The organism is Micromonospora sp. NPDC023644, assembly GCF_040640115.1.
Lineage (GTDB): Bacteria > Actinomycetota > Actinomycetes > Mycobacteriales > Micromonosporaceae > Micromonospora.
Map to the genome: position 1 here is coordinate 56,388 of NZ_JBFABA010000007.1, position 56,291 is coordinate 112,678.

The 56,291-nt window shown below is 75.0% G+C and carries 50 protein-coding genes (2 of these 50 cut by a window edge); 25 read left to right on the forward strand and 25 right to left on the reverse strand.

The window, feature by feature from the left end; translation table 11 throughout:
- Nucleotides 1-171: the beginning of a C39 family peptidase gene (locus AB0G08_RS08135; protein ID WP_358084826.1), read on the reverse strand. 1,122 nt of this gene lie to the left of the window's left edge; the window shows 171 of its 1,293 coding nt (coding positions 1-171); its start codon is at nt 169-171; its stop codon lies off the left edge, out of view.
- A gap of 148 nt (nt 172-319) precedes the next feature.
- Here AB0G08_RS08135 and AB0G08_RS08140 point away from each other — a divergent pair, with 148 nt between their 5' ends.
- The 4 genes from AB0G08_RS08140 (at nt 320) to AB0G08_RS08155 (ending at nt 3,300) form a co-directional block, all read left to right on the forward strand.
- On the forward strand, nt 320-988 hold the full coding sequence (locus tag AB0G08_RS08140) for a response regulator transcription factor (protein WP_358084829.1): 669 nt from the start codon (nt 320-322) through the stop codon (nt 986-988).
- A 192-nt stretch (nt 989-1,180) separates the two neighbouring features.
- Nucleotides 1,181-2,347, forward strand: a complete 1,167-nt coding sequence (locus tag AB0G08_RS08145; protein WP_358085128.1) for a HAMP domain-containing sensor histidine kinase — start codon at nt 1,181-1,183, stop codon at nt 2,345-2,347.
- 162 nt (nt 2,348-2,509) lie between these two features.
- Nucleotides 2,510-2,917, forward strand: a complete 408-nt coding sequence (locus AB0G08_RS08150; protein WP_358084832.1) for a VOC family protein — start codon at nt 2,510-2,512, stop codon at nt 2,915-2,917.
- Nucleotides 2,914-3,300, forward strand: a complete 387-nt coding sequence (locus tag AB0G08_RS08155) for a VOC family protein (protein WP_358084835.1) — start codon at nt 2,914-2,916, stop codon at nt 3,298-3,300. Before AB0G08_RS08150 ends, AB0G08_RS08155 begins: the two co-directional genes overlap by 4 nt.
- 53 nt (nt 3,301-3,353) lie before the next feature.
- On the opposite strand, the gene AB0G08_RS08160 is transcribed toward AB0G08_RS08155, so the two are convergent.
- The 5 genes from AB0G08_RS08160 to AB0G08_RS08180 all read right to left on the reverse strand — a co-directional run bounded on the left by AB0G08_RS08160 (nt 3,354) and on the right by AB0G08_RS08180 (nt 10,476).
- On the reverse strand, nt 3,354-4,214 hold the full coding sequence (locus AB0G08_RS08160; protein ID WP_358084838.1) for a hypothetical protein: 861 nt from the start codon (nt 4,212-4,214) through the stop codon (nt 3,354-3,356).
- An 85-nt stretch (nt 4,215-4,299) separates the two neighbouring features.
- The gene (locus tag AB0G08_RS08165; RefSeq protein WP_358084841.1) at nt 4,300-5,511 is read right to left on the reverse strand and encodes a hypothetical protein; all 1,212 of its coding nucleotides are present in this window, start codon (nt 5,509-5,511) and stop codon (nt 4,300-4,302) included.
- Between the two features lie 160 nt (nt 5,512-5,671).
- Nucleotides 5,672-7,774, reverse strand: a complete 2,103-nt coding sequence (locus AB0G08_RS08170) for a 3-hydroxyacyl-CoA dehydrogenase NAD-binding domain-containing protein (protein WP_358084844.1) — start codon at nt 7,772-7,774, stop codon at nt 5,672-5,674.
- Nucleotides 7,771-8,991, reverse strand: a complete 1,221-nt coding sequence (locus AB0G08_RS08175) for a thiolase family protein (RefSeq protein ID WP_358084847.1) — start codon at nt 8,989-8,991, stop codon at nt 7,771-7,773. The genes AB0G08_RS08170 and AB0G08_RS08175 overlap by 4 nt, the downstream gene beginning before the upstream one ends.
- 156 nt (nt 8,992-9,147) lie before the next feature.
- Nucleotides 9,148-10,476 (reverse strand): ribonuclease D, encoded by a 1,329-nt coding sequence (locus tag AB0G08_RS08180; protein WP_358084850.1) that lies wholly within the window; start codon nt 10,474-10,476, stop codon nt 9,148-9,150.
- A 209-nt stretch (nt 10,477-10,685) separates the two neighbouring features.
- Between AB0G08_RS08180 and AB0G08_RS08185 the strand changes: the two genes are divergently transcribed.
- The gene (locus tag AB0G08_RS08185) at nt 10,686-11,915 is read left to right on the forward strand and encodes a trypsin-like peptidase domain-containing protein (protein WP_358084852.1); all 1,230 of its coding nucleotides are present in this window, start codon (nt 10,686-10,688) and stop codon (nt 11,913-11,915) included.
- A gap of 73 nt (nt 11,916-11,988) precedes the next feature.
- The gene (locus tag AB0G08_RS08190; RefSeq protein ID WP_358084855.1) at nt 11,989-12,855 is read left to right on the forward strand and encodes a hypothetical protein; all 867 of its coding nucleotides are present in this window, start codon (nt 11,989-11,991) and stop codon (nt 12,853-12,855) included.
- Nucleotides 12,856-12,872: 17 nt separating this feature from the next.
- On the opposite strand, the gene AB0G08_RS08195 is transcribed toward AB0G08_RS08190, so the two are convergent.
- The gene (locus AB0G08_RS08195; protein WP_358084858.1) at nt 12,873-13,445 is read right to left on the reverse strand and encodes a DUF3000 domain-containing protein; all 573 of its coding nucleotides are present in this window, start codon (nt 13,443-13,445) and stop codon (nt 12,873-12,875) included.
- A gap of 183 nt (nt 13,446-13,628) precedes the next feature.
- Here AB0G08_RS08195 and hemE point away from each other — a divergent pair, with 183 nt between their 5' ends.
- From hemE to hemQ, 3 genes are read left to right on the forward strand one after another with little or no spacing between them, the layout of a single operon-like run.
- Nucleotides 13,629-14,726 (forward strand): uroporphyrinogen decarboxylase, encoded by a 1,098-nt coding sequence (gene hemE, locus AB0G08_RS08200; protein WP_358084861.1) that lies wholly within the window; start codon nt 13,629-13,631, stop codon nt 14,724-14,726.
- A 5-nt stretch (nt 14,727-14,731) separates the two neighbouring features.
- Nucleotides 14,732-16,141, forward strand: a complete 1,410-nt coding sequence (gene hemG, locus AB0G08_RS08205; protein ID WP_358084864.1) for a protoporphyrinogen oxidase — start codon at nt 14,732-14,734, stop codon at nt 16,139-16,141.
- Nucleotides 16,138-16,839, forward strand: a complete 702-nt coding sequence (gene hemQ, locus AB0G08_RS08210) for a hydrogen peroxide-dependent heme synthase (protein ID WP_358084868.1) — start codon at nt 16,138-16,140, stop codon at nt 16,837-16,839. Before hemG ends, hemQ begins: the two co-directional genes overlap by 4 nt.
- A gap of 354 nt (nt 16,840-17,193) precedes the next feature.
- On the opposite strand, the gene AB0G08_RS08215 is transcribed toward hemQ, so the two are convergent.
- The 3 genes from AB0G08_RS08215 to AB0G08_RS08225 form a co-directional block, all read right to left on the reverse strand.
- On the reverse strand, nt 17,194-18,282 hold the full coding sequence (locus AB0G08_RS08215) for a lytic polysaccharide monooxygenase (RefSeq protein WP_358084871.1): 1,089 nt from the start codon (nt 18,280-18,282) through the stop codon (nt 17,194-17,196).
- Nucleotides 18,283-18,392: 110 nt separating this feature from the next.
- Nucleotides 18,393-18,851 (reverse strand): GNAT family N-acetyltransferase, encoded by a 459-nt coding sequence (locus AB0G08_RS08220; RefSeq protein WP_358084874.1) that lies wholly within the window; start codon nt 18,849-18,851, stop codon nt 18,393-18,395.
- A gap of 72 nt (nt 18,852-18,923) precedes the next feature.
- On the reverse strand, nt 18,924-19,184 hold the full coding sequence (locus AB0G08_RS08225; protein WP_357880167.1) for a Prokaryotic metallothionein: 261 nt from the start codon (nt 19,182-19,184) through the stop codon (nt 18,924-18,926).
- A 160-nt stretch (nt 19,185-19,344) separates the two neighbouring features.
- On the opposite strand from AB0G08_RS08225, the gene AB0G08_RS08230 reads away from it, so the two are divergent.
- The 3 genes from AB0G08_RS08230 to AB0G08_RS08240 all read left to right on the forward strand — a co-directional run bounded on the left by AB0G08_RS08230 (nt 19,345) and on the right by AB0G08_RS08240 (nt 21,133).
- Nucleotides 19,345-19,620, forward strand: a complete 276-nt coding sequence (locus AB0G08_RS08230) for an isoamylase early set domain-containing protein (protein WP_358084877.1) — start codon at nt 19,345-19,347, stop codon at nt 19,618-19,620.
- A gap of 118 nt (nt 19,621-19,738) precedes the next feature.
- Entirely contained in the window at nt 19,739-20,482 is a 744-nt protein-coding gene (locus tag AB0G08_RS08235; protein WP_358084879.1) for a lytic polysaccharide monooxygenase, read from the forward strand.
- A gap of 66 nt (nt 20,483-20,548) precedes the next feature.
- Entirely contained in the window at nt 20,549-21,133 is a 585-nt protein-coding gene (locus AB0G08_RS08240; protein ID WP_358084882.1) for a DUF305 domain-containing protein, read from the forward strand.
- 69 nt (nt 21,134-21,202) lie between these two features.
- Here AB0G08_RS08240 and msrB read toward each other — a convergent pair whose 3' ends face one another.
- Both msrB and AB0G08_RS08250 read right to left on the reverse strand, forming a co-directional pair.
- Complete coding sequence (gene msrB / locus AB0G08_RS08245; protein ID WP_334605742.1) at nt 21,203-21,613, reverse strand: peptide-methionine (R)-S-oxide reductase MsrB; 411 nt, start codon at nt 21,611-21,613, stop codon at nt 21,203-21,205.
- A gap of 119 nt (nt 21,614-21,732) precedes the next feature.
- A complete protein-coding gene (locus AB0G08_RS08250) occupies nt 21,733-22,746 on the reverse strand; it encodes a hypothetical protein (RefSeq protein ID WP_358084886.1) in 1,014 nt (337 codons plus the stop codon).
- Nucleotides 22,747-22,813: 67 nt separating this feature from the next.
- Here AB0G08_RS08250 and AB0G08_RS08255 point away from each other — a divergent pair, with 67 nt between their 5' ends.
- Nucleotides 22,814-23,395: a TetR/AcrR family transcriptional regulator gene (locus AB0G08_RS08255; RefSeq protein ID WP_358084889.1), complete on the forward strand. Its 582-nt coding sequence runs from the start codon at nt 22,814-22,816 to the stop codon at nt 23,393-23,395.
- A 127-nt stretch (nt 23,396-23,522) separates the two neighbouring features.
- Entirely contained in the window at nt 23,523-24,548 is a 1,026-nt protein-coding gene (gene ligD / locus AB0G08_RS08260) for a non-homologous end-joining DNA ligase (RefSeq protein WP_358084892.1), read from the forward strand.
- A gap of 85 nt (nt 24,549-24,633) precedes the next feature.
- Here the strand turns inward: ligD and AB0G08_RS08265 are convergent, their stop codons facing one another.
- Complete coding sequence (locus AB0G08_RS08265) at nt 24,634-24,927, reverse strand: hypothetical protein (RefSeq protein WP_358084895.1); 294 nt, start codon at nt 24,925-24,927, stop codon at nt 24,634-24,636.
- A 169-nt stretch (nt 24,928-25,096) separates the two neighbouring features.
- On the opposite strand from AB0G08_RS08265, the gene AB0G08_RS08270 reads away from it, so the two are divergent.
- The 4 genes from AB0G08_RS08270 to AB0G08_RS08285 all read left to right on the forward strand — a co-directional run bounded on the left by AB0G08_RS08270 (nt 25,097) and on the right by AB0G08_RS08285 (nt 32,975).
- A complete protein-coding gene (locus AB0G08_RS08270; protein WP_358084898.1) occupies nt 25,097-28,291 on the forward strand; it encodes an FtsX-like permease family protein in 3,195 nt (1,064 codons plus the stop codon).
- Nucleotides 28,292-28,295: 4 nt separating this feature from the next.
- Entirely contained in the window at nt 28,296-31,043 is a 2,748-nt protein-coding gene (locus AB0G08_RS08275; RefSeq protein WP_358084902.1) for an FtsX-like permease family protein, read from the forward strand.
- Nucleotides 31,044-31,045: 2 nt separating this feature from the next.
- Nucleotides 31,046-32,044 (forward strand): ABC transporter ATP-binding protein, encoded by a 999-nt coding sequence (locus AB0G08_RS08280; protein ID WP_358084907.1) that lies wholly within the window; start codon nt 31,046-31,048, stop codon nt 32,042-32,044.
- Nucleotides 32,045-32,234: 190 nt separating this feature from the next.
- Nucleotides 32,235-32,975 carry an ABC transporter ATP-binding protein gene (locus tag AB0G08_RS08285; protein ID WP_358084910.1) on the forward strand — a complete coding sequence of 247 codons (741 nt, stop codon included), beginning with the start codon at nt 32,235-32,237 and terminating at the stop codon, nt 32,973-32,975.
- A 175-nt stretch (nt 32,976-33,150) separates the two neighbouring features.
- Here the strand turns inward: AB0G08_RS08285 and AB0G08_RS08290 are convergent, their stop codons facing one another.
- Nucleotides 33,151-33,603 carry a GNAT family N-acetyltransferase gene (locus AB0G08_RS08290; protein WP_358084912.1) on the reverse strand — a complete coding sequence of 151 codons (453 nt, stop codon included), beginning with the start codon at nt 33,601-33,603 and terminating at the stop codon, nt 33,151-33,153.
- A 74-nt stretch (nt 33,604-33,677) separates the two neighbouring features.
- Here AB0G08_RS08290 and AB0G08_RS08295 point away from each other — a divergent pair, with 74 nt between their 5' ends.
- Entirely contained in the window at nt 33,678-34,190 is a 513-nt protein-coding gene (locus AB0G08_RS08295; RefSeq protein ID WP_358084914.1) for an ion channel, read from the forward strand.
- Here the strand turns inward: AB0G08_RS08295 and AB0G08_RS08300 are convergent.
- Both AB0G08_RS08300 and AB0G08_RS08305 read right to left on the reverse strand, forming a co-directional pair.
- A complete protein-coding gene (locus AB0G08_RS08300) occupies nt 34,117-35,703 on the reverse strand; it encodes an alpha/beta hydrolase (RefSeq protein ID WP_358085131.1) in 1,587 nt (528 codons plus the stop codon). The genes AB0G08_RS08295 and AB0G08_RS08300 overlap by 74 nt on opposite strands.
- Nucleotides 35,704-35,787: 84 nt before the next feature.
- Nucleotides 35,788-36,900, reverse strand: a complete 1,113-nt coding sequence (locus AB0G08_RS08305) for an ATP-dependent DNA ligase (protein ID WP_358084916.1) — start codon at nt 36,898-36,900, stop codon at nt 35,788-35,790.
- Between the two features lie 136 nt (nt 36,901-37,036).
- Here AB0G08_RS08305 and AB0G08_RS08310 point away from each other — a divergent pair, with 136 nt between their 5' ends.
- Both AB0G08_RS08310 and AB0G08_RS08315 read left to right on the forward strand, forming a co-directional pair.
- Nucleotides 37,037-37,249 carry a hypothetical protein gene (locus AB0G08_RS08310; protein ID WP_132233121.1) on the forward strand — a complete coding sequence of 71 codons (213 nt, stop codon included), beginning with the start codon at nt 37,037-37,039 and terminating at the stop codon, nt 37,247-37,249.
- 253 nt (nt 37,250-37,502) lie between these two features.
- Complete coding sequence (locus tag AB0G08_RS08315; protein ID WP_358084920.1) at nt 37,503-37,925, forward strand: SRPBCC family protein; 423 nt, start codon at nt 37,503-37,505, stop codon at nt 37,923-37,925.
- Here AB0G08_RS08315 and AB0G08_RS08320 read toward each other — a convergent pair.
- Complete coding sequence (locus tag AB0G08_RS08320; RefSeq protein ID WP_358084923.1) at nt 37,900-38,394, reverse strand: GNAT family N-acetyltransferase; 495 nt, start codon at nt 38,392-38,394, stop codon at nt 37,900-37,902. The genes AB0G08_RS08315 and AB0G08_RS08320 overlap by 26 nt on opposite strands.
- A 57-nt stretch (nt 38,395-38,451) precedes the next feature.
- On the opposite strand from AB0G08_RS08320, the gene AB0G08_RS08325 reads away from it, so the two are divergent.
- A complete protein-coding gene (locus AB0G08_RS08325) occupies nt 38,452-38,982 on the forward strand; it encodes a DUF1990 domain-containing protein (protein WP_358084926.1) in 531 nt (176 codons plus the stop codon).
- A gap of 78 nt (nt 38,983-39,060) precedes the next feature.
- On the opposite strand, the gene AB0G08_RS08330 is transcribed toward AB0G08_RS08325, so the two are convergent.
- Nucleotides 39,061-39,981 carry a DNA-3-methyladenine glycosylase 2 family protein gene (locus AB0G08_RS08330; RefSeq protein WP_358084929.1) on the reverse strand — a complete coding sequence of 307 codons (921 nt, stop codon included), beginning with the start codon at nt 39,979-39,981 and terminating at the stop codon, nt 39,061-39,063.
- A gap of 489 nt (nt 39,982-40,470) precedes the next feature.
- Here AB0G08_RS08330 and AB0G08_RS08335 point away from each other — a divergent pair, with 489 nt between their 5' ends.
- The 3 genes from AB0G08_RS08335 (at nt 40,471) to AB0G08_RS08345 (ending at nt 46,952) form a co-directional block, all read left to right on the forward strand.
- Complete coding sequence (locus AB0G08_RS08335) at nt 40,471-42,399, forward strand: stealth family protein (RefSeq protein WP_358084932.1); 1,929 nt, start codon at nt 40,471-40,473, stop codon at nt 42,397-42,399.
- Between the two features lie 87 nt (nt 42,400-42,486).
- Nucleotides 42,487-45,207 carry a CDP-glycerol glycerophosphotransferase family protein gene (locus AB0G08_RS08340; RefSeq protein ID WP_358084934.1) on the forward strand — a complete coding sequence of 907 codons (2,721 nt, stop codon included), beginning with the start codon at nt 42,487-42,489 and terminating at the stop codon, nt 45,205-45,207.
- Nucleotides 45,204-46,952, forward strand: a complete 1,749-nt coding sequence (locus AB0G08_RS08345; protein WP_358084936.1) for a stealth family protein — start codon at nt 45,204-45,206, stop codon at nt 46,950-46,952. The genes AB0G08_RS08340 and AB0G08_RS08345 overlap by 4 nt, the downstream gene beginning before the upstream one ends.
- A gap of 24 nt (nt 46,953-46,976) precedes the next feature.
- On the opposite strand, the gene AB0G08_RS08350 is transcribed toward AB0G08_RS08345, so the two are convergent.
- The 7 genes from AB0G08_RS08350 to AB0G08_RS08380 form a co-directional block, all read right to left on the reverse strand.
- The gene (locus AB0G08_RS08350) at nt 46,977-47,978 is read right to left on the reverse strand and encodes an endonuclease/exonuclease/phosphatase family protein (RefSeq protein WP_358084939.1); all 1,002 of its coding nucleotides are present in this window, start codon (nt 47,976-47,978) and stop codon (nt 46,977-46,979) included.
- A 184-nt stretch (nt 47,979-48,162) separates the two neighbouring features.
- On the reverse strand, nt 48,163-49,020 hold the full coding sequence (locus tag AB0G08_RS08355; RefSeq protein ID WP_358084941.1) for a fused MFS/spermidine synthase: 858 nt from the start codon (nt 49,018-49,020) through the stop codon (nt 48,163-48,165).
- Nucleotides 49,020-49,979, reverse strand: coding sequence for a hypothetical protein (locus AB0G08_RS08360; RefSeq protein WP_358084944.1), 960 nt, complete (start codon nt 49,977-49,979; stop codon nt 49,020-49,022). The genes AB0G08_RS08355 and AB0G08_RS08360 overlap by 1 nt, the downstream gene beginning before the upstream one ends.
- A gap of 49 nt (nt 49,980-50,028) precedes the next feature.
- On the reverse strand, nt 50,029-52,503 hold the full coding sequence (locus tag AB0G08_RS08365; protein ID WP_358084947.1) for an SMC family ATPase: 2,475 nt from the start codon (nt 52,501-52,503) through the stop codon (nt 50,029-50,031).
- A complete protein-coding gene (locus AB0G08_RS08370; protein ID WP_358084950.1) occupies nt 52,503-53,654 on the reverse strand; it encodes an exonuclease SbcCD subunit D in 1,152 nt (383 codons plus the stop codon). The genes AB0G08_RS08365 and AB0G08_RS08370 overlap by 1 nt, the downstream gene beginning before the upstream one ends.
- 9 nt (nt 53,655-53,663) lie before the next feature.
- Nucleotides 53,664-55,418: an ATP-binding protein gene (locus AB0G08_RS08375; protein WP_358084953.1), complete on the reverse strand. Its 1,755-nt coding sequence runs from the start codon at nt 55,416-55,418 to the stop codon at nt 53,664-53,666.
- Nucleotides 55,419-55,561: 143 nt separating this feature from the next.
- On the reverse strand, nt 55,562-56,291 hold the 3' portion of the coding sequence (locus AB0G08_RS08380; RefSeq protein ID WP_358084956.1) for a pyrimidine reductase family protein. 17 nt of this gene lie beyond the right edge of the window; 730 of the gene's 747 nt are visible here — the last part of the coding sequence; the start codon falls outside the window, past its right edge; it ends in the stop codon at nt 55,562-55,564.

The following is a 56,291-nucleotide window of genomic DNA, read 5'->3' on the forward strand; positions in this document are numbered from 1 at the left end:
GCGGGTGCGGCCGTCGGCGTCGGTGTGGTCGAGCCGGTCGACCGGGTCGGCCAGTTCGAGGCCCCGCCCGCTGGCGCGCAGCCCGGACATGCTGCCCAGCCTGGCGTCGCCGGGGAGGCGGAAGCCCCGGTAGGTGACGTCCCGCCGGATCGTCGGCGCCGCGTCGGTCATGCGTCTCCCCGTCCGTCGCGAAGGTTGATGCCGGAAGCATCGCGTACGACGAAGGTTTTCTGCAACGGGTCGACCCGGGACGGCGGGTGCGGCCCGGTTTGGCGGCCGGCACTAGGTTGTGGGTGGTCAGGGGCGCGAGGAGGCCGGAATGCGGGTACTGGTGGTCGAGGACGAGCGCAACCTCGCCGACGCGATCGCGCGGGGGCTGCGCAAACGCGGAATGGCGGTGGACGTCGCCTACGACGGCGACAGCGGCCACGAGATGGCGTTCGTCACCCGGTACGACGTGGTGGTGCTGGACCGGGACCTGCCCGGCGTGCACGGCGACCAGATCTGCGCCGAGCTGGCCGCCTCCGGCACCCTCACCCGGGTGCTGATGCTGACCGCCAGCGGCACCGTCGCCGACCGGGTGGAGGGGTTGCAGCTCGGCGCGGACGACTACCTGCCGAAGCCGTTCGCCTTCGACGAGCTGGTCGCCCGGGTGCAGGCGCTCGGCCGCCGGGCCACCCCGGCCGCGCCGCCGGTGCTCGAACTCGCCGACCTGGTCCTCGACCCGGCCCGCCGGGTGGCGACCCGGGGCGGCCAGCCGGTCGACCTGACCAACAAGGAGTTCGGGGTGCTCTGCGAGCTGCTCAAGGCCCGCGGCGCGGTGGTCTCCAGCGAGGAGCTGCTGGAACGGGTCTGGGACGCCAACACCGATCCGTTCACCACGATCGTCCGGGTCACCGTGATGACGTTGCGCAAGAAGCTCGGCGACCCGCCGCTGATCGAGACGGTGGTCGGTGCGGGCTACCGCACGGCGGAGGCGTCGGCATGAGCGCGAGGAGTGAGCCGGGTTTGCGAGCCCCGCAGTCGCGAACGAAGGTGGCACGGTGAGCGCGAGGAGTGAGCCGGGTTTGCGAGCCCCGCAGTCGCGAACGAAGGTGGCACGGTGAGCGCGAGGAGTGAGCCGGCCCTGCGGGCCGCGCAGCCGCGGACGAAGGCGGACGCCGCGACGCGGCGGGCCCGGCTGCGGCCCACGCTGCGGCTGCGGTTGACCCTGCTCAACGGCGTGCTGCTGGTCGGCGCGGGCGCGATCCTGGTGCTGCTGGCCTGGCTGCTGGTGCGCGACGCGCTGCGCCCGACCGACGAGCTGCTGCCCGGCACCACGGTGGTGCTGGCCGACGGCCGGTCGCTGGACGCCGCACAGTGGCAGCGCCAACTGGTCGACGCCGCCAGCGCGGAGCTGCTGGCCAAGGGCCTGGTGGCGCTGCTGGCGATCAGCGTGGTCGGGGTGGCGGGCGCGTACGCGGTGGCCGGCCGTGCGCTGCGCCCGCTGCACCAGGTCACCGCCACCGCCCGCCGGCTCGGCGAGACCACCCTCGACCAGCGGATCGGCTACTCGGGCGCCGACGACGAGGTGGCCGAGCTGGCGGCGACCTTCGACGAGATGCTGGACCGGATCGCCGCCGCGTTCGAGGCGCAGAAGCGCTTCGTGGCCAACGCCTCGCACGAGCTGCGGACCCCGCTCGCGGTGATGCGCACCGAGATCGACGTGACGCTCAGCGACGACGAGGCGGACGCCGCCGAGTACCGCCGGATGGCCACCGTCGTCCGGGACGCCTCCGAGCGGGCCAACGGGCTGGTCGACGCCCTGCTGGTGCTCGCCCGCAGCGAGGCCCAGGCGGGCCGCCGGCTCGGCCGCCGCACCGAGTGCGACCTCGCCGCCGGCACCGCCAACGCCCTGTCGGCGGTACGCCGGGAGGTGGAGCGGATCAAGCTGCGGGTGCAGACCTCGCTGGAGTCCGCGCCGGTCGTCGGCGACCCCGGGCTGCTCGACCGGTTGGCCGGCAACCTGATCGAGAACGCGATCCGCTACAACCACCTGCACGGCCGGCTCTGGGTGCGTACCGGCTCGGACGGGTGCCGGTCGTGGCTGGTGGTCGGCAACACCGGTTTCGAGGTGGACCAGGCCGACGTGCCGGGCCTGTTCGAGCCGTTCCGGCGCGGCGGCCGGGAGCGTACCGGCGCGCGCGGCTCGGGCCTCGGGCTCTCCATCGTCCGGGCGGTCTGCGACGCGCACGGCGGCACAGTGAAGGTGATCGCCCAGCCCGGCGGCGGGCTGGAGGTCACGGTCACCCTGCCGGCGGCGGAGGCCGCCCCGGCGGTCACCGCCGAACCGGCCGCCCGGCGGTGACGGGCGGGGGTTGCGGGGTGGACTGGCCCGATGGAAGGATCGTGGGGTCAGCTCGAGGACCGGAGGGGGGTGCGTCGATGTCCACCGTCATGATCTCCGCGCCCCGTCTCGCCGGCTGACCCTCACGCACGCGGGGCGCCTCCATCCTCAGCGGAGGAACCTGTGTATCCACGGATCCACAACATCAGTTTCGACTGCCACGACACCTACGCCCTCGCCGGCTTCTGGTCGGCGGTGCTCGGGTACGCCCGGCACGCCGACGACGCCCCGGGCGACCCCGAGGCGGCGCTGCTGCCCCCGGACGGTGCCACCCCGAACGTCTTCTTCCAGCGGGTCCCCGAGGCCAGGACGGTCAAGAACCGGGTGCACGTCTGCCTCGAACCGGCCGGCCGGACCCGGGAGCAGGAGGTCGAGCGGGTGCTCGGCCTCGGCGCGGTCCTGGTGAGCGACCGCCGGCGCGCCGACGGTACGGGCTGGGTGGTGCTCGCCGACCCGGAGGGCAACGAGTTCTGCGTCCTGCGCGGCGCGGCGGAGCGGGCGGGTACGACCATCGAGGAGGAACACCCGTGAGCGCACGGATCCACAACATCAGCATCGACTGCCGCGACACGTACGCGCTGGCAGGCTTCTGGGCCCAGGTCTTCGACTGCCCCCGCCAGCCGGACGACTTCCCCGGCGACCCGGAGGCCATGCTGCTGCCCCCGGGCGGCCCGGAGGTGCTCTTCATCGCGGTGCCGGAGGGCAAGGAGGTGAAGAACCGTCTCCACCTCGACCTGGAGCCTGCGGACCGGACCCGGGACGAGGAGGTGGCGCGCCTGGTGGGCATCGGTGCCACCCAGGTCGCCGACCAGCGCCGCGCCGACGGCTCGGGCTGGGTGGTGCTCGCCGACCCGGAGGGCAACGAGTTCTGCGTGCTGCGCAGCGCCGCCGAGCGGGCCGCCACGGCGGGCTGACGCGAAGGGCCCGTCCACCGTCGTGGGCGGGCCCCCGCGCACCGCCGTACGGGTCAGGACTTCTGCTCGACCTGCCCCCGGATGGTGGCGAACTCGGCGTGGGCCTGCTGGCCCGTCTTGAAGTAGATGATCACCATGCCGACGCTGCCCTTGTCGCTCCACACGCAGACGCCCAGCGGCACGTCCCCCGCCTTGGCGTCGCCGCACTTGGCCTCGCCACCGAGCGGGCCCGGATCCACGGAGCTCATCTCGCCCAGCCGCACGTCGCTGGTGCGCGCGCCCCTGATGGTGTCCTCGAGCGCCCTGGCCGGGTCCGGGTTCAGGCCGGACGCGGCGGCGATCATCACGAGGTCCTTGTCGGCGGGGGTGCCGTAGAACCCGCCGACGGTGCTGGTGGCGCCGGGGATCGTCTTGTTGAGCTCCGCCTCGAGCTGCCGGGCGCCGGCCTGGAGGGTCGGGTCGGTCGCCTTGGGCCGCCCGGCGAGGGTCGCCGGCGCGACGACCCGGATCCGGGTGGCGTCGACGGTCTCCTTGACCTCGTCCTTGACGACGAAGGCGACGATCGCCGCGCCGCCCAGGCAGAGCACGAGCACCACCGCGAGCGAGATCAGCACGATCCGGCCGGCGCTGGACTTCCGCGCGACCGGCGGGCCGCCGTACGGCGCCCCCGGGACGCCCCCGGGCGGCGGCCCGTACCCGCCGGCCTGCGGCGGTGGTCCGTACCCGCCGGCCTGGGGCGGCGGCCCGTATCCACCGGCCTGGGGCGGCGGCCCGTACCCGCCGGCCTGCGGCGGCCCGTATCCGCCGGCCTGGGGCGACGGGCCGTACCCGGCGGCCTGGGGTGGCGGGTACGAGCCGTACGGACCACCGCCGTCGGGCGGCGGCGGATAGGAGTTGGCGGGCGGGTAGGACATCGGTCGGCTCCCGGTCTGCGCGTGGGGAAATGGTGTTCGGTGCCGCCCGGAGCCCCACGCGGTCGTGGACGGCGACGCGTACCGGTCAGTACTTCTGCTCGATCTGGCCGCGGATGGCGACGAACTCCGCCGCCGAGGCGGCCGCGGAGGAGAAGAACATCACGATCATCCCGACGCTGCCGTGGTCGGCCCACGCGCAGACGCCCAGGGGCACGCCCGCGGACTTGCCGTCGCCGCACTTGGCCAGGCCGCCCTGCGGTCCCGGGGCGATGGTGGTCATCTTCGTGACGGCGAGCTCCTTGGAGATGCCCTTGATCGCGTCGTCGAGCTCTCCTTCGGGATTGAGCACGAAGGTGGAGGCGGCGATCACCATGACCATGTTCCGTTCGTCGGCGCTGCCGTAGAAGGCACCGGCGACGCCGGTCTCGCCGTTCACCGAGGCCCGCAGCTCGCGGACCATGTCGTCGGCCGCCTTCCGCAGGGTCGGCTCGGTGCTCTTCGCGCGGCCCGCGAGCGTCTCCGGCGTGACGACCCGGATCTGCGGGGCACTCGGCTCGGCGGACGGGGCGGCCTCGGACGACGGGGCGGCGCTCGGCGTGGCGCTCGACGGCGCCGCGGTCGGGGACGCGGTCGGGGTGGGCCGGGGGTCGGTGCCCTGGTCGCCGTCGTAGGCGAGGTAGGCGATGCCGCCCCCGCCGAGGCAGAGCACCAGCAGCCCGACGAGGCCCAGGCTCAGGACCAGCTGGTGCGGCCGCGCCGGGCGGCCCGCGCCGGGGGAGGGCGGGTAGCCGGCGTACGGACTGGTGGGGAACCCGCCCTGCGGCGTGGCGGGATACCCGCCGTAGGGCTGGGTGGGGTGCGGCTGGGCCGAGGTGGGCCCCGGGTACGGCTGGGCCGAGGTGGGCCCGGGGTGCGGCTGGGCCGAGGTGGGCCCCGGGTACGGCTGGGCCGAGGTGGGCCCGGGGTGCGGCTGGGCCGAGGTAGGACCCGGGTACGGCTGGGCCGACGTGGGCCCCGGGTACGGCTGGGCCGAGGTGGGCCCCGGGTACGGCTGGGCCGACGTGGGCCCCGGGTACGGCTGGGCCGACGTGGGACCGGGGTACGGCTGGGTCGGCTGGGGCCCGGGCCAGCCGCCGTCCGGCTGCTGCCCGCCCGGCGGCGGCTGCTGTCCGCCCGGCGGGGATCCCCAGCCGGCGGCGGGCGGTGCCGGGTAGCCGTCCTGTCGCGGCGGGTGGAAGTCGTAGTGCGTGTCGTGCTCCGGCTGCCCGGACCAGGGATCGACCGGCGGTTGGGACATGATCAGCTCCAGGCGAGGGTGCGAACGGGTGATCGTAGCCAGCCACGGCACGGTACCGCTGTCCCGATCCCGACCGTATGGGCCGCAACGACGATCGCGGTGGCCACCACCATCCAAGCTGGACGGGGCAACCACCGCGAACGCGGGGGGCGGGATTGGATCAGGCGGGCAGGCTGGCCACCCCGTGCGGCAGGAACCGGCGGCCGGTGACCCGCTCGGAGGTGCCGGTCCGGTCCAGGTACGGCGTGACGCCGCCCAGGTGGAACGGCCAACCCGCGCCGAGGATCATGCACAGGTCGATGTCCTGCGCCTCGGCGACGACGCCCTCGTCGAGCATGAGCCGGATCTCCTGCGCCAGCGCGTCGAGCGCGTTCTGGCGCACCTGCTCGGCGGTGAGCGGCTGGTCGCCGACCACGAGCAGCTTGGCCACCTCGTCGTTGATCTGGTCGTCGACGACGATCGGCTGACCGGAGTCGGCGATCCGCTTGAGGTTCTCGCTGACGTCGAAGCGGTCCGGGAACGCGGCGTGCAGGGTGCCGCCCACGTGGTACGCGACGGCCGGCCCCACGAGCTGGAGCAGGGCGAGCGGGCGCATCGGCAGGCCCAGCGGGTCCAGCGCGGCGTTCGCCACGTCCAGCGGGGTGCCCGCGTCCACGGCGGCGAAGACGGTGCCGAGGAAGCGGGTGAGCAGCCGGTTGACCACGAACGCCGGGGCGTCGGAGACCAGCACGGAGGACTTCTTCAGCTGCTTGCCGACCGCGAACGCGGTGGCCAGCGTGGCGTCGTCGGTCCGCTCGCCCCGGACGATCTCCAGCAGCGGCAGCACCGCGACCGGGTTGAAGAAGTGGAAGCCGACCACCCGCTCGGGGTGGGCCAGCTCCTCGGCCATCGCGGTGATCGACAGGGAGGAGGTGTTGGTGGCCAGCACCGCCTCCGGCTTGACGATCTTCTCCAGCTCGGCCCAGACCTGCTTCTTGACGCCGAGGTCCTCGAAGACGGCCTCGATGACGAAGTCACAGTCAGCGAACGACGTGAGCTGGCCCGGCTGTGGCGCGGCGAAGGCCTCTGCCTTGGCCGCGCCGCTGACCAGGCCGTACAGCTTGGCGGCCGTGCCCTTGTCCATCCGGCCCTTGCTGACGGCCTTCTCGATCTGGGTGTGCACGTAGCCGACGCCCTTGTCGACCCGGGCCTGGTCCAGGTCGGTCATGACGACCGGCACCTGGAGGCGGCGGGCGAAGAGCAGGGCGAGCTGGCTGGCCATCAGGCCGGCGCCGACGATGCCCACCTTGGTGACCGGCCGGGCCAGGCCCTTGTCCGGCGCGCCGGCCGGCCGCTTGGCCCGCCGCTGCACCAGGTCGAACGCGTAGAGGCCGCTGCGCAGCTCCTCGGAGAAGACCAGGTCCGCGAGGGCCTCGTCCTCGGCGGCGGTGCCGGTGGCGAAGTCGGCGTCCTTCGCCGTCTCCAACAGGTCCAGCGCCTTGTACGCGGCCGGGACCGCGCCGTGCAGCCGCGCGTCGAGGGTCTGCCGGGCGAAGTAGAGCACGCCCGCCCACATGTCCTTGTCGACCTCGGGCCGGGTCACGGTGACCTCGCCCCGGACGACGCCGGCGGCCCACTCCAGGGACCGCTCCAGGAAGTCCGCCGGCTCCAGCAGCACGTCCGCGATGCCCATCTCGGCGGCCTGCTTCGGCTTGAGCATCTTGTTCTGCATCAGCGGGTTCTGGATGATCACCTGGGTCGCCGCCGGAATGCCGATCAGGTTCGGCAGCAGCTGGGTGCCGCCCCAGCCGGGGACCAGGCCGAGGGAGACCTCGGGCAGGGCCAGCGCCGCCGCGCCGCCGGAGAGCGTCCGGTAGTGGCAGTGCAGGGCCAGCTCCAGGCCGCCGCCCATGGCCGCGCCGTTGACGAAGGCGAAGGTCGGGACCTCGCTGTCCCTGAGCCGGGCGAACACCCGGTGGCCGAGCCGGCCGATCTCCAGGGCCTGCTCGCGGTCGGCGAGCTGCGGCAGGCTGGTGAGGTCCGCGCCCACGCAGAAGACGTACGGCTTGCCGGTGACCGCGACGAACGCCGGGTCGGCGGCCAGGGCGGCGGTGATCGCCTCGTCCAGGCTGGTCAGGCCGCCCGGGCCGAAGCTGTTCGGCTTGGTGTGGTCGAAGCCGTTGTCCAGGGTGATCACGGCGGCCGGCCGGTCCAGCCCCGGTACGTTCACCTGGCGCAGCAGCGCCCTGGTGACGACCTCGTTCGGTGCGGCGAGCGCGCTCACTTGTTGCCCTCCCCCTGAGCCGGCTTGCCGGACTCCGTCCAGTGCGGGTTCTCCCAGATGACCGTGCCGCCCATGCCGATGCCGATGCACATGGCGGTGACGCCGTAGCGGACCTCGGGGTGCTCGGCGAACTGCCGGGCCAGCTGGGTCATCAGCCGGACGCCCGAGGAGGCGAGCGGGTGACCGATGGCGATCGCGCCGCCCCACGGGTTGACCCGCGGGTCGTCGTCGGCGATGCCGAAGTGGTCGAGGAAGGCGAGCACCTGCACGGCGAACGCCTCGTTCAGCTCGAACAGGCCGATGTCGTCGATGGTGAGGCCGGCGAGGCGCAGCGCCTTCTCGGTCGACGGGATCGGGCCGACGCCCATCACCTCGGGCTCGACGCCGACGAAGCCGAACGACACCAGCCGCATGGCGATCGGCAGGCCCAGCTCGCGGGCGACGTCCTCGGAGGCGAGCAGGCTGGCGGTCGCGCCGTCGTTCAGGCCGGCCGCGTTGCCGGCGGTGACCTTGCCGTGCGGGCGGAACGGGGTCTTCAGGGTGGCGAGCTTCTCCAGCGAGGTGTCCCGGGGGGCCTCGTCGACCGTGGCCAGGCCCCAGGCGTTCTCCTCGTCGCGGACCGCCACGGACACCAGGTCGTCCTGGAGCTTGCCGTTGGCGTACGCCTTGGCGGTCTTCTGCTGCGAGGCGAGCGCGAACGCGTCGGTGCGCTGCTTGGTGATGTGCGGGACCCGGTCGTGCAGGTTCTCCGCGGTCGCGCCCATGACCAGCGCGGACGGGTCGACCAGCTTCTCGGCGACGATCCGCGGGTTGGGGTCGACGCCCTCGCCCATCGGGTGGCGGCCCATGTGCTCGACGCCGCCGGCGATGGCCACGTCGTAGGCGCCCATGGCGATGCCGCTGGCGACGGTGGTCACCGCGGTCATGGCGCCGGCGCACATCCGGTCGATCGCGAAGCCGGGAACGGTCTTGGGCAGGCCCGCCAGCAGGGCGGCGGTCCGGCCGATGGTCAGACCCTGGTCGCCGATCTGGGTGGTGGCGGCGATCGCGACCTCCTCGACCCGCTCCGGCGGCAGCTGCGGGTTACGGCGCAGCAGCTCGCGGATGCAGCGGATCACCAGGTCGTCGGCGCGGGTGTTGGCGTACATGCCACCCGCCTTGCCGAACGGGGTACGGACGCCGTCGACGAAGACGACATCCCGAACTTCACGGGGCACTTGAGCCTCCTCTTCGACCACGATTCGGCCTCCGCGCCGACAGGCGGCACTACGGACCGAACGAAGGTCGCCGGCACGGGCGTGTTCCTCCGGATGCTACTCGTCAGTAACCATCGCTGGCACCCACCCCCGTGTGGCCCACCCCACACCGTCGGGTCAGGGGGCGGGGGGCGGATCGGTCAGGGCCTCCGCGAGGGCGGGGAGGAGCAGGCCGATCTGCCACTCGCGGGCGTTGAAGCCCCGCAGCGTCTCCGCGACGGTCGCCTCCGTGACCTCCTTCGGGGGCACCCAGGCCAGCCGGCGGACCGAGTCGGGGGCGATCAGGTTCTCCGGCGGCAGGTGGTGCGCGCCGGCGATCCGGACCACCACCTCCCGGCAGCGGGCCAGCCGGGCCGCCGCCACCGGGTCCCGCTCGGCCCAGCGGTGCGGCGGCGGGGGCCCCTCGACCGTCGGGGCGACCGGCAGCGCGTCGTCGGGCAGTTGCCGCGCGTCGTCCAGCGCGGCCAGCCAGGTGCGGGCCAGCCGGCGCACCGAGCGGCCACCGAAGCCGGGCAGGGTGAGCAGGGTCTTCTCGTCCTTCGGATCCAGCTCCGCCGCCGCGACGATGGCCGAGTCCGGCAGCACCCGCCCGGGGGCGGCGTCCCGCCGGGCGGCGATCTGGTCCCGCGCGTACCAGAGGGCACGGACGCGAGCCTGGGCCCGCGCCCCGCGGAGGCGGTGGATGCCGGAGGTGCGGCGCCACGGCTCGGCCCGGACCCGGGGCGGGCGGGCGCCGGTGCGCACCAGCGCGGCGAACTCCTCCGCCGCCCACGCGGACTTGCCCTGCCGGGTCAGTTCCTCGTCGAGCGCGTCGCGCAGGTCGACCAGCATCTCCACGTCGAGCGCGGCGTAGGTCAGCCAGGACTCCGGCAGCGGGCGGCTCGACCAGTCGGCCGCCGAGTGGTGCTTCTCCAGGCTGAACCCGAGTAGCTGCTCGGTCAGCGCGGCCAGGCCGACCCGCTCGAATCCGGCCAGCCGGGCGGCCAGTTCGGTGTCGAACAGCCGGCGCGGGCGCAGGCCCACCTCGGCCAGGCAGGGCAGGTCCTGGCTGGCGGCGTGGAGCACCCACTCGGCCTCGCCGATCACCGTGTCGAGGACGCTCAGGTCGGGCAGCGGCAGCGGGTCGATCAGCGCCGTGCCGGAGCCGGCCCGGCGCAGCTGCACCAGGTAGGCGCGCTGGCTGTAGCGGTAGCCCGAGGCGCGTTCCGCGTCCAGGGCCACGGGGCCGGTGCCCGCCGCGAAGCGGGCCACGACGTCGGCCAGCTCGTCGGGCGTGGCGGCCGGCTGGGGCGTGCCCTCACGCGGGGCGGTCAGCGGAATGGGCCCGTCGGCGGTCGGTTCGGTCCCCGCGGCCTCCGGCTCCGGTCGGGCCGACGGCGGGTGGTGCGCATCGTTTCCCGTACGGCTTTCGGCGGGCCGACGGCGCAGGGGTGGTTCGTCGGTCACCTGACAACCCTAGTGGGCGACGCGACGCGGTGGGTGAAGCCGGTCCGGTGTGTGTCGGCCGGCGACCGCCGGATGTCCTGCCGGGAGGCGGACATAGGGGAAGACAAAGGCCGTTGACGCAGGTACGGTCCATCGGGCCGTTTGCGCGGGTACGGCATCATCAGGGTCCCGGAACGGAGCGGGGCGTCTACGGGGAGGGCAAGGCGATCATGACTGCTGGCTACGGGTCGGCGGACAGGGGCCCGGCGGGACCGGGCGACGGCGGGTTCCCGCCGGGGACGAACCGGCCCGGGCCACTACCGCCCCGGATCGAGCCGGTCGCCTCCGCGTATCGGCCGCCGGGCGCCCCCGGGCAGCCCTCGGCCGCCCCGTCCCCCCGGCCCGCCTGGTCGCCGCCGGCGCAGCCGGGCCAGTGGGGCGCGGCCCCGGCCGGCGCGTCCGCCCCGGCCGCCCCGCCCGCCGCCGGCGGCTGGGGACGTGGCGGCGCGCCGTCCACCGCCGGAGGCCCGTCGACGCCGCCGCCCGGGGGCACCCCGGGATCCGGCTGGCCCCCCGCGTCCGGGTCGACGCCGCCGGGCGCCACCGGCCAGCCGCCCGCCCACGGCCACCCCCAGGGCCCCGGGCCGGGCCAGCCGTACCCCGTCGGGCCCGCCCCAGCGACGAAGGGGCGCGGGCTCACCATCACCGCGCTCGTGCTCGCCGGCCTGCTGGCCGTGGTGGCGGGCGTGCAGGCGTACCAGATCAACCGGCTCTCGAACCGGCTGGGCGACACCGACAGCAGGGTGGCGGCCGCGCAGGCGGCCGACGGCACCCGGCTCGACGGCCTGGAGTCCCGGGCGGGGGCGCTGGAGAAGCAGGCCGGCGCCGCGTTCAACCCGGAGGCCGTGGCCAGCGCCGTGCTGCCCAGCGTGTTCCGGGTCCGGGCCGGCAACTCCACCGGCACCGCGTTCGCGATCGGCAAGCCGGCCGCGGGCGGGGGCACCAACCTGTTCACCAACTACCACGTGGTGGACGCGCTCTGGCAGACCGGCGAGCGGGAGGTCTTCCTGGAGCGCACCGACCAGCGCTTCCCGGCGACCATCGTGCGCGTAGACGAGGCGAACGACGTCGCCCACCTGCGGACCAACGGCAAGTTCACCGGCCTGGTCGCCGCGCCCGCCGCGGTGAAGTCCGGGCAGCAGATCGTGGTCGTCGGCGCCCCGCTCGGCCTGGAGGACAGCGTCACCACCGGCGTGGTGAGCGCCTTCCGCGAGGCCGGCGGCGGCGAGGGCCCGGTCATCCAGTTCGACGCCCCGATCAACCCCGGCAACTCGGGCGGCCCGGTGATCAACGGCAGCAAGCAGGTCGTCGGCATCGCCACCGCCAAGGCCCGCAACGCCGAGGGGATCGGCCTCGCCGTACCGATCAAGGTCGCCTGCGACGGTTTCAAGATCTGCTGACCCCGGCAACGCCCAACCCCCTTCGGCCCGGCGGACCCAGCCGCCCGGCCAGCACACGTGGAGGAAGAACGAGATGTCCCAGCCACCGACCGGGCCGGAGGGCTACCCGCCGTACCCGCCGGCCGCGCCCGGTCAGCCGCCGTCGGGCGGCGGCCCGCACGGCACCACCTACGGCAGCGCGCGCCCCTACCCGCAGGAACAGCCGGACGCCGGCCAGCAGTACGCCCCGGCCCCGCAGCAGTACAACCCGGCCCCGTCCGCCGGTTACCCGCAGTCCGCGCCGCCGGCCGGCCCCGCGGGTTACCCGCAGTCCGCGCCGCCCGCCTCGCCCGGCTACACCCCGGGCAGCGCGTCGCCCTACACCCCCGGCGGCGCCTCGCCCCACGGCGGCCAGGCCTCCGGCGGGCCGGCCTTCGGGCAGCCGATGTCGGTGCCCCCGGCCTCCTCCGGGCCGGCGTACGGGCAGCCGCTGTCCGCCCCGCCCGGCTCCGCCCCGCCCTTCGGCGCCCCCGCGCCGGGCGGCCCCCGCAAGAGCCACAAGGTGCTGGTCCTGGCCGTCGTGGCCGGGCTGCTCTTCGTCCTGGGCGGGGTGATGACCGGCCTGTTCGTGTCGACCAACAACGAGCTGGCCCGGACCGAGAAGAAGATGGCCAGCGAGGTCAGCCAGCGCGACGGCACCATCGCGGCGAACGGCAAGGAGATCGAGAAGCTCAAGACCGACCTCCAGGCGGTCCGGGACAAGCTCGGCGACACCGAGCAGGACCTCACCGGCACCCGCAACGACCGGGACGAGCAGGCCCGGCAGAAGAAGGTCATCGCCACCTGCCTCGACAAGCTGACCACCGCGCTCGCCGCGGCGGCCAACGGCAACAAGGCGGCCTACGACCGGGCCATCCAGGGCATGGACAAGGTCTGCAACGAGGCCGAGAAGTATCTGTGAGGTGACCCGTCGCGGGGTCAGGCCGCGCCGGCGGGGCGACGCTCCGGCAGCGCGGTCACCCCGGGCGGGGGCAGCCCGGCGGTCGAGGCCAGCAGCGCGCACCAGGCCAGCAGGTGCGGGCCGAGGTCGTCGTCGACCGGCGTCCAGGAGGCGCGGATCTCGATGTCGCCCGCCGCGGGCGGCCCGGCCAGGTCACCGAACCGGGTCGACATGGTCTGGGTGATCGTGCCGCCGATCGCCCGGTGCTGCGCGTCCTGCGCCTCCAGGGCGTCCGTCAGCCACGTCCAGCCCACCCCCGGCAGCAGCGGGTCGGCGGCCAGGTCGACCTCCAGCTCCGCCGTCACGTAGGTGACCAGTCGCAGGGTGCCCTGCCAGGCCTCGTGGCCGGCCGGGTCGTGCAGCAGGATCAGCCGCCCGGAGGCCACCTCCTCGCCGTCGCGCAGGACGGTGGCGGAGAGCGCGAAGGCGTACGGGGCGAGTCGCTGCGGCGCGCCGACCTCCTCCAGCACGATCTCCGGCCGGGGCGCCGCGGACCGCAGCCCGGTGACCGCGCGGGCGAAGGTCTCCGGGAGCGCGATCGGGGGGGCCATGCCGGCAGCCTATGCCGCCGGCCGGCCCCCCGCCCGAGAGGCGCGCCGAGGCCGCCCCCGCCGCGACGGCGCCACCGCCCCGGACGGCGCCCCGCAGGCGCCCGCTGCCCACCGAGCTGACCGGGGTCACAAAAGGCGGCGCTGCCCGCTGCCGCTCGCGTCGCGCGTGGCACGATGGCCGCGATGACCACCACGCCGACGGGCGCCGACGCCCGAGACGAAGACCCCCGCCCCGGCGGACCGGCCGACTCGCCCTTCGTCCGGGCCTGCCGGCGCCAGCGCGGCCCGCACACCCCCGTCTGGTTCATGCGGCAGGCCGGCCGGTCGCTGCCGGAGTACCGCGAGATCCGGGCCAACGTGGCGATGCTGGAGTCCTGCCGCCGTCCCGACCTGGTCACCGAGATCACCCTTCAGCCGGTACGCCGGCACGGGGTGGACGCCGCGATCCTGTTCAGCGACATCGTGGTGCCGGTCGCCGCCGCCGGGGTGGACCTGGACATCGTGCCCGGCACGGGCCCCGTGGTCGCCGAGCCCGTGCGCACCCTGCCCGACGTGGAACGGATCCGGCCGATCACCCGCGACGACGTCTCCTACGTGGACGAGGCAGTCCGGATGCTCGTCGCCGAGTTGGGCGACACCCCGCTGATCGGCTTCGCCGGCGCGCCGTTCACCCTGGCCAGCTACCTGGTCGAGGGCGGCCCGTCGCGTACCCACGCGAAGACCAAGGCCCTCATGTACGGCCAGCCCGAGCTGTGGCACGCGCTCTGCGGCCGGCTGGCCGAGGTGACGCTCGAGTTCCTGCGGATCCAGGTGGCCGCCGGGGTCTCCGCGGTACAGCTCTTCGACTCGTGGGCCGGCGCGCTGTCGGAGGCCGACTACCGCCGCTTCGTGCTGCCGCACTCGGCGGGCGTGCTGGCCGGGCTGGCCGACGCGGGCGTGCCCCGGATCCACTTCGGGGTGGGCACCGGCGAGCTGCTCGGTGCGATGGGCGAGGCCGGCGCCGACGTGGTCGGCGTCGACTGGCGTACGCCGCTGGACGCGGCGACCCGGCGGATCGGGCCGGACCGGGCGGTGCAGGGCAACCTCGACCCGTGCGTGCTGCTCGCGCCGTGGCCAGTCGTCGAGGGCGAGGTGCGGCGGATCGTGGAGCAGGGCCGGGCCGCCCCCGGGCACGTGTTCAACCTGGGGCACGGCGTGCTGCCGGAGACCGATCCCGGCGTGCTGACCCGGGTGGTGGCCCTGGTGCACGAGCTGTCCGCCGAGCCGGCCGACCGGGGCTGAGCGACATGCGGGCGCCGTGGCGGGTGGCGGTGGTCGGCGGCGGGATCGCCGGGCTGGCCGCCGCGGTCCGGCTGCGCGACCGGGCCCCCGCGGGCACCGAGATCACGGTGTACGAGCAGTCCGGTGCGCTCGGTGGCAAGCTGCGCACCGGCGAGCTGGTCGGCTCAACGGTGGAGTTCGGCGCCGAGTCGTTCCTGATGCGCGACCCGGCCGGGGGCGAGTCCGCCGCCGTGGCCCTCGTCCGCCGGCTCGGCCTGGGCGGGCGGATCGTGCACCCCACGGTCGGGCAGGCCGCGCTCGTCGTCGACGGCGGGCTGCGCCCGATCCCGGGTGGCACGCTGGTCGGCGTACCCGGGGACCTGGAGCGCGTGGCCACGGTCGCGCGCCCGGCGGCGGACGCCGACGTCGACGCCGGCCACCCGCTGCTCGGCGCGCAGGACGACGTCTCCGTCGGCGCGCTGGTCCGGGCCCGGTTCGGCGACGAGGTGGTCGACCGGCTGGTCGACCCGATGCTCGGCGGCGTCTACGCCGGCCGGGCCGACGACCTCTCCCTGGCCACCACCATGCCCGCGCTGGCCCGGGCCGCCCGGGTGGAGCACACCCTGGTGGGCGCTGTCCGCGCCGCGCAGGCCGCGGCCCCCCGCGCGCCCGGGGCGCCGGTCTTCGGGACCCTGGCCGGCGGGCTCAGCACCCTGGTCGAGGCCGCGGCGGCGGCCAGCGGCGCGACGATCCGGCGGGGCGCGGCGGTACGCGAGCTGACCCCGACCGGGGCCGGGTGGCGGCTGACCGTCGGCCCCACCCGCGAGGCGGAGCTGGTCGACGTCGACGCCGTGGTGCTGGCCGTGCCGGCCCGCCCGGCGGCCCGGCTGCTCGCCGGCTGCGCCCCGGAGGCGGCGCAGGGCGTCGGCGGGCTGGACTACGCCAGCGTCGCGCTGGTCACCCTGGCGCTGCCCGAGCCGGAGCTGCCGGAGCTGTCCGGCTTCCTGGTGCCGAGCACCGAGGGCCTGCTGATCAAGGCGTCGACCTTCTTCACCACCAAGTGGGGCCACCTGCGCCGCACCGACGGGTTGGCGCTGATCCGCGCCTCCGTGGGCCGCTACGGCGAGGAGCGGCAGGTGCAGCGCACCGACGAGGACCTGGCCGCCACCGTGCACCGGGAACTGTCGGCGGTGCTCGGCGTGCCGCTGCCCGCACCGGTCGCCGGCCACGTGCAGCGCTGGGGCGGGTCGCTGCCGCAGTACACCCCGGGGCACGCCGACCGGGTGGCCGCCGCGCGGGCGGCCCTACGCGCCGGCCACCCGACGCTGGTCCTGGCCGGCGCCGGGTACGACGGGGTCGGCATCCCCGTCTGCGTCCGCTCCGGCGAGATGGCGGCCGAGGAGATCATCACAGCACTGGGAGGATCGGGGACATGACCGAGCAGACCAACGCGGCCCGGCTGCGGGAGCTCAACGACAGCATCCGCTACACGATGTGGTCGGTGTACCGGGCCGCCAGCCCGCTCCCGTCGTTGCGCGAGAACGTCACCGGCGAGGTCGAGGCGCTCTTCGCGGAGCTGGCCGGCAAGGACGTGGTCGTGCGCGGCACGTACGATGTCTCGGGGCTGCGCGCCGACGCCGACCTGATGATCTGGTGGCACTCCGCCTCCAGCGACGACCTCCAGGACGCGTACCTGCGGTTCCGCCGCACCACGCTGGGTCGGACGCTCACGCCGGTCTGGTCGCAGATGGCCCTGCACCGGCCGGCGGAGTTCAACAAGAGCCACATCCCGGCGTTCCTCGCTGGCGAGGAGGCGCGCTCCTACATCTGCGTGTACCCGTTCGTCCGCTCCTACGAGTGGTACCTGCTGCCGGACGCCGAGCGGCGCGAGCTGCTCGCCGAGCACGGCAAGATGGCCCGGGGCTACCCGGACGTGCGGGCCAACACGGTCGCCTCGTTCGCGCTCGGCGACTACGAGTGGATGCTCGCCTTCGAGGCCGACGAGCTGCACCGGATCGTCGACCTGATGCGCGACCTGCGGGGCTCCGGCGCCCGCCGGCACGTGCGGGAGGAGATCCCGTTCTACACCGGCCGCCGCCGCTCGGTCGCGGACATCGTCAACGGCCTCGTCTGACGCGCGGTCGCCCGCCGGAGGCTTCACGCCGCCGGGGTGGGACGGGGCGGCGGTGGCTGGTGTTCCCCACCGGGCGCACCGCGCGGCCGGGGCGAGGCGGGCGGCGGTGGTTGGCGTGCCGGCCCTGTCGAGCTGCCCCGTGGGGTGGGGCGGTGGCCGGCCCGGTGGCGGTCTCACCGGTGGGGGCGGTGGCCGGCCCGGTGGCGGTCTCACCGGTGGGGGCGGTGGCCCGCCCGGTGGTGGTCTCACCCGTGGGGCAGCTCGACAGCGACCCGATGATCCCGATGCGCGGGCCGGCCGGGGTCGCGCCCCGGAGGGATGGGGACGCGGCCCCGGCCGGGGCTCCGGTGCGGATCAGACGACGGTCGTACAGGTGGGCGTCGGCGTGCTGTTGGTGCCGGACCACGAGCCGAGGAAGCCGAACGTGGTGCTCGCCCCGGGGGCCAGCGACCCGTTGTGGGCCGCGTTGCGGGCGACGATCCGAGTGCCGCTGGTGGTCACGGTCGCGTTCCAGGCCGACGTGACCTGCTGGCCGTCGGCGTAGGTCCAGGTCACGGACCAACCCTTGACGGCCCCGCCGCCGGCGGTCACCGTCACCTCACCCTGGAAGCCTCCGCCCCACTGCCCGGTGACCCGGTAGGTGGCCGTGCAGGCCCCGGCCGGCGGCGGCGTCGTCGGCGGCGCAGTGGTCGGCGGCGCAGTGGTCGGCGGGGGAGTGGTGGGCGGCGGCGTCGTCGGCGGCGGGCTGGTCGGCCCGCCGGAGAAGTCGACGTCGCTGCACAGGTAGTAGGACTGGTCCAGGTGGCTGGCCTGCCAGATGGTGTAGACGACGTGCCGCCCGGTCCGCCCCGGCGCGTTCGCCGGGATCTCGATGGAGACGCCGGTGGGCTCCGGCTTCCACCCCGACGCCGGGGTGTTGCCGATCTGGCCGACCAGTTCCAGGTCGTCCCAGCCCAGCGGCTCGGTGAGCGCGTCGAAGCCCTGCTTCGTCACGTACACCCGGATGTAGTCGGCGCCGTGACTGGCCTGGTCGTACAGGCGGACCCGGAAGTTGCTGGAGACCGGGGCGGTCTTCCAGGCGCCGACGGTGTCGAGGGCGTCGTAGCGACCGCCCTCGGTCCGGCCGCCGGAGCAGAGCTGGCCGTTCGGGATGGCGGCCTGGTGGTTGCCGGCGACGCCCTCGCGGAACAGTCCGTTCCAGTTCCACATGGCGTTCGGGTTGGCCTGCCAGGCCTGCCAGCACATCGGGTCCTCGGTGGCCATCCGGGGATTCTGGAAGTCGCTGCCCCAGCGTTGCCAGCAGCCGTAGTTGCGTGACGCGGGGTCCACGACGGATCCGTGCGCCGACACCGGGTTGGCCAGGGCCGTGGTCAGCAGCAGCACGGCGGTCGCCGCGACGGCGAGCAGCCAGGCCAGGCGGGATGATCGAAGTTGAGTGGACATGGAGCCCCCGGGGGGAGAGGTCGGACGACGACGCCCGGACGGCCCGGGAGTTGCCCCTCCCGTGCGCGCTGCGTGGCTTCCGCGACGGCTCTGCCCGGAGGCTGTCACATTTATCGGCCTCGGTCAATGCCTTCCCGGCGCATCGGGGTGTGCGGGATGCCGTCCTCGACGTACTCGGGGCCGCTGACGGCGAAGCCGTGGCGGGCGTAGAGGCCGACCAGGTGGGACTGGGCCCCCAGCACGCAGGGGCGGTCGCCGACCAGCTCCAGCGCCGCGGCCAGCAGCCGGGCCGCGTGTCCGCCGCCGCGCGCCTCCGGGGCCACCACCACCCGCCCGATCCGCGCCACGCCGCCCGGGTCGGCGAGGATCCGCAGGTACGCCAGGGGCGCGCCGCCGTCGTCGAGCCAGAGGTGCCGGGTGTCCGGCTCGACGTCGCGCCCGTCGAGTTCCGGGTACGGGCACGCCTGCTCCACCACGAACACGTCGATCCGGAGCCGGAGCAGATCGTGGAAGGTGCGGGCGTCGAGTTCGGCGAACGAGGCGGTCCTCGTCACGGGGGTCTGTGGCACCCCGCGATGGTAGGTCGCGCCCGCCGGCCGGTCGGCCGCCGCCCCGGCCGCCGTCCGGCCCGGCCGCCGGCGTCAGGCGGGGCGGGCGCCGACCGCGTCGCGGATCTCGGCGCCCTGGGCGCCCTCTTCCGCACGGGCGCAGTGCGCGCAGCAGAAGAACCGGCCGGACACCTCCACCCCGTGCCCGACGATCTTGACCTGGCAGTGCTCGCAGATGGGCGCCAACTTGTGTGCGGCGCACTCGAAGCAGTCGAAGGTGTGCACGTCACCGCTGACGGTCCGCACCTCGAACGCCATCCAGTAGTCGTTACCGCAGACCTCGCACGTCGCCACGACGCAACCCCCCGAATCCGACACGTTTCCCCCAAGCCTGCGGCACCGGATCGCGCCGGGCGGGCGAAACCGCCCAGGTCACTCCGGTCCGGCGGCGTGTCGCCCCCGGCGTGTCGGGCGTTGTACCGGGTGACCGCGCACGACCCCGGAGGAACACGACATGATCAAGCGGAACAAGCTCTTCGGCAACCAGGTACGGGTCACCTTCAGCCTGCCCCGCGACACCCCGCCCGGCGCGGTCAGCGTGGTCGGCTCCTTCAACGGCTGGGAGCCGGGGCGGCACGAACTGGTCCCCCGCCGCGACGGCACCCGGACGGTCACCGTACGGCTCGGGCCGGGGGAGTACCGCTTCCGCTACCTCGCCACCGGCGGGGTGTGGCTGGACGACGACTCCGCCGACCGGGTCGACGAGCGGGGCAGCCTGCTGCTGCTCTGACCGTCACCCTGCGTGCTCGACCCGCCGAAGTTTCATCGACAGGAGTCTTTACTGTTAACAAGGTTTAATTTATGTTGGAGGGCATCTCACCAGGCATGAGTCTGAAGGAGCTGCCACCATGCGTCGAAGAATCACCATCCCGCTCGTGGCGACGGGCGCCGTCGTCTCCGCACTGGCCGTCGCGGCGCCCGCCCAGGCCCACGGCTACGTGTCCGGCCCGCCGAGCCGCCAGGCGCTGTGCGCACAGGGGCGGGTCCCCGACTGCGGGCAGATCAAGTACGAGCCGCAGAGCGTCGAGGGCCCGAAGGGGCTGCGCAGCTGCCACGCGGGGATCGCCCAGTTCGCCGTCCTGAACGACGACAGCCGGGGCTGGCCCGCCACGTCGGTGGGCAGCTCCGTCACCTTCACCTGGACCAACACCGCCCGGCACGCCACCAGCAACTGGGAGTACTTCGTCGGCGGCACCCGGGTCGCCGTCTTCGACGGCGGCGGGCAGCAGCCCGGCGCCACCGTCTCGCACACCGTCAACCTGGGCGGCTACCCGGGGCGGCAGAAGGTCCTCGCCGTGTGGAACATCGCGGACACCGCCAACGCGTTCTACTCCTGCGTCGACCTCCAGGTCGGCGGCGGCAACCCGTCGCCCACCCCGAGCCCGACGCCGCCGCCCCCGTCGCCCACGCCGACCCCCACCGCCGCCCCGACCACCCCGCCCGCGCCGGGCGGCACCTGGACGGCGGGCCGGGCGTACCAGGTCGGTGACCAGGTCACCTACGGCGGCCTGACGTACCGCTGCCGGCAGGCGCACACCGCGCTCCCCGGCTGGGAACCGCCGCACGTGCCGGCGCTCTGGACCCAGGTCTGACCGGACGGGTGCGGCCCGCCTCGGCGCCCGCCGCACCCGTCACCCCTTCCCGGATCGGAGTACGCCATGCGACGGCTGCCCACGGTCGCCCTGCTCGCCGCCCTGCTGCTGGTGTCCGGCTGCGCCGCGCAGACCGCCCCGGCGTCGCCCGCCCCCGCGCCGCCGGTAACGGCCGCGCCCGCCGCGACCGGGATGAACGGCCTCGACGTGGTCTTCCTGGCCACGCTGGCGGCCCACACCGAGCAGACGCTGGAGATGGTGCGGCTCGGCCGCGACCGGGTGACCGACCGGGAGCTGCGCACCCTGGTCGCCGCCATCGAGGTCACCGAGTCCGACGAGCTCGCCAGGATGCGCGGCTGGCTGCGGGACGCCGGACCGGCCGCCGCCGAGGCCGCCCGCCGGCACGACCACGGAGACCACGGCACCGCCGCCGAGGACATGGCCCGCCTGCGGGCCGCCCCGGACGGGCAGGTCGACCGCGTCCTGCTCGACCTGCTCGCCCCGCACCAGGACGCGGCGGCCGACCTGGCCCGGGCGCACCAGACGGTCGGCGCCGATCCGCGGGTACGCGACTTCGCCCGGCGCGTCGAGCAGTCCCGTACGGCCGAGGTCTCGCTCATGGCCGGCCTGGCGGCGGGCCGGCGGGCCTGACCTCCGGGCGCGCCGCCGTCGGCCCGCGACCCGGCGGAAGGTCCCCGGACCCCGCCGCCGGCGGACGCCTCAGGCGTCGGCGCGCGGCTCCAGCCGGATGGAGACGGAGTTGACGCAGTGCCGGGTGTCCTTCGGGGTGAAGCCCTCGCCCCGGAAGACGTGCCCGAGGTGGCTGTCGCACCGGGCGCAGCGGATCTCGGTGCGGGCCATGCCGAGGCTGCGGTCCTCGATCTCCTTGACCGCGCCGGGGATCGCGTCGTCGAAGCTGGGCCACCCGCAGTGCGAGTCGAACTTCGTGTCGCTGGGGTAGAGCTGCGCGCCGCAGGCCCGGCAGTGGTAGGTCCCCGGCGTCTTCGTGTCGACGTACTCGCCGGTCCACGGGCGCTCGGTGCCGGCCTCCCGCAGCACCCGGAACTCCTCCGGGCTGAGCCGGACCCGCCACTCTTCCTCGGTACGGGGCAGTTCACTCTCCACGGTCATGCCTCCAGAGCCACTCACAGATTCGGATGAAAGTACCCGCACCGAACAGGAACAGGCCCCGCGGCCTGGGAATTCCGGTACGGCGGGTGCGGCCGTCAGTAAGTGCCGGGGTCCGACGTCTAGGAGGCAGACCGGCTCAGCGCGCGGGAACGACCGTACTCGGCGAGGGCGTGAAAAGCGGCCTTGGGCGTCCAGGAACCGTCCGGCAGCACCCGCACGATCCCACGTGCGGCCAAGTCGTAGTCGTGCTCAGGATCGCCGGTGGTCGGCAGGTGCCGATTCGCGAAGGTGTACACGAACGCCGCCTCCACCCCGCCAGCCTCGTAGTCGCGCAGCAGGTCGACGACGTAGCGCGCCTGGCCTTCCTCGTCGCGCTCCAGCTCCGCGGTCAGCTTCACGGCACGGCCGTGCTCGTCGTACGCCACCGGTTCCGCCCCGCCGGCCACGTCGGCCGCGCCGCGGAACGTGCAGCAGCCGAATTCGGTCGCGGCGTACGGCTTGCCCTGGCCCACCGCCGCCGCCAGGGTCTGGGGGAACGCCGCGGAGTTGGTCGCGTCGCGGTAGCCGGCGTCGCTGGCGATGATGTCGAACGGCGCCCAGTCGACGTCCTCGAACGGGATCGAGGCGTATCCGACGAGACCACCGAACCGCTCGCGCACCGCGGGTACCGCTTCGGCGAGGAAGTCGCGCACCGCGGCCCGGGCGGCCGGGACCGCCTCCCTCATCCGCATCGGATCGGTGAACAGCGCCATCCGCTCCTGCAGGTCACGGCCGGGCAGGAAGCCGTCGGTGAACATCGAGATCTCGGAACCGGTGAGGTACACGACCGAGGCGCCGCCGCGCCGCAGCCGTTCGGCCCGCTCGGCGCCGTCGAGCACGAACGCCATGAGCCCGTCGCGGTCGAGGCCGTTGGTGAACGGGCAGTACCACACCTCGAGCCCGATCTCGGCCGCGAGCCGCGCGGTCAGCTCCAGCCGGTCCTGGACACCGCCGGTGACACGGACCGCGTCGCAGTGCAACTCGTCGCGGATGACCCGCAGGTCGCGCCGCACAGTCTCGGGGTCGAACGGCTCGTGGGTGGTGGATCCGGCGCTCACGAAGCCGGTGTCGTAGTTCATGCCGAAGACGCGCATCAAGAGTTCCTCTCCCTCTTACGGTACGCCGCGTACCCTATAAGGTACGTCCAGTACCCTGCAAGACATGAGCACGAGGCGCCGGGGCGAGGAGCTGGAACAGGCGATCCTGCAGGCTGCGGCGGCGGAACTACGCGAGTCCGGGTACGCGGGGATGACGATGGACCGGGTCGCCGCCCGCGCCGGGACCAACAAAAATGCCATCTACCGCCGATGGCCGCGTCGGGCGGCCCTGGGCATCGCGGCGTATCGCCACCTGTCCGACGCCGTCATGCCGAACCCCGACACGGGCACCCTGCGAGGCGACGCACTCGAGATGCTCCGACAGGCCAACGAAACGTGGTCGTCCCCGCACGGCGCGGTCCTGCGCGGTCTGCTCGCCGCCGCGGCCGACGACCCGGAGCTGCTCACCCTCATGCGCGAGCGGTCCGGCGCGGACACCATGGACCGCGCGTGGCTCGGGATGCTCGAACGGGCCGCGGCCCGGGGCGAGGCGCCGGCGGCGGCCACCCACCACCGGGTGGCGACGACACCGATGATGCTGCTACGCGCCGAGTACGCGATGCGCGGCGTCCCCTCGGTCCCCGACGAGGTGCTGGTCGAGATCGTGGACGAGGTGTTCCTGCCCCTGGTGCGCGGCCGCGGCTGACGCGGCACCGACCGGATCGTCGGCACGGCGACGGACGGATCGGATGCCGCCACGGTCGCACTGATTCGGGCGGGACTCGCCCGCCAACGGTGCGCCGGACGTCGGGGGTGTGGCATATGGTCGCGCAATGGGTGGCACCAAGGCCGCGGCCGAACAGATCGAGGTGGCCGGGCGCGACGTCCGGCTGACCAGCCCCGACCGGGTGATCTTTCCGCAGCGCGGCTTCACCAAGGCCGACGTCTTCCACTACTACCTCGCGGTGGGGGACGGCATCATGCGCGCCCTGCGCGACCGTCCCACCACGTTGCAGCGCTTCCCCGAGGGCGTCGAGGGGGAGGCGTTCTTCCAGAAGCGGGTGCCCGCGCGGGGCGTGCCGCCGTGGGTGGAGACGGCCACCATCAGCTTCCCGAGCGGTCGCAGCGCCGCCGAGCTCTGCCCGGCCGACCTGGCCCACGTGGCGTGGGCCGCCCAGATGGGCACCATCGTGTTCCACCCCTGGCCGGTGCGCGCCGCCGACGTCGACCGCCCCGACGAGCTGCGCATCGACCTCGACCCGCAGCCCGGCACCGACTTCGCCGACGCGGCCTCCGCCGCCGGGGAGCTGCGCGGGCTCCTCGACGAGCTGGGCGCCACCGGCTGGCCGAAGACCTCCGGCGGCCGTGGCGTGCACGTCTATTTGCGGATCGCGCCACGCTGGACGTTCACCGAGGTCCGCCGGGCCACCATCGCGCTGGCCCGCGAGCTGGAGCGGCGCCGGCCGGAGCTGGTGACCACCGCCTGGTGGAAGGAGCAGCGGGGCGAGCGCGTCTTCGTCGACTACAACCAGATGGCCCGCGACCGCACGATCGCCTGCGCATACTCGCTGCGGGCCAACGCCCGGGCCACCGTGTCCACCCCGGTCACCTGGGACGAGCTGCCCGACGTCGACCCGGACGACTTCGACCTGCGCACCGTCCCGGCCCGGCTGGCCGAGCGCGGCGACGCGCACGCCGGCATCGACGACACCGCGTGGGACATCAGCCCGCTGCTGGAGTGGGCCGACCGGGACGCCGTTACCGGCCAGGGCGACATGCCCTACCCGCCGGACCACCCGAAGATGCCCGGCGAGCCGAAGCGCGTGCAGCCCTCCAAGGACCGCGACCGCCCCCGCTGACCGGCCCGCCCGACGCCGCCGTGCCGCCCCGCGGGTGCGAGGGCGTCACCGACCCGCCGTCACCGACGGGGCGCGCCCGCCGCCGTCAGCGCCGGTCGCCGTACGCCTCCACCGCCTCCTTGGCCGAGCGCAGGTCCGCGCCGGTCGCCTTCCGGTACGCGGCGATCGCCTTGATCTTGTCGCCCCGGGCCAGGTGCCGTCCCACCTCCGGCGGCACGGGCGAGGCGTCCACCACACCCAGGTGGTCCATCACCAGCCGGAGCCGGCGCTCGATCTCGGCGAGTCGGTACGCGGTCCGCGCCTGCTCGGCCCTGCCCGGCAACTGGGCGGCGAGCAGCGCGACGACGGCCACCATCGCGACGGTGAGGGCGATCTCCATGCGGCGATCGAAGCACACCCGCGCCATCCCGCCGCCCCCGCCCGGCCCGCCGCCCAGTCCGCCGGGCGGCGCTGTCGGATAACGATCAAGTAACGGGCGCGAACCTTTCCCGGCCCGTCGCCGCTCTCCCTGATCGTCGGCCCGACTGCGGGCCAGGGGAGGGCGTCGGATGAAGCTGGTGTGGAGGCGGGCCCGCGAGGCGCGGGGGCTGCTGCTCGCCGCGGTGGTCGCGGCCCTGGTGGCGGTCGCGTTGGTCACCGGGCTGTCCGACTACAACCGGCGGGCCGTCGAGGCCGGCCAGCGCGCGCTGCTCAGCGGGGCGTCGTTCGAGGAACGCAGCCTCCTGGTGAGCGGCGCGGCCGGCCGGGACGCGGCCGAGTTCGCCACCCGGGACCGGGCGGTCCGTGACGGGTTCGCCGCCGGCCTCGGCGGCACGCCGGTCACCGTGGGCGCCGCCCGGTACGGCGGTGGCCGCGAGCTGACCGGCGACCTCGGGCCCGTGGTCCCCGACGGCGACGACCCGGTCTTCGCCAGCCTGGCGACCCTCGACGACCTGCCCCGCCACGCCGAGCTGACCGGCGGCGCCTGGCCCACCCCGGGTGCCTCCCCGATGCAGGTCACGCTGCCCGAGAAGGTCGCCGGCGCGCTCGGGATGACCGCCGGCGACCGGGTGCCGATGCTGGACCGCCGGTCCGACGAGGCCAGCACGGTGGTGCTCGTGGGAACCTGGCGGCCCCGCGACCCGGCCGAGGCGTACTGGCGGCTGGCACCCGGCGTCGGGGCTGGCAGCGTCGCGGACCCCGGCACCTCGTACGGGCCGTTCGTGCTGGACCCGGCGGACTTCGTCGCCACCTACCCGGGGGCGGTGTCGGCGTCCTGGGTCGTCGAGCCGGACCTCGCGGCGGCGGCCGGCGCGGGCCGCCTGCCCGACGTGCGGCAGGCGCTCACCACCGCCCTCGCCGAGGTGCCCGAGGCGGCCGGGCTGGGCTCCTCCGGCCAGACCGTCACGGCGATCGACCGGCTCCTCGACCGCGTCACCCGGGCCGACCTGGTGGGCCGTTCCTCGCTGGCCACCCCGCTGCTGCTGATCGTCGTCCTCGGCGGGTACGCCCTGGTGCTCGTCGCCGCCCTGCTGCACGAGGACCGGCGGAGCCAGACCGCCCTGCTCCGGGCCCGGGGCGCCGCGCGGCGGCAACTGGCCGGCCTGGCGGCCCGGGAGGCGGCCCTGGTCGTCCTGCCCGCCGGCGTGCTGGGGCCCCTGATCGCCGGCGAGGCGCTGCGGCACGTGGGCACCGGCGGCGCCACCCCGCTGACGCTCGCCGCCGGCGACACCACGCTGGTCTGGGCCGCCGCGGCCGCCACCGCCGCCGGCTGCCTCGTCGCGATGGTCGTCCCGACGTTGCGCGGGGCCGGCACCTACGTCGCCGACATGGCGGCCCGGTCCCGGCCCACCCGCGCCGCGAGCGTCCAACGGGCCAGCCTCGACCTGGTGCTGGTCGGCTTCGCGGTGCTGGCCTGGACCCAGCTGCGCCAGTACTCGTCGCCGGTCGCCGGGGCGGCCGGCCGGCTCGGGGTGGACCCGCTGCTGGTCGCCGCGCCGACGCTGGGCGTGCTGGCCGGCGCGGTCGTGGCGTTGCGGCTGCTGCCGCCCGCGACCCGGTTCGCCGAGCGGTTCGTCGACCGCAGGCCGTGGACCGCCACCATGTTCGGCATGTGGCAGGCGGGGCGGCGCCCGCACGCCGGCCCGGTGCTGCTGCTCGCCCTCGCCGTCGGCGGCAGCACCCTGGCCTGGTCGCTGGTGACCACGGGCGAGCTGTCGCAGGCCGACCAGGCCGACCACACCGTCGGCGCCGACCTGCGGGTGATCGAACGCACCGGCTCGGCACCCGACGCCCGGGCCGGTCAGCTCGGCGCGCTGCCCGGCGTCGGCGAGGCGCTGCCAGCCTGGCGGGACGAGATCCGCCTCGGCCGCGGCGACCTGCCGACGACGGTGGTGAGCCTCGACGCCGCGGCCGCGGCCGACGTGCTACGGCTCAACGAGCGGCTGACCGACGAGCCGGCGCCGGCGCTGCTGGACCGGCTGACCCGGGCACGCGGCGCGCCGACCGGCCTGGACCTGCCCGCCGGCACCCGGTCGCTCACCGGCACGGTACGCACGCCCGTGCGCGCCGCCGTCACGCCGCACCGGGTCGGCCTCTGGGTGCTGCTGACCCGGGCGGACGGGCTGGCCTTCCGGCTGCCGGCCGGCAACAGCGGCAGCGACGGCCGGCCGGCGCCGTTCACCGTCGCCGTCCCCGCAGGGGAGGGCCCGGTGCGACTGTCCGGCTTCGAGGTCGACGGCGGGAGCGCGCGCGGGCAGGCGTACCGCGTGGAGGTGTCGGACCTGCGGCTGGTCGGCGCCGACGGCGCGGCCCGGCCGGTGTCGCTGGCCGGCGAGTGGGTGGCCGTCGACGGCCAGGGCAAGCCCGTCGGCGCGCCGGTCACGGCCACCGGCCTGAGCGCCGAGTGGGAGGTCGAGTACCGGGCGGGCGGCCGGTTCGCGTTCCAGCCGCCGAGCCGGTTCGCCGTGGTGCCGGCCGGCGAGAACCGGCCGGTGCCCGCGCTGATGACCCCGGCCGTGCGCGACGCGTTGAGCCTGGAGGCCGGTGAGACGGTCGACCTCGTGCTGTCCGGCGCGACGGTGCCGGTCACGCTGGTCGGCGAGCTGGACGAGGTGCCGTCCACGGCCGGCGAGGGCGTGCTGCTGGACCTGCCGGCGGCGGCGGAGTGGCTGCTCCGGGACCGGGGCGGCGTCCGGCCGGTCGCGGAGTGGTGGCTGAGCACCGACGGCGACGGCCACGCCGAGGCGGCCCGCGCGGCGGCCGGGTTGGCCGGCACCACGCTGCTCGACCGGCGGGAGGTGGCCGCGCGGGCCGCCGACGACCCGTACTGGCAGGGGGCCCGCACGGGGCTGCTCGCCGCCGCGCTCGGCTCGGTGCTGCTGGCCCTGGTCGGCCTGGTCGTCGACGTCTGGGCCACCGCCCGGCACCGGCTGGGGGAGTTCGCCGTGCTGCACACGCTCGGCGCCAGCCCCCGGCTGCTGGCCCGGGCGCTGCTGGCCGAGCAGACCTTCCTGGCCGGGATCGGCGTCGGCGTGGGCCTGCTGCTGGGCGCCGCGGTCGGCGCGACCATGGCCCCGCTGGTCATCCTCACGCCGTCCGCCGGCCGGCCGGTGCCGGAGGCCGCCTTCGTGCTGCCCTGGCTGCCCATCGGCCTGACCGCGTTCGGCCTGCTGCTGGCGGCACTCGCCTTCAGCGCGTTCATCGCCCTCGGCATCCGGCAGCGGGTGGCCGTGGCGCAGCTGCGGATCGGGGGAGACCGGTGACCGGGTGGAGCGTACGGACGACCAGGAGCGGAGACGGGGCGTGGTGAGCATCGGGGCGGTCGTCCGCCGGGTACGGGCGTACGGCGGGCAGTTCCTGCTCCTCGCGGCGCTGACGCTGGTCGCCACGCTGGTGATCAGCGGGGTGCCCAGGATCGTCAACGGGTACGCCCAGGAGGGCCTGCGGACGCACCTGGCCGCCGTGCCGCCGCAGCAGCGGGACGTGACGTACTCGACGGGGCCGCTCGTCGCGACGGAGAACGACACCTCCCTGGTGGCCGCGCACCAGGTCGACCTGGCGGCGCTGGAGAGCCGGCTGCCGCCGGTCGTGCGGCGGACGGTCGAACACCGATGGTTCACCGGGGAGACAGTGGCCGGCCGGGTGCGGGGGCCGGACCTGGCGGCGAAGAACCTCCTGGTCGACCTCGGCCTGCGCGCGGTGCCCGGGATCGAGGAGGCCGGCACGCTGGTCGAGGGGCGCTGGCCGGCCGACGCGCCGAAGGGCCAGCCGATGCAGGTGGCGCTGGCCGCGGAGGTCGCCCGCAAGCTGAACCTGCGGCTCGGCAGCCGGCTCACCCTCATCTCGCCGGGGCCGGCCTCGTCCGACTCCCCGCCCCGCGTCCAGCTCACCGTGGTCGGTCTCTTCCAGCCCCGCGCCGACACCGACGGGCTCTGGGACGGCCTGCCACCGCTGCTGCGCGTCGTCGAGCCGGTGGGGGACGGGGAACCCTTCATCGCCGTGGGGGTCGTCGACGGCGCCGCGCTGAACCGCCAGGCCGCCGCCGGCTGGCCGCTGACGTTCAGCTGGCGCTACCGCCTGGGTGCCGAAGGCATCGACGTCCGCGAGCTGGACCAGGTGATCGACGGCCTCCAGCAGCTGACCCGGGAGGCGGCCGGGCGCAACGTCGTCCAGGGGCTGGACATCCCGCTGCGGCAGTTCTCCGCCGAGACGGACAGCGCCCGGACGGTGCTCGGGGTCATCGCCGCGGGCGTGCTGGCCACGCTGACCGGGCTCGTCGTGCTGGCCGCCGGGTTGCTGGTGCGCCGCCGCCGGGCGGAGTTCACCCTGCTGCGCGCCCGGGGCGGGGCGGCCACCACGAGCGCGGGCCGCAGCCTGGCCGAGGCGCTGCTGGTGGTGCCGCCCGCCGGCGCGCTCGGCTGGCTGGTCGGCGGCCTCGCCCCGGGGGCGCCGGGCGAGACCCGGTGGCTCGCCGTCGCCGCGACCGTCCTGGTGGCGTCGGCGCTGCCGGTGGCCACCCTCGCCGCGTCCACCGGCGGCGCCGGGCGCAACGACCTGATCCGGTCGCGCCCCTCCGCGCGTCGCCTCACGGTGGAGGCGGGACTGCTGGTCCTCGCGGGCCTCGCGGTCGTGCTGCTGCGCCGCCGCGGCCTCACCCCCGGGGAGGTCGATCCGCTGCTGGTCTCGGTGCCGGTGCTGCTGGCCGTGGCCGCGGCGGTGGTGGCGATGCGGGTGTACCCGTGGCCGCTGCGGCTGGTCAGCCGGCTCGCGGCCCGGGCCCGGGGCAGCGTCGCCTTCCTGGGCACCGCCCGGGCCGGCCGCTCCGTCGTCGTCCTGCCGCTGGTGGTCGTCGTGCTGGCCATCGCGACCGCGGCGTTCTGCGCGGTGACGGCCGCCGGGATCGAGGCGAGCCGGGACCGGGCCGCCAGCCGGGTGGTCCCCGCCGACGCCCTGATCCTGGGGGAGCGGATCGCCCCGGACACGGGCGCCGAGCTGGAGCGGCTGCCGGGGGTCCGCGCCGCGAGTCCGGTGCTGTACGAGGCGGGCCAGCGCCTGGCGAAGGACGCGGTCGGCACCGAGACCCGGCTCGGCGGGGTGACCGTGCTCATGGTCGACGGTCCCGCCCTGGCCCGGATCGCCCGGGAGGCCGACGTCGACGTGACGGTGCCGGCGGCGCTGCTCGCCCCCGCCGGGGGAGCCGGCCCACTGCCCGCGGTGGTCTCCCCGACGGTCGCCGCCGAGCTGGCCGACGCCGGCCTGGCCGGCTCCGCCTTCGTCAGCGCCCAGGGGCAGCGGTACGAGTTCCGGGTCGCCGCGCAGGCGGAGAGCTTCCCGCTGCTGCGCGCGGACAGCAGCCGGTTCGTCGTCCTGCCCTGGCAGTCCCTGCCCCGGCGGGACTACGCCGCCGTGCCGACCGGCTTCCTGGTGGCGGGCGACGACCTGGACGGCGACGCGCTGCGCCGGGCCGGCGACGCGGGACAGTCCCGCTTCCAGACCGGCGGGACGGTCACCGGCCGGGAGCGCCCGCGCGGCGTGGAGGTGCTGACCTTCGCGGACACCCGCCGGCAGGTGGGGGAGGGCGGCGCGAACGGGGTGCTCGCCTTCGGCTTCACCGCCGGCGCGGCCGGTGGGACCGTGCTCGGCCTGCTCGCGATCGCCTTCACGGTGCTCGCCGGGGCCCGCGAGCGCGGCCAGGTGCTCTCCCGGCTGCGCACCCTCGGCCTGTCCCGACGCCAGTGGCGCGGGCTGCTGCTGGTGGAGCTGGCGCCGCTGGTGGGCGTCTCGGTGGTGACCGGTGCGCTGGTGGGCACGGCCCTGCCGCTGTTGCTCACCCCGGTGCTCGGCCTGTCCGCCTTCACCGACGGCGTCGAGGTCCGGGTGGCGTTCGAGCCCGGCCTGGCGGCCGCGGTCGTCGCCCTCGGGGCCCTCGCCCTCGGCTTCGCGGTCGCCGTCGAGGCCCTGAACAACCGCCGGATGCGCCTCGGCGAGGTGCTCCGGCTCGGAGAGGAGAACTGACAATGACCGCTACCGCGGAGACCACCGCCGTGCCGGACCTGGCCGCCCTGCAACAGCGGGCCGCCCAGCGCGCGGCCGAGCGGGCCGGCGGCCGGGACCGGTTGCGCGGGCACATCGTCTGCGACGGGCTGGTCCGGATCTTCAAGACCGAGGGGGTGGAGGTGGTCGCCCTGCAGGGGCTCGACCTGGTCATCGACCGGGGCGAGCTGGTGGCGATCGTCGGTGCCTCCGGTTCCGGGAAGTCGACGCTGCTGAACATCCTCTCCGGGCTGGACACGCCCACCGCCGGCATCGCCCGGGTGGGGGAGTACGACCTGCTCAACCTCTCCACCCGGCGGCGACTGAGCTACCGGCGGAGCATGGTCGGATTCGTCTGGCAGCAGACCGGCCGCAACCTGCTGCCGTACCTGACCGCGGTGGAGAACGTCGAGCTGCCGATGCGGCTCGCCGGGCGGCGGGGCGGCCGGCGGGCCCACCGTGAGCGGGCCCGCGAGCTGCTCGACATGGTCGGGGTGGGGCACTGCGCCGACCGGCGGCCCGGGCAGCTCAGCGGCGGCGAGCAGCAGCGCTGCGCGGTCGCGGTGGCGGTGGCCAACGATCCCGAGGTCCTCTTCGCCGACGAGCCGACCGGCGAGCTGGACGAGGCCACCGGAGCCGACGTCTTCGCGGCGCTGCGCACCATCAACGCCGAGCTCGGCGTCACCATCGTGGTGGTCACCCACGACCACGCCGTAGCCACCCAGGTCCGCCGCACCGTCGCGATCCGCGACGGCCGGACCGCCTCCGAGGTACGCCGGACCGCGCGGATCGGCGCGGACGGCAGCACCGAACTGGTCAGCGAGGAGTACGCCGTGCTCGACCGCAGCGGCCGGATGCAGCTGCCGGCGCCCTTCGTGGACGCGTTGTCGCTGCGCGACCGGGTGCGGCTCAACCTTGAGCCGGACCACGTGGAGGTGCGCCCGGGCGACCGGACGCCGGACGAGCCGGAGGCGAACCGGTGAGCGGGCGGGTCGTCGTGGCGCTGAGCGGTCGGGAAGCCGCCGCGCCGGGCGGGCGGGGAGCCGCCGCGCCGGGCGGGCGGGAAGGCCGCGCGGCGGGCGGGCGGAAGGCCGTCGCCGTGATCGGGCGGGGCATCAGTCGGTACCGCGTGGCCAGGTCGGCCGGCCGCGCCGAGCACAGCGGGGCGGAATCATGAGCGAGCGGGACGTGACGCGGGACGGCCGGGCGACCGGGGCGGTGGCGGGCGCCACGGTCACCGACGAGGTGGTCCGGGTGGAGGGGGTCAGCCGCACGTTCGGCCGTGGCGAGCACGCCGTGCACGCCGTACGGGACGTCTCGTTCTCGGCCGGGCGGGGCGAGCTGGTCGCCGTGCGCGGGCGCTCGGGGGCGGGCAAGACGACCCTGCTCAACCTGGTGGGCGGGCTGGACCGGCCCGACTCGGGCCGGGTGGTGGTCGCCGGGCACGACGTCACCGGCGCCGGGGAAAAGGAGCTGCTGGAGCTTCGCCGCGGCACGGTCGGCTTCGTGTTCCAGACCTTCGGGCTGGTGCCGATCCTGTCCGCCGCCGAGAACGTCGGCGTACCGCTGCGGTTGGCGCGGGTCCCGGCGGCCGAGCGGGAGGAGCGGGTGGCGGTGCTGCTGGAACTGGTGGGCCTCGGCGGGCACGCGGGCCAGCGGCCGTACGAGCTCTCGGGCGGGCAGCAGCAGCGGGTGGCGGTGGCGCGGGCCCTGGCCAACGAGCCGGACCTGCTGATCGCCGACGAGCCCACCGGCCAGCTCGACTCCGAGACCGGCCGGTCGATCATGGACCTGCTCCGGGCGGTCGTGCACGCCCGCGGGATGACCGCGCTGGTCGCCACCCACGACCCGACCCTGATCGACCTCGCCGACCGCGTCCTCACCCTCCGCGACGGCCACCTCCTCCCCACCTGACCACCCCGCGCGCCCGCCTGCCGCCCTCCCGCGAGTCCCGCCCGGCCTGGCCCGGCCCGCCGCGCCGATCATGCAGTTGTGGTGGCCTTCTTCACATGTTTCGCACCCCTTTGTCGGGCACCACAACTGCATGATCCAGGGGCGAGGGGCGAGGGGCGAGGGGCGAGGAGGCGGGTCAGAGGGGGAGCTTCAGGCCCTCGTGGGTGGGGAGGAAGCCCAGGCTCAGGTAGAAGCGGTGCGCGTCGTGGCGGGTCTTGTCGGTGGTGAGCTGGACCAGGGCGCAGCCCCGCTGCTTCGCCTGGTCGACGGCCCAGGTGATCATCTGCCGGCCGAGGCCCCGCCCGCGCAGGTCGGAGCGGACCCGGACCGCCTCGATGAGCTGCCGCTCGGCGCCGTGCCGGCCCAGGCCGGGGATGTAGGTGAGCTGCATGCAGCCGAGCGGCTCCCCGTCCGCGTCCGCCACGATCAGCTGGTTGCGCGGGTCGGCGTCGATGTCGGCGAACGCCTTCTCGTACGCGGCGTCGACCTCTGTGAAGTCGCGGGTCCTGCCGAGCACGTCGTCGGCGAGCAGGGCGATCACGGCGGGCAGGTCGGCCCGGGTGGCCTCGCGGAAGATCACGTCACTCATGCCGCCCAGCGTGGCACAGCGAACCGGGCCGATGAGCGGGCGGCGCTGGCGGGCGGGGGGCAACATGGCTGTCCATGGACGTCCTGCTGCTGCCGTTCCGGTTGATCTACCGAGGGCTGGTCTGGTTCGCCAACTCGCCCCGGACGTTGATCATCTCGTACCTACTCATGATCGTGGTGGCCGGCGTGATCTACGGCCAGGTGGAGAACCGCAGCGCGGCGGACGCCGTCTGGTGGGCGGTGGTGACCGCGTCCACCGTCGGCTACGGCGACATCTCGCCGGTGAGCTGGCAGGGCCGCACCCTCGCCGCGCTGCTCATCTCGACCATGGTGCTGCTGGTCATCCCGTTGATCACCGCGCACTTCGCCAGTCAGCTCATCGTCGACGACGACGCCTTCGAGCACGAGGAGCAGGAGCAGCTCAAGGCCGACGTGCGCCGGATGCGGGCGCTGCTGGAGGAGATCGCCGCGCGGCAGGGCATCGACCTGCCCGACCTGCCGCCGGAGCGGCCGGTCAGCGCGCCGGGCAGCGCAGCCCTTCCCTGGGCACCGTCAGGTCGATCAGGTAGGCGTCGACCGCCTCGTTGACGCAGGAGGTCTGCGGGTACGCGGTGTGCCCCTCGCCCTCCCAGGTGAGCACCCGGCCCACGCCCAGCATCGCGGCCAGCGCGGGGGTCTGCTCGTACGGCGTCGCGGGGTCGCCGGTGGTGCCCACCACCAGGATCGGCGGCGCCCCGTCGGCCCGGCCCGTCGGGTACGGGTCGCGACCCCCGGGCCACTCGGTGCAGGAGAGCAGACCGACGGCCAGGGCCGGACCGAACATCGGGTACTTCGCCCGCCACTGCGACTGGAGCTGCCGGATCCGCTCCCGGCTCGGCTTCTCCTCCTCGTCGGCGCAGTTGACCGCCAGGTTGGCGTCGAACATGTTCGAGTAGCGCCCGTCGGAGTCCCGGTCGGCGTACGCGTCGGCGAGGCGGAACACGTCCTCCGGGTCGCCGCCCTCCAGCTTGTCGATGGCGCGGGCCAACTCCTGCCAGCCCGACTCGGTGTAGAGCGACGAGATGATCGCGTAGAAGACCCAGCCCGCGGTGGCCTCCCGGCCGTCGTCGCCGCGCACCGGGGACACCCGCGCCTTGTCGATCGCCGAGGTGACCCTGGCCCGGGCGTCCGGGGCGATCGGGCAGCGCCCGGCGTTGGCCGCGCACCACGTGGTGAAGTTGCCGAAGGCCCGCTCGAAGCCCTTGGCCTGGCCCTCCGAGCCGGCGACCAGGCCCTGCCGCGGGTCGACCGCGCCGTCGAGCACCAGCGCCCGCACCCGCTGCGGGTAGAGCTGGGCGTAGGTGGCGCCGAGCAGCGTGCCGTAGGAGTAGCCGAGGTAGGTCAGCTTGTCGTCGCCGACGGCGGCGCGGACCGCGTCCATGTCCCGGGTGGCCTGCTCGGTGCCGTAGAGCGGCAGCTGGTCGCCGTAGCGGTCGCCGCAGCCGCGCCCGATCTTCCGGCTGAGCGCGACGAAGCCGTCGAACGACTCCTGGCTCCGCGGGTCGGGGTCGTAGCCGAAGCTGGCGTCCAGGTCGGCGTCGGGGATGCACCTGACCGGGCTGGAACGGGACACCCCGCGCGGGTCGAAGCCGACGATGTCGAACCGGTCGGTGATCGAGGCGGGCAGGCCGCCGAACGCCGGGCCGAAGGAGAGGTAGACAGCCGTGTCCACGCCGGAGCCGCCGGGCCCGCCCGGGTTGACGACCAGCGAGCCGATCCGGTCGCGCTGCTTGGTGGACCGGGCCCGCAGCAGCGCGATCTCGAAGGTCTGCCCGGCACCCGGGCCGGTGGTGGCGCCGGCGCCCGGGCCGGTGGTGGCCCCGGCACCCGGTCCGGGGGTGGCCCCGCCGCCCGGCTCCGTGTCCCAGTTGCGCGGCACCTTGATCCGGGCGCACTCGTAGCGGATGTTCGGCGCACCGCGCCCGACCAGCTCCTCGGCCACCTCCGGGCAGGCCCGCCACGTGGGCGCCGTGCCGGGGGCGGCGGCCTCGCCGCCGGCCTCCGTCCGGGGCGCGATCGCCGGGAGGGTGCAGCCGGCGGCGACCAGCGCGGCGGTGGCCAGCCCGGCGAGGGTGAGCCGGAACCGGCGGAGCCGGTCGGGAGTGCGGGTCACGAGCGAGCCTCCGGGATCGAGTCGACGGCCAGGCTACGCCGGCCCGGCGGCGGACCCCACGGTCACCGTCGGGTCGCCGCGCAGCACCTGGTCCACGTCGAACCGTACGGGCCGGTCGAGCTGGTCGTAGCGGCAGGAGCGGGCATCACGGTCGGGCCGCCAGCGGACGAACCGGGCGGTGTGCCGGAACCGGTCGCCCTCCATGGCGTCGTAGCCGACCTCGACCACCAGCTCGGGGCGCAGCGGCTCCCACTCCAGGTTGCGGGTGCCCGTCCAGCGGCTCACCCCGCCGGGGAGGCGCTGGCCGCGCTCGTGGTCGCCGTGCACCCACGGGTGGTCGGCGCCGACGTCCCGGTAGGGCTCCAGCTCCTCCAGCAGCTCCGCGCGGCGGGCCATGGTGAACGACGCGCTCACCCCGACGTGGTGCAGGACGCCGTCGTCGTCGTGGAGGCCGAGCAGGAGCGAGCCGACCACCGGGCCGGACTTGTGCCAGCGGAAGCCGGCCACCACCACGTCGGCCGTGCGGGCGTGCTTGACCTTGAACATGAGCCGCTTGCCCGGCTCGTAGGGCAGGTCGGCCGGCTTGGCGATCAGGCCGTCCAGGCCGGCGCCCTCGAAGACGTCGAACCAGCGGTGCGCGGTGTCGACGTCGGTGGTGACCTGGGTGACGTGCACCGGCGGGCGGACCCCGGCCAGCGCCGACTCCAGCCGGGCCCGACGCCGGGGATAGGGCTCGTCGAGCAGCGTCTCGTCGTCGAGGGCGAGCAGGTCGAAGGCGACGAAGTCGGCCGGCGTGGTCTCGGCCAGCATCTTCACCCGGGACGCGGCCGGGTGGACGCGCTGGGCCAGCAGCTCGAAGTCGAGCCGGGGCTGCCCGCCCGGCCCGTCGCGCCGGATCACGATCAGCTCGCCGTCGACCGCGCACCGCCGCGGCAGCTGGCGGCGGGCCTGCTCGACCACCTCCGGGAAGTAGCGGGTCATCGACTTGCCGCCCCGGCTGGACAGCTCCACCTCGTCGCCGTCGCGGAACACGATGCACCGGAAGCCGTCCCACTTCGGCTCGTAGGTCATCCCGGGCGCGGTGGGGACCCGCGGGACGCTCTTGGCCAGCATCGGCTCGACCGGCGGACTGATCGGCAGCTTCACGGCGACCAGTCAACCAGACCGCACCGACAGTCGTGAGGCAGATCACGGGTGGTGAAGGACCGGCGTGTCCGGCCGCGCGCCCCTCGTGCCGCACCGGGCGAATCGCAAAACCGCAGGTCAGAGCTACCTTCGCGGGGTGTCGGAGTGGGTCTGCGGGTGCTGCGGGCGGTGGCGGGTGAGCGTCGAGCTGATCCGGGGCCGCTACCGCTACCGGCTGGTGCGCCGCTATCCCCGCCAGTTCGGCGGCGGCAAGGACGTGCTCGGCGAGGCCGGCTCGGTGGCGGAGCTGGAGGAGTTGCTGCGCCGACGTACCCCCCTCGGCCTGGCCGACCTGCGCGAGGCCGCCTGACCCGCGGCGACCGGGCCCACCGGCCGCCCGGGCACCCCGGCGGCGACGGACCCGCCGGTGCCGACGGACCCGGTGGAGGTGGCCCGGCCGACCGGCCGGCGGCGGCCGAGGGCTGCGGCGACCGGCTCGGCTGCGGCGACCGGCTCGGCTGCGGCGACGGGCCGGCCGGTGGGTGCCGCGGTCACGATCCGTGGGGCAGTCTCGTCGGGACTGGCAGCGGCGCCACCGGGCGCCGCCACGGGGAGGAGGCGCGATGCGGTTCGAGGCCGGCACGGAGGTGGCCGCCGAGGCGGAACGGGTCTGGGCGGTGCTGGTCGACGTCGAGCGGTGGCCGGAGTGGACGCCCTCGGTGCGCCGGGCGCTACGGGGGGAGCCGGGGCCGCTCGCGGTGGGTGCCACGGCCCGGCTGGAGCAGCCGAAGCTGCGACCGGCGGTGTGGCGGGTCACCGAGCTGACCGAGGGGCGCTCGTTCTCCTGGGTCTCGGGCAGCCCGGGCGTGCGCACGCTCGGCGAGCACCGGGTGCTGCCGCTGCCCGACGGGCGCAGCCGCGTCGAGTTGGCCATCACGCAGTCCGGGCCGCTGGCCGGGCCCGTCGGCTGGCTCTACGGCGACCTGATGCGCCGCTACCTGCGGATGGAGGCCGACGGGCTCAGGCGTCGCTGCGAGCGGGACTGACCACCGCCTTCTCCAGCAGGGCGAGCCGGATGCCGTTCGGGTCCGGCCGGTGCCCGACGACCCGGTAGCCGTGCCGCTCGTACAGGCGCAGGTTCTGCTCGCTGTCGGCGCCGGTGAAGAGCGCGAAGCGGCGTACCCGGGCGGCGCAGGCCGCCTCCACCGCGCGCAGCAGCCGCCCGCCGACGCCCCGGCCCTGCTGGTCCGGGGCGACGGAGAGCCGGCCGACGTGCGCGGTGTCGCCGTCGACGTGCGCCCGGACGGAACCGACCAGCCGGTCGCCGAGCCGGGCGGTGAGCACCGTCGCCGGGCCCGCCAGCGCGGCCCGCACCTCGTCCAGGGTCTCGGTCAGCGGGGGCAGGAACGGGTCGGCGTAGCGCTGTGCCTCGGTGAGGTACGCGGCGCGCTGCACGGTGAGGATCTCGCCGGCGTCCGGGACGTCGGCGGGGACGATGCGCGGCTCGACGATCACCCCGACAGCCAACCACAGGTCGTCGGGCGGGCCGCCCGCACCGCCCGTACGCTGGCGGTGTCCGTCGAGCCGTGGGGGTGCGCCGTGCCGGCACTGACCTATCCGCACGTGGGCGCCACCGAGACCGGCGAGCTGCCGCCCGGTTGGCGGCACGTGCGGCACCGGGTCCGGTTGCCCGACTCCTGCTTCACGACGGCCGGGGACGTCGTGCTCGGCTGGGGCCTGCACCGGGCGGCCGGCATCCGGATGGACGCCGACGCCGGCCGGGCCGCGCCCGGGGTCCGGGTGGTCTCCGGTCTGGGCGTCGGCCCGCTGCGGCTGGCCGCGCCCTGCCAGGTGGTCTGGGCCGTCGACGACGGGCGGCGGGCCGGCTTCGGGTACGGCACGCTGCCCGGCCATCCGGCGCGCGGCGAGGAGGCGTTCGTGGTGAGCCGCGACGCCGCCGGCCACGTCTGGTTCGAGGTGGTCGCGTTCAGCCGGCCGGACCGCTGGGTCATGCGCGCCGCCGGGCCGGCCGGCCGGGCCTTCCAGCGGGCGTACGCCTGGTGGCTCGGGCGCACCCTGCGCCGGCTCTGCGCCCGTCCCTGACCCGCACCGCGCCGCCCGTCGAGGCGGCGGTCGCCGGGCGGTCCGGCGATCAGCGACACGACCGGCGGCGGACCGGCGTCAGAACCGGGCGAAGGAGCGGATCGGCATCCGCGGGCCGTACTTCGGCGCCTGGACGCCACCGGCCGCCAGCAGCACGCAGACCCGACCCCGGTGCCCCCGGAACGGCTCCAGCAGGGCCAGCATCCGGGCGTCGTCGCCGCGCGGCTCGCCCGCCAGGGCCCACGCCACCGTGTTCGGCACGTGGAAGTCGCCGACGCTGACCGCGTCCGGGTCCCCGTACGCGATCCGCACCACCTCGGCGGCGGTCCACGGGCCGATGCCGGCGATGGCGGTGAGCCGGCGGGTGGCCTCGGCGGAGTCCGCGCAGCGCTCCAGCCGGTCGGCGACGGCCGCCGCGCGGCGCAGCGTCTCGGCCCGGCGTTGCTCCACGCCGAACGGGTGGAACACCCAGTACGGGGTCGCCGCCACCGCCGCCGGGTCCGGCGGGAGCAGCAGCGGCTGCATCGGCCCGGGCGCCGCCTCGGCGAAGTGCCGCACCGTCGCGGCGTACGCCCGGTACGCCTCCTTGCCGGTCACCTTCTGCTCGAAGACCGCCCGCAGCAGCCGGGGGAAGACCTGCCCGGTGGCCGGCATCCGCAGCCCCCGGTGCTGGGCCGCGAGCCGCGCCACCACGGGGTGGGCGGCGGCGAGCGCCGCGAACCCGGTCACGTCGTCCCGGAGCCCGGCGACCGCGTCCGCCCGCTCCACCACCCGGTCGGCGCCCGGGCCGTAGCCCTCGGCGAGCAGGCCGCCGGCGACCGGCCGCAGGGCGAGGGTGGCCGGCCCGTCCGGGGTGCGGGCGGCCCACCAGAAGGTGCCGGCCGCGACGCGCGCGCAGGGGTCGTACGGGCTGAAGGTCAGCGCCCGGACCGACGCGGCCAGCCGGTACCCGGCGGGCGGGCGCAGCTCCCGCGTCGCGGCGGGCCGGGTCTCGGTCACCTCGCCACTGTGCCAGGTCCCGCCGCCGTCCGGTGCGTCGCCCACCTGCTCGGTGGTGCGGTGGCGGGCCGGCTCCCGCTGACCGTCCCGGCATCGTCGCACCCACTGAACGGCTGGGATTATCCAGGCAAATGGAACAGATAGGCGAGAATCACCACGGTTGTGCCTGGTCGGTTGTGAACCCTCTGGGGTCTTCTGGTGTCTCCCGGATGAACGCGCTGCTATCGTCCGATTCGCCGACGGGTGGCCCAGGGAGCGGTCGCCGTCACTGAGAGACCGGTGAGGATCGCGGCCTGGGCCTCCGGTGCCCGGCCGATTCGTCACCGCCTCGCAGGCAGTGCAACGGGGAGCTGTCGAAAGGGCATGCAGTGATGACTGTTGTTGCGGATGCTCGTCAGGAGCATGCCGTGTCGGCGGCGTCGCCTCGTCACCACCAGCGCTGACGATGGCCGTCGACACGACGGCCGTCCGATCAGGACGGGCCGAAGCATGATCGCTCTGCGGGTCTACCGCCTCCTTCCACCCGCCGCCCGGCGCCAGTTGCTCGGTCTGCTTCCGCAGCACCGCCGGCTCGGCCTCGTGCGGAGCTTCACGCGGCCGCGCGGCGGTGACACCGTGCACCCGACGGGAGCGCGGGTGTCGGTCGGCGACGACGGCGTCCGCACCCAGGCCGAGGTGGTCGCCGCGGCGACGCCGTTGGAGATGTGGCACCGCAACCTCACGGCCGTCACGTCGGCGCTGGACGCTGCCGGGATCGACTACCACTGCTTGCGCAACGACGACTACCTGCGCAGTTCCGTGGCCGTCCTCGTCGACCAGCAGGACGCGGTGCGTCGCCTGGTCCGCGCCGCGCCGGCGTTGTCGGGCGCGCACGTGCGTACCGTCGAGGTGCGGCCCGGGCGCAACCAGCCGAACCTGGCCCCGGCCGAGGTGATCCAGGTGTGGTTCCCGGTGACCGACGCCCGCGCGGGCGTGGTCCTGGGCGCGCAGTTCGCCTGCGAGATCGAGTTCTGGACGCGCGTGGGCGACGTCGTGCGCGCGCCCCGGCACAACGCGGTGATCGACGAGGCGCCGGCCCGGGCGGAGCCGGTGCGGGTCGCCGCGGCCCTGCTCAGCCACTTCGTCCCGGAGGCGGACGACCACGTCTACGGCACCCGCCGTGACCTTGCCGTCCGGGCCCCGGACCGGGTGGGCTTCCCGATCGACGCGGTGTTCACCTGGGTGGACGGTTCGGATCCGGAGTGGCTGCGGCGCAAGATGGCGGCGCAGGGCGCCCCCGACGGACCGCTGCACGCGGTGGCGGCCAACTCGTCGCGCTACCACAACCGGGACGAACTGCGGTACGCGATGCGCGCGCTGTACAGCTTCGCGCCCTGGCTGCGACGCATCTTCCTGGTCACCGACAGCCAGCTGCCGAGCTGGCTCGACCCGACCCACCCGACCATCACCGTCGTCACGCACGCCGACCTCTTCGCCGACCTCGGTTTCCGGTCGTCGTTCAACTCGCACGCCATCGAGTCCCGGCTGCACCGGATCGAGGGTCTGGCCGAGCACTTCCTCTACCTCAACGACGACGTGTTCCTGGGCCGGCCGCTGCTGCCGACCCACTTCTTCCACGCCAACGGGATCGCCAAGTTCTTCCCCTCCCCGGCGCAGTTCGGACTGGGCGAGGCCAAGCCGAGCGACCCGCCGGTGAACGCGGCCGGCAAGAACAACCGCCGGCACATCCAGCGGCAGTTCGGCGTCACCATCACGCAGAAGATGAAGCACACCCCGTTCGCGCTGCGGCGCAGCATCATGTACCAGATCGAGCAGATGTTGCAGGCGGACGTGACCAAGACGGCACGGCACCAGTTCCGTCACCACGGCGACCTGTCCATCCCGTCGTCGCTGCACCAGTACTGGTCCTACCTGACCGGCCAGGCGGTGCCGGGCGAGATCGAGTACGAGTACGCCGACCTCGGTCACCCCTCGACGCCCGCCCGCCTCGCCGAGCTGCTCGCCCGCCGCAACCGTGACGTGTTCTGCCTCAACGACACCGACTCCGATCCCGAGGCCTTCGCCGAGCAGGAGCGGATGCTGGCCGACTTCCTGCCCCGCTACCTGCCCTTTCCGGCGCCGTACGAGCTGCCCGACGAGGTGGTCGCCGAGCGCCGGAAGCTGGGCGCCAGCGCGCTGTGGCGGCAGTCGCGCGGCGCGGCCCGCCAGCGCCAGCAGGTGGATGCCCCGACCACGCCCACCCTCGCCGCCCGACGGCAGGTGGACGGCCAGACCGTGCCCGCGCTGCGGGTCGGTCCGCGGCTGGACGCGCCCACACTGCCCTCGATGCGCATCGCCGCCGCCCGGACGCAGCAGGAAACCGCGCCACCCGGTCGGGGAACCCACCTCGACCAGCGGGGACAGCGGCGGGATGCCTGAGAAGGTGCGGACCCGGTCCCGGTCGGGCGCCGGCCCAACGCCCCGACCAGCTCGTCAACATCTCTGCGAATCCTTAGTGGAGCCCACGTGGTAGGCCCTTCCCCCCAGGTCACGATCATCGTCCCGGTCTACAACGTCGCGGACTACCTGCCCGAGACGCTGGAATCGATCGCTGCCCAGACCGCCTTCGACCGGTGCCACGTCATCCTGGTCGATGACGGCAGCACGGACGGCTCCGACACGATCGCCAAGCAGTTCGCCGCCGAGCACCCGAACGTGACCGTGCTCCAGCAGGAGAACGCCGGCCCGGGCGCGGCCCGCAACCGGGCGCTGGACATGGCGGAGACCCCGTACGTCTCCTTCGTCGACTCGGACGACATCCTGCCGCCGCGCGCCACCGAGCTGCTGCTCAAGGCGATCGTGCAGAACAAGGCGAGCATGGCCATCGGGGACATGGACACCTTCCCGAAGCGGACGGCGTTCCTCTGGAAGAAGCCGTTCGGCAAGGGAGACCGCCTCCTGGAGAGCGTGGTCGACGCGCCCGACCTGGTCTTCGACGCCGGCCCGTGTCACAAGCTCTACGACCTCGCCCAACTCCGGGCGAACGGCCTGCGCTTCCGGGAGGGCGTGCACTTCGAGGACGCCTTCCTGGCCCTGCCGATGCTGCTCAAGGCCGAGCGCATCGCGCTCGTGGACGAGGTGGTCTACCAGTACCGCCGGCGCGTCAGCGGAACCTCGATCATGGACAACCTGTTCATCCGGGAGCAGAACTACTGGGACCACCTGGAGCTGTGCGAGACGCTCGCCGCGCTCCGCCCCGAGCTGGACGTCTTCCGCCGCGAGGTGCTGGAACGGTTCCTGGTACGCAGCTACCAGGGCTTCGCGATGCGCGCCCACACCCTCTTCGAGGACGCCGACCTGTGGAAGATCTTCGAGAAGTGCACTCGGATCTACCAGGACATCGACCCCTCCTTCATCGCCCGCTGGACGGCCGACACGCGGCACCGGCTGTCCTACCTGGCCTTCAAGTCCTACGACTTCGACCTCTTCGCCCGTCCCTGGACGAAGGTCCAGGGGATCGTCGCCTGCGGTGGTGAGCTGTACCTGGACTATCCGGTCACGCCGGCGCTGCTCCCGCTGACCCGGGTCAGCGCGGTGTCCGTGCGGCTGGAACAGGCACGGCTGTCGAAGGCGGGTGACACGCTGCGGCTGTCCGGGCACGTCCAGGTCAACGGGCTGCCCATGCACCAGCCGATCCGCACCCCGCTCGGGCTTCGGGTGCGCGGCAGCAACCTGACCGTGCCCGCCACCGTCGAGCGGCGCGGCGACCTGAAGTCCGCCGACCCCGGCCGCGAATGGTCCGGATTCGCCGCCGAGGTGCCCGTCGCGCAGTTGCGCAACGGCCAGCACGGCCTGCGACTCGTCTTCATGACCGAGACGGGCCAGGCGTCCCGGCAGTGCCTGATCTCGGCGGCCTTCCTGCGGGACGCCCCGGTGAAGCTCGCCGGGGACACCCGCATCCTGCCCGGCTTCGTCGGCCGGGAAAGCGCGACCCTGCTCGTCCAGAGGTCGGGTGGCGCCCGCGCGTGGCGGCGGACGATGCTGCGCAAGGACCTGCGCCACGTCGCGTCCCGTCGCCCGTTCTGGAAGCAGCGTCTGCTGCGGCTGGTCACCGCCCCGGTCATGAGCCGCCGCGACATCTGGCTCGTCGGCGAGCGCAAGGACACGGCCCAGGACAACTCCTGGCACCTCTTCAAGTACCTTCGCAAGGCCGAGCGCCGGCGCAACGTGTACTACGTGCTGGCGAAGGACAGCCCGGACCGGGAGCGGCTGAGCGGGCTGGGCAACGTCGTCGCCCACGACTCCTTCCGGCACAAGTTCCTCATGCTGCACGCCACCAAGATGATCAACTCGTACGACATCGACTCGTACATGCTCCCGTCGCGCTGGGAGCGGGGCCAGTTCCTCAAGCATCTGAACTGGCGGATCGGAGCGGCCCGCGTCTTCCTCCAGCACGGGGTCACGGACAAGGACGTCAGCGGCGGCCTGCACCGGGCGAAGACCGGGGTCGACCTGTTCGTCGCCGCGGCCGGCAAGGAGGCGGAGTACGCCGCCGAGTACTTCGACTACGGCGACGGCGCCCAGCGGCTGGGCTTCCCGCGCTTCGACGCGCTGGTGCCCGAGCGGGGCAACCGCCGGATCCTGCTCATGCCCACCTGGCGAAGCTATCTGGTCAGCCCGTCCTACAATCCCTCGCTGCCGCCGCGCTTTCCCTTCGAGACGTCCAGGTACGCCCAGTTCCTGCGGGACCTCTTCGGCAGCGAAGAGCTGAGGCAGACCCTCCAGCAGCACCGCTACACACTGGAGTTCCTTCCGCACTACGAGATGCGGAAGGTGTCGACGAGCATGGTGCCGGCGGACCCCTGCTTCGCCGTGGTGGATCAGACGCAGCGAAGCGTCCAGGACGCGCTGCGGCAGTGCGACCTCTTCATCACCGACTACTCCTCCACCGCCTTCGACGTCGCCTACCTCGGCACCCCGCTGATCTACGCACACTTCGACGCGGAGGAGTACTTCTCCATCGGCGGCTACCGGAGGGGCTACTTCGAGCACGCCGAGCATGGCTTCGGCCCGGTCTGTCAGACGGCGGAGGAGACCGTGCGGGCGATCATCTCGTACGTGAGGAACGGGTGTGCCCGGGAGGACGAGTACTCACGCCGGGTGACCGACTTCTTCGGCGTGCAGGACCGCGACAACTGTCAGCGGGTCGCCGCCGCCATCGCGGCCCTGCCGGGCCCGCAGCGATGACGGACGGACAGAGCCGCGAACCCGCCCGGGCCGTCGCCGAGCCGTCGGTGTTCGTCGACACCTACCGCCGGGTGCTCAGCCCGCAGGCCCGCCGGGCGATCGCCAAGCGACTCAGCCCGCAGACCCGGCACCAGGTCAAACAGTGGGTGGCCCAGGTCGCCGGCGGACAGCAGCCGTCGACCCGGCTGGCCCGCCGCCAGCCGGAGCTGCTGGCGGGCGCTGACCGGGCCCTGGTGACGGTGGAGCGCAGGACCCGGGTCGCCCTGGTCCGCCCGGACGTGTCGCCCTGGTCGGCCCGCGCGGGCAACCTGGCCGCGGTCACCGGGGCGCTCGCCGCGGCGGGTGTGGAGCACTTCTGCGTACGCGGGCTGCCCGACCGCAACGCGGTGGTCGCCGTCGACGCGGGGGATCGGGAGCGGGTGCACGCGGCGCTCGCCGATGCGTGCCGCCGGACGCCCGGGTACGTCGCCGAGGTCACGGGCGGGCAGGCGCGCTCGTCGCTGCCGGGCTACGAGCCGCAGGCCTGGCGACGGCTGCGCGACGCGGACGTGCTTCGGCTGACCTGGTACTGGACCGATCCCGGCCACTGCCTGGTGCTCGGCGCGCCGTACGGCTGCGACGTGGAGTTCTGGGCCCGACGGGAGGACCAGCTGGTCGCCCCGCGCCGGAACCTGGTGGCGCAGGAGTTGCCGGCGGCCGGCCACGCCGTCGACGCACCCGCCGACCTGTTCACCGCCCTCGGGCCGGCGAACCCGGCGGTGACGGTCCGGACCCGGCCGGAGTTCGCGATCCGGCGCCCCGACGACGTGACGTTTCCGGTCGACGTCGTCTACACGTGGGTGGACGGCACGGATCCGGCGTGGCTGCGCCGGCGCGCCGAGGTGGCGGGGACGCCGTACCACGCGGAGGCGGCGAGCGCGGCACGGTTCCTCAGCCGGGACGAGCTGCGCTACTCACTGCGCTCCCTGCACACCTACGCGCCCTGGGTGCGCAACGTCTACGTGGTCACCGACGACCAAGTGCCGCCCTGGCTGGATCCCGCCCGCCCGGGGCTGCGGGTGGTCAGCCACCGGGAGATCTTCCGCGACCCGTCGGCGCTGCCGACGTTCAACTCGCACGCCATCGAAAGCCAGCTGCACCACATCGACGGGCTGTCGGAGCAGTTCCTCTACTTCAACGACGACGTCTTCCTCGGCCGCGACGTCACCCCACGGGACTTCTTCCTGGCGAACGGCATCAGCAAGTTCTTCCCGTCCCCGGCGCTGGTGCCGCCCGGCCCGCCCTCGGCCGACGACATCCCGGCGTCGGCGGCCGGGAAGAACAACCGGGCCCTGATCGCCGAGCGGTTCGGCACGGTGCTGACGCAGAAGATGAAGCACATGCCGCACGCGCTGCGGCGCAGCGTGCTGTACGAGATCGAGGAGACCTTCGCGGCGCAGCACCGGGCGACCGCCGGCAGCCAGTTCCGCAGCGTCACGGACATATCGGTCGTCTCGTCGCTGCACCACTACTACGCGTTCCACACCGGCCGCGCCGTGCGGGGCGAACTGGACTACACCATCGCGGAGCTGTCCCACCCGGACACGCCCGCGCGCCTGGCGCACCTGCTCGCCAAGCGGGACCGCCACGTGTTCTGCCTCAACGACGCGTTCTCCACGGAGGAGGACCTGGCGGCCCAGGTCTCGGTCCTCACCCCCTTCCTGGACACCTACTTCCCGGTGCCCAGCCCGTGGGAGAAGTGCTGACCGTCGAGACGCGCTCGTCCGCCGTCAGTATCGGTCGTGCCGCTCAGGCGTCGGGTCGGGGCGCAGGTGGTAGCGCGCCGAGACCATCCGGTGGTCGGAGAGCGGGGACGGGGTCACGGTGCAGCCGAGCGGCGTGACGCCGGGGCCGGAGAACAGGTAGTCGATCTTGATGCTGCCGAACGTCGGTCGCATCCTGCCCAGGTCGCAGTCGGCGCCCAGGTCGTACAGCGGCTGCAGGATTTGTCGACGGCTGCCGGTCACGGTCGTGGCGGGGGTGGTGTTCAGGTCGCCGCCGATGATGGTCGGATATCCCCGTTCGTGGCCGCGGCGGGCTTCGGCGGCGAGCCGTGCGGCCTGCGCGGCCCGGACCCTGCCGTCCGGATCCTGCTGCGGGGTCGACAGGTGGGCACCGCAGACCTGGAGGCGGGGGGCGTGCAACCGGACGCAGACCGCCGACCGCCGCTCCATCCATCTGCTGCCCACGGGTTTCGGCGACGGGAGCGCGACGAGCCAGGACGCGTGGACGGTCGACGACCTGCCGGCGTCCGGCGCGGCGAGCCGCACCGCCACCGCCTGGCCGTACCGGTCCCCGCCCGTTCCACAGGTGACCGGCCGGTCCACCAGCGTGCCGCGCCTGACCGCGGCCGTCGAGGCTTGGCGGAAGTGCAGCTTCCAGCCGGCGCCGAGGCTGCGTTCCAGCGCGGGCAGCAGGTCCGCGCACATCTCCTGCAGCAGCAGCACGTCCGCTGAGCCACTCCGTGCCGCCTCGCCGACGGCGGAGGCGAGCTGCCGGTGCTGGTGGCCGGCGAGACAGCGCACCTTGCCGTTGGCGCACACGTTCCAGGTGAGCACCGTCAGCGGAGTCGGCGGGGGCGGTGCGGGAGTCGGCGCGGTGGACTCCACCGGCCGCACGGCGGCGGAGCGGTCCGCCGCGGGCCAGCCCGTGGACGCCGTCGCGCCGGCGACGGCGGTGAGGGAGCCGACCAGCGCGAGCACCACCGGCAGGGACCTCCACCTCGGCGCCACGCCGCCCCTCTCCCCGATGTCGGCGCATGGTGCTGTCGACCGTGGACACCCGCCGCAGCCGCCGCCGATCTGCCAGACTAGCGGCCCGCAGGCGTACGGGCGGACACCGGGGAACCGGCCCGGTGCGAGCAGCGGGCGGACCCCGATCGCCCCGGCGGCGGTGCGGAGTGCCCGCGCTGGCCGATCAACGGCCGACGGAGAAGATTCCCGGCGGCGGCGGGGTCGAGTCGGTCGCGTCGGCGTCGCGGACCACCCGCGCGCCCCCGGCGAAGCGGTCCAGCTCGTCGCCGGCCAGCACCCGGCCGGGGAACCAGTCCCCGGCGGCGCGCCGGGTCAGCTCGGGCACCGGCGGCTCGACCCGGCCGGCCACCAGCACCAGGTTGCCGTAGCGCCGCCCCCGCAGCACCGCCGCGTCGCCGATGAGGCAGGCCCGGGGCAGCACCGACCGGACCGTGGCGACCTGCCCCCGGGCGTGGCGCAGCGGCGGGCCGTCGGCGACGTTCGCCAGGTGGAAGCCGGTGGGACGCAGCACCCGGGCCACCTCGGCGGCGTACTCCACCGAGGTCAGGTGGGCCGGCGTGCGGGCACCGGCGAAGACGTCGGCGACCACGATGTCGTAGCTGGCGTCCCGGCTGGCGGCGAGCACCGCGCGGGCGTCGGCCACCCGCACCCTGAGCCGGGGATCCGCCGGCCACGGCAGGGCCTGGCGGACCAGCTCCACCAGCGCGCCGTCCACCTCGACCACCCGCTGCGTGGAGCCGGGCCGGGTGGCCGACACGTAGCGGGGCAGGGTGAGCGCGCCACCGCCGAGGTGCAGCACCCGCAGCGGCGCCCCGGCCGGCGCCACCAGGTCGATCGCGGCGGCGAGCCGCCGGACGTACTCGAACTCCAGGTGCGTGGGATCGGCGAGGTCCACGTGCGACTGCGGGGCGCCGTCCAGCAGCAGGGTCCACGACCCCGGTCGGTCCGGATCCGGCACCAGCTCGGCCTGGCCGGTGTCCACCCGCGCGGCCACCGTGTCGGCCGCCCGCTTGCGTCCCATCAGCGCCGCCTCCGGGCGGCGGCGGTGAGCACCCGGTGCAGCAGCCGCGCGTCGCCGAGCAGCGCCCGCAGCCGGCGCTCCAGGCCGGCGATCGGGATCAGGTTCTGCGGGGCCCGCGGGTCCTTGTAGGGGGTGGAGGCGAACCGGGGCAGCGTGACCAGCGACAGGTCGGCCAGGCCCACCGCCTCCTCGACGCTCAGCTCGGCGGAGCACTCCATCCGGACGATGCCCGCCCACGGCGCGCCGACGGCCACCGGCAGCCGCAGGTACCACGACCAGCCGCCCCAGGCCGTACCGAGCTTGAACACCGGGGAGCGCTCGCCGGCCGCCAGGCCGGTGACCACGGCGGTCAGCCGGGCGTCCAGGTACTGGCTGTGCTGCGTCTTGATGTAGCCGAGCGTGCGCGGCAGCTGCCGCCGGTTGCGCAGCGGGCCGTCGACCACCAGCAGGTCGCCGTCCGTGCGGGCCGCCCCCGAGACCTCCACCTCCAGCGCGGTCAGCGGCCCCTGCACGGCGGCCGGGAGCTTGTTCAGCTCGCCCGTGCCGCTGACCCGGTGCACCGGGTAGCGGACGCTGCCGGCCACCACGTCCACCGCCGAGGGACTGGCGGTGAACAACCCCCGACCGACCCGCGCGCCGGCCAGCTGCGCCGCGCCGCGCTCCAGGTCGCACCGGACCACCCCGGCGGCGTACGACGCGGCCAGGCCGGGGAAGGACGCCCCGTCGTCCTCGGCCGTCCACACGCTCGCGTCGATCCGGCGCACCCCGTCGACGAGCAGCACCACGTCGGGAGCGCGGACGCCGGGGCGGGGCCCGATCGCCCGCCAGTCCACCGCCGGCAGTTCGGCGTCCGGGTCGACCTGGGCGCTGCTCGGCGCGGCGGGCCCGCCGCCGCCTGCCTCGAACGAGGCGCCGTACGCCGGATCCCACGCGTCGACGAAGAACCGGGGGTCGGTCACCGCAGCGAACCTTCCGTCGCGGACGCCGGGGCGCCGCGACGGGCCCCGCTCACCGGCCGGTCCGTTCGACACGGGCCGACCGGGCGTCCTTGCTGACCTCGAACCGGACCGGGATGCGTTCGGCCAGGGCCGGCACGTGGGTGACCACGCCGACCATCCGGTCGCCCCGGGCGGCCAGGTTCTCCAGCGTGGCGGCCACCGTGTCGAGGGTGGCCGCGTCGAGCGTGCCGAAGCCCTCGTCCAGCACGATCGACTCCAGGCTCGCCGCCGTGGTGGACATCCCGGCGAGCTGCTCCGACAACGCCAACGCCAGCGCCAGCGACGCCTGGAAGGTCTCGCCGCCGGAGAGGGTGCGCACGCCCCGGCGCAGCCCCGCGTCGTGGTGGTCGACCACGAAGAACTCGCCCTTGTCGTGCACCAGGTCGTACTGCCCGCCGGAGAGCTCCCGCAGGATGCCCGAGGCGCCGTCGACCAGCAGGTCCAACGCCTCGGCCAGCAGCCACCGCTCGAAGTTGTTGGCCCGCAGGTGCCCCGCGAGGGCCCGGGCCACCTGCGCCTCGCGCTCGTACCCGGCCCGCTGCTCACGCAGCCCACCGGCCTGCTCCCGGCGCCGCTCCAGCTCGCGCAGGTCGGCCTCGGCCCGCTCCAGGGCGCGGTCGGTGGCGCGTAGCGGATCGTCGGCGGGCGGCAGCCCGGCGGCGGCGAGGACGCCCGCGATGCGCTCGCCGATCCCGGCCGCCACGGCCTCGGCCTGCGCCACCGCCCCGGCCCGCCCGGCCCGCTCCGCGCGGCGGCGCTCCGCCTCCTCGCCGGCCCATCCGGTGAGGGCGGCCCACGCCGCGCCGAGGTCCTCCCGGTCCGCCGTCGGCGGCCCGAACCGGGCCAGCCCGTCGCGGGTCGCGTCGAACGCCCGCCAGGTCGCCCGCAGCCGCTCCTCGGCGGCGTCCACCGCCGCCCGGGCTCGCCGGGCGGCGTCCCGGCCGGCCCGCACCGCCGTCGCCGACTCCTCCAGCGCCCGGCGCAGCCGCGCGTGCTCGTCCAGCTCGCGGCGCAGCACCGCCGGCTCGGCCGCCCCCGCCAGATGGTCGTCCAGCTCGGCCAGGCGGGCCTGCACCTGGTCCTGCCGGGCCCGCGCGCGCAGCAGCACCCGCTCCAGCTCCCGGGCCGCGCCGTCGCGCTCCTGCACCACGGACTGGGCGGCCTTGCTGGCGGCCCGCGCCGCCCGTCCCGCCGCCGTCGCGGCGGCCACCGCCGAGTCGGCCGGCACCGCCGGCACCGTCGCGACGGTCTGCTCGCAGACCGGGCAGGGCGCCCCGGCGCGCAGGTGCGCGCGCAACGCCACCGCCTGGTCGGTCGCCTTCGCCTCCTCGTGGGCGCGGAAGGCCGCCTCCAGCTCCGCCTCGGCCCGCTCGGCCGCCGCCCGCGCCTCGGCCAGCGCCGCCACGGCCGCGCCGTGCTCGGCCTGCGCCCCGGTCACCGCCGCGCGGACCGCCTCCGCCTCGCCGGCCAGCTTCTCCCGGTCGGTGTACGCCCGCAGCAGCAGCCGCAGCGCGCTCTCGTCGCCGGCGGCAGCCAGCTCGCCGCGGAGCTTCTCCTCCCGCTCCTCGGCCAGCGACACCGCCGTCGCCGCCTCGTCCGCGCCGGCCCGCGCCGACGCGACCGCCCGGGCCACCTCCGCAACCCCGTCCGGCGCGCGCACGGCGGCCAGCACCGCCAGATCGGCGTCGAGGGCGGCCAGGGCCGCGCCCGCCTCGCGCGCCGTCGCCCGGGCCGCCGCCAGCTCCGGTACGGCGGACGCCACCGCCTCCGCCAGGTCCCGCATCCGGTCGACCTGCCCGGTCGCCGCCTCCAGCGCGGCGTCGTCGACGTCGGTCAGCCCGGCGAGCGCCTGGTCGACCGCCTCCAGCTTCGCCTCGGCCTGCGTGGCCCGCGCGGTCGCCTTCTTCTGCACGTCCTCGTAGACCCCGAGGCCGAGCAGGTTGACCAGGATCTGCTGCCGGGTGGCCGGCTTGGCGTGCAGGAAGTCCGCGAACTGCCCCTGCGGCAGCACCACGCAGCTGGTGAACTGCTCGTAGGGCAGCCCGACCGCCTCCAGCACCGCCTGCTCCATCTCGGCGGGGGTGCCGGCCACCACCTCGCCGAGGTCGTCCGGGCTGAGCCCGGTGTCGAGCTTGGTCACGTCGAACCCGGCCGGCATCAGCTGCAACCCGGCGTTGGCCGTCTTGACGTTGCCCCGGCCGTCGCGGCGGACCACCCGGGTCGCCACGTAGCGGGAGCCGGCGGACTCGAAGACCAGCCGGACCCGCGCCTCGGTGGCCGACGGCGCCAGCGCGTTGCCCAGGCCCCGGGTGCCGCCCCAGCGCGGCACCGTGCCGTAGAGGGCGAAGCAGATGGCGTCCAGCACCGTCGACTTGCCCGAGCCGGTCGGCCCGACCAGGGCGAAGAAGTCGGCGTCGGTGAAGTCGATCGTGGTCTCGTCGCGGAAGACGGTGAAGCCCGCCATGTCCAGCCGCATCGGCCGCATCAGTTGTCGACCTCCTCGAAGAGCTCGTCGAAGAGCTCCCGCACCCCGTCGTCGGTGTGCCCCCGGCTGTCGAGGTAGTCGGCGAAGAGCTGCCGGGGCGAGCGGCCCGCCCGCTGCGCCACCCGGGCGCCGCTGCCCGGGGCGGGCACCAGCTCCGGGTCGATCCGGATCTCCAGGGCCGAGGGGAGCAGCTCCTGTACCTCCTCGCGCAGCCCGGCGCGCGGCTGCTCCCGGACGTACACCCGCAGCCAGGCGTCGTCCGGCACCTGCGTCTCGGCGAGCTGGGCCAGGGTGCCCCGGACCGTGCGCAGCGTGGTGGCGGCGGTCACCGGCACCTCGCGGACCTGCGCCGCCGTGGTCGCGGTGACCTCGACGACGGTCACCGACGGCACGTTCTCCTGCTCGCCGAAGTCGACCGCCAGCGGGCTGCCGCTGTAGCGGATCGGGCAGGGGCCCTGCACCCGCTGCGAGCGGTGCAGGTGGCCCAGCGCCACGTAGTGCGCCGTCCCGGGGAACACGGTCGCGGGCACCGCGTAGCCCAGCACGGTGTGCGCGTCGCGCTCCCCGCCGCCGGTGGTCGCGCCGACCACGGTCAGGTGGGCGGTGACCAGGTGCACCCGGTCCGGTTCGGTGAAGCTCTCGGTCAGCCGGCCCAGCACCCGGCCCAGGTGGTCGGCGTAGGTCTGGGTGGTCTCGGCGGCGGTCAGCTCGTACATCTCCACGGCGCGGATGGCGTAGCGCTGGGAGAGGAACGGCAGCGCGGCCAGCCGCCAGCGCTCGCCGCTGGCGGTGGTGCCGTCGACGACGTGCTCGTCGGGGTTGTCCCGGACCCCGCCGCGCAGGGTGATCCCGGCGGCCTCGGCCCAGGGCCGCAGCGCGTCGAGGGCCTGGCCGTTGTCGTGGTTGCCGCCGATGGCCACGACGTCGGCGCCGGTGCGGCGCAGCGCGGTCAGGGCCCGGGTGACCAGCCGGGTGGCCTCGGGCGTCGGGGCGGCGGTGTCGTAGAGGTCACCGGCGACGATGACCAGGTCGGGCGCCTCGGCACGGGCGACGTCGATCACGCCGGCCAGGACCCGCTTGTGCTCCTCGGCCCGCGACTGCCCCTTGAGGACCTTGCCGACGTGCCAGTCGGAGGTGTGCAGGATCTTCACGGGTGCCCCCTAGAACGGGATGTCGTCGTCGCTGGTGCCGCCACCGGAGCCGACGACCGCGAACGGGTCGACGGACTGGGTGATCGACCGGAGCGTCTCGGACGGGGCGCGGCCGGCCTCGGAGACCCGGGTGGCCCAGGCCGGGAACGGGAACTCCAGGCAGAGCGGCACCGGGATGTCGGGCTGGTTGACGAACATCGTGCCCGGCTTGGCGAGCAGGGCGCGCTGTCGCTGGGCGGGCGGCAGGAAGCCGTATTCCGGGCGGGACGCCTCGGCCGGGTCGAGCCGGCCCACCACCCGGATCGCCGAGTTGGTGACGATCCGCCGCTCCACCTCGCTCGCCGTCTGCTGGGCGCCGACCAGGATCACCCCGAGCGAGCGACCCCGCTCGGCGATGTCGAGCAGCACCTCCTTGATGGGGGAGGAGCCCTCGCGGGGGGCGTACTTGTTGAGCTCGTCGAGCACCACGAAGAGCAGCGGCTTGGCGGTGCCGGCCTTCTCCTTGCGCTCGAACTCGCTCTTCAGCGTCACGCCGACCACGAACCGCTGCGCGCGGTCCGGCAGGTTGTGCAGGTCGACCACGGTGACCTGGGCGCTCTCGGCGGTGTTGATCGAGTGCGGGCGGCGGGTGGCCAGGTCCCCCCGGATCAGCCGGGACAGGTCCTTCTTGCTGCCGATCAGCCGGCGGGCGAACGCGTTGACCGTGCCCAGCCCGACGGCGCTGCCGGCCCAGTCGGAGCGGGTCTCGTCGTCGTTGAGCTGGTCGACGACGTGGTCGACCAGGTCGGCGTACGAGCCGAGCCGCACCCCGTCGATGCTCACCCCGCCGTCGGCGGGCTGGGCGTGCCGGGCCAGGTGGGCGGCGACCGAGTGCACCACCATCGTGTACTGCTGGCGCTCGTCGTCGGCGTCGGCGAACACGTAGGGCAGCAGGCGGTCGGCGCAGAACTCGCTGAGCGTCCAGTAGAAGCTGTCCACGCCGGTGAGGCGGCTGCTCACGTCGGGCGTGCCGGAGGCGTCGCCCACCCTGGGCGGGGCGTAGACCCGCACGTCGGGGAAGGCCCCGGCGACCAGGCCGAGCTTCGCGTAGGCGGCGCGGGTGGCGTCGTCCAGCCGCGTGTTGGGGTGGTCGAGGAAGAGCAGGTCCTCGCCCTTGACGTTGAAGATGAGCGCCTTGGCGTTGACCGCGTCGCCGCCCAGCACGCCGGAGCGGAAGACCGAGTAGAGCAGGAAGGTGGCGAAGCTCGTCTTCGTGGCGACCCCGGAGATGCCGGAGATCGACACGTGCGCGCCCCGGCTGCCGTCGAGGAAGTCGGCGTTGAGGTAGACCGGCACCCCGTCGCGGCCCATGCCCATCGGGATGCGTCGCTCCATCCGGTCGAAGTGCAGCGCCCGGGCCCGGGCGTCGCCCTCGGCGCGGTGCACCACCGCACCGGGCGACGGCGGCACGTAGAGCTCCGGGTCGACGCGGGTGGTGGTGATCTCGGCGGCCTCCTGCACCTGGGCGGGCAGCGTGCCGTCGGCGATGGCGAAGACGTCGGAGTCGAACTGGGCGCCCTCGTGCCGGGCGCGCACCTGGGTGACCACCCCGGCGATCGTCACCGGCTCGCGGTCGGGCAGCTCCCGCCGGGTCACCACGACGTCGTCGAGTTGCAGGTAGCTGTCGGGGGAGACCGCGGTCCAGAACTGCAGGGGGGTGGCGTCGGCGGTGCCCAGCACCCGGCCGACCACCTCGCCCGGGCCGTCGAACCCGTCGTCAGTCATCGGGCAACTCCGGTCGGCTGGTCGTCGCGGTCGGGGCACACGCCTGCATCCTGCCCGAGGAGTACGACAGGTTGCCATGCGACGCGGCGGACGCCACGCCGCCGTCGGCGGCCGTCAGCCGCAGGGTGCCGGCCCGACCACGGTCAGTCGCGGGCGTGGCGGAGCATGAGCGTCCCGTCGGCGGCGGCGAGCACGTGCCGCAGCGGCAGGTGGCGCACGTCGCTGGCCTCGCCGGCGGTGATCCGCCCCGGCCCCGCCCCGGCGAGCAGCGGGGCGACGGTGAGGCAGACCTCGTCCACCAGGTCGGCGGCGGTGAGCGCGCCGAACAGGTGCGGGCCACCCTCGCAGAGCACCTGGCCGTGGCCGCGGCGACGCAGCTCGGCCAGGCCCGCCGCGAGGTCGACCCGGTCGTCGCCGCAGCGCACCAGGTCGGCGACCTCGGCCAGGCCGGGCGGCGCCGTGGCGTCGGCCCGGGTGAGCACCACGGGCCGCACCGGCGCGTCGGCGAACGCGGCCTGCGCCGGGTCGAGGTCGAGCGAGCCGGAGACGACGACCAGCGTCGGGTACTCGGACAGGCCGTGCCCGCGGCGCCACGCCCGGCGACGCTCGTCGAGGCGGACCGCCCGGTAGCCCTCGTGCCGCAGGGTGCCGGCGGCCACGAGCAGGGCGTCGCAGAGCATGCGCAGCAGCCCAAAGACGCGCTTGTCCGGCTCGCCGGAGAGCCCGGCGGAGTAGCCGTCCACGGAGACGCCGCCGTCGACGCTGGTCACGAAGTTCACCCGCAGGTGGGGGCGGTCGGCCCGGCCGTAGAGCGCGGTGAGCGCGGCGTCGTCCAGCGGTCGCGCCGACGCCTGCGGCCAGAGCGCCGAAATC

Bases quoted from the DNA above. Each gene is read 5' to 3' on its own strand.
- AB0G08_RS08315 (WP_358084920.1), top strand. From the start codon at position 37,503: ATGCGGTTCGAGGCCGGCACGGAGGTGGCCGCCGAGGCGGAACGGGTC.
- AB0G08_RS08270 (WP_358084898.1), top strand. From the start codon at position 25,097: ATGAAGCTGGTGTGGAGGCGGGCCCGCGAGGCGCGGGGGCTGCTGCTC.
- AB0G08_RS08265 (WP_358084895.1), bottom strand. From the start codon at position 24,927: ATGGAGATCGCCCTCACCGTCGCGATGGTGGCCGTCGTCGCGCTGCTC.
- hemG (WP_358084864.1), top strand. From the start codon at position 14,732: ATGCGGGCGCCGTGGCGGGTGGCGGTGGTCGGCGGCGGGATCGCCGGG.
- ligD (WP_358084892.1), top strand. From the start codon at position 23,523: ATGGGTGGCACCAAGGCCGCGGCCGAACAGATCGAGGTGGCCGGGCGC.
- msrB (WP_334605742.1), bottom strand. From the start codon at position 21,613: ATGACCGTGGAGAGTGAACTGCCCCGTACCGAGGAAGAGTGGCGGGTC.
- AB0G08_RS08185 (WP_358084852.1), top strand. From the start codon at position 10,686: ATGACTGCTGGCTACGGGTCGGCGGACAGGGGCCCGGCGGGACCGGGC.
- AB0G08_RS08230 (WP_358084877.1), top strand. From the start codon at position 19,345: ATGATCAAGCGGAACAAGCTCTTCGGCAACCAGGTACGGGTCACCTTC.
- AB0G08_RS08240 (WP_358084882.1), top strand. From the start codon at position 20,549: ATGCGACGGCTGCCCACGGTCGCCCTGCTCGCCGCCCTGCTGCTGGTG.
- AB0G08_RS08235 (WP_358084879.1), top strand. From the start codon at position 19,739: ATGCGTCGAAGAATCACCATCCCGCTCGTGGCGACGGGCGCCGTCGTC.
- AB0G08_RS08285 (WP_358084910.1), top strand. From the start codon at position 32,235: ATGAGCGAGCGGGACGTGACGCGGGACGGCCGGGCGACCGGGGCGGTG.
- AB0G08_RS08365 (WP_358084947.1), bottom strand. From the start codon at position 52,503: ATGCGGCCGATGCGGCTGGACATGGCGGGCTTCACCGTCTTCCGCGAC.
- hemQ (WP_358084868.1), top strand. From the start codon at position 16,138: ATGACCGAGCAGACCAACGCGGCCCGGCTGCGGGAGCTCAACGACAGC.
- AB0G08_RS08250 (WP_358084886.1), bottom strand. From the start codon at position 22,746: ATGCGCGTCTTCGGCATGAACTACGACACCGGCTTCGTGAGCGCCGGA.
- AB0G08_RS08355 (WP_358084941.1), bottom strand. From the start codon at position 49,020: ATGGGACGCAAGCGGGCGGCCGACACGGTGGCCGCGCGGGTGGACACC.
- AB0G08_RS08280 (WP_358084907.1), top strand. From the start codon at position 31,046: ATGACCGCTACCGCGGAGACCACCGCCGTGCCGGACCTGGCCGCCCTG.
- AB0G08_RS08140 (WP_358084829.1), top strand. From the start codon at position 320: ATGCGGGTACTGGTGGTCGAGGACGAGCGCAACCTCGCCGACGCGATC.
- hemE (WP_358084861.1), top strand. From the start codon at position 13,629: ATGACCACCACGCCGACGGGCGCCGACGCCCGAGACGAAGACCCCCGC.
- AB0G08_RS08160 (WP_358084838.1), bottom strand. From the start codon at position 4,214: ATGTCCTACCCGCCCGCCAACTCCTATCCGCCGCCGCCCGACGGCGGT.
- AB0G08_RS08295 (WP_358084914.1), top strand. From the start codon at position 33,678: ATGGACGTCCTGCTGCTGCCGTTCCGGTTGATCTACCGAGGGCTGGTC.
- AB0G08_RS08255 (WP_358084889.1), top strand. From the start codon at position 22,814: ATGAGCACGAGGCGCCGGGGCGAGGAGCTGGAACAGGCGATCCTGCAG.
- AB0G08_RS08165 (WP_358084841.1), bottom strand. From the start codon at position 5,511: ATGTCCCAACCGCCGGTCGATCCCTGGTCCGGGCAGCCGGAGCACGAC.
- AB0G08_RS08195 (WP_358084858.1), bottom strand. From the start codon at position 13,445: ATGGCCCCCCCGATCGCGCTCCCGGAGACCTTCGCCCGCGCGGTCACC.
- AB0G08_RS08335 (WP_358084932.1), top strand. From the start codon at position 40,471: ATGATCGCTCTGCGGGTCTACCGCCTCCTTCCACCCGCCGCCCGGCGC.
- AB0G08_RS08345 (WP_358084936.1), top strand. From the start codon at position 45,204: ATGACGGACGGACAGAGCCGCGAACCCGCCCGGGCCGTCGCCGAGCCG.
- AB0G08_RS08190 (WP_358084855.1), top strand. From the start codon at position 11,989: ATGTCCCAGCCACCGACCGGGCCGGAGGGCTACCCGCCGTACCCGCCG.
- AB0G08_RS08215 (WP_358084871.1), bottom strand. From the start codon at position 18,282: ATGTCCACTCAACTTCGATCATCCCGCCTGGCCTGGCTGCTCGCCGTC.
- AB0G08_RS08375 (WP_358084953.1), bottom strand. From the start codon at position 55,418: ATGACTGACGACGGGTTCGACGGCCCGGGCGAGGTGGTCGGCCGGGTG.
- AB0G08_RS08290 (WP_358084912.1), bottom strand. From the start codon at position 33,603: ATGAGTGACGTGATCTTCCGCGAGGCCACCCGGGCCGACCTGCCCGCC.